This window comes from Sphingobium cloacae, assembly GCF_002355855.1.
Taxonomy (GTDB): Bacteria; Pseudomonadota; Alphaproteobacteria; order Sphingomonadales; family Sphingomonadaceae; genus Sphingobium; species Sphingobium cloacae.
The window spans coordinates 2,948,699-3,006,028 of record NZ_AP017655.1; the positions used below are offsets into that span (position 1 = coordinate 2,948,699).

The 57,330-nt window shown below is 65.2% G+C and carries 51 protein-coding genes, 1 tRNA gene and 3 pseudogenes (2 of these 55 only partly in view); 34 read left to right on the forward strand and 21 right to left on the reverse strand.

All coding sequences use genetic code 11. The features are described 5' to 3' along the window. The 5 genes and pseudogenes from SCLO_RS23430 to SCLO_RS24410 all read left to right on the forward strand — a co-directional run. Positions 1–21: the 3' end of a hypothetical protein gene (locus tag SCLO_RS23430; protein ID WP_157080301.1), read on the forward strand. Its footprint begins 126 nt before the window's first position; 21 of the gene's 147 nt are visible here — the last part of the coding sequence; the start codon falls outside the window, past its left edge; it ends in the stop codon at positions 19–21. A gap of 221 nt (positions 22–242) precedes the next feature. Beyond that, positions 243–524 (forward strand): hypothetical protein, encoded by a 282-nt coding sequence (locus SCLO_RS23940; RefSeq protein WP_066515367.1) that lies wholly within the window; start codon positions 243–245, stop codon positions 522–524. A 49-nt stretch (positions 525–573) separates the two neighbouring features. Further along, the gene (locus SCLO_RS14440) at positions 574–1,146 is read left to right on the forward strand and encodes an Lrp/AsnC family transcriptional regulator (protein WP_083949010.1); all 573 of its coding nucleotides are present in this window, start codon (positions 574–576) and stop codon (positions 1,144–1,146) included. A gap of 560 nt (positions 1,147–1,706) precedes the next feature. Next, positions 1,707–3,091: pseudogene (locus SCLO_RS14450) on the forward strand (GMC family oxidoreductase). A 14-nt stretch (positions 3,092–3,105) separates the two neighbouring features. After that, positions 3,106–3,312 carry a GMC oxidoreductase gene (locus SCLO_RS24410; RefSeq protein ID WP_407695336.1) on the forward strand — a complete coding sequence of 69 codons (207 nt, stop codon included), beginning with the start codon at positions 3,106–3,108 and terminating at the stop codon, positions 3,310–3,312. A 126-nt stretch (positions 3,313–3,438) separates the two neighbouring features. Here the strand turns inward: SCLO_RS24410 and SCLO_RS24530 are convergent. After that, a pseudogene (locus SCLO_RS24530) lies at positions 3,439–4,163 on the reverse strand (IS6 family transposase); the annotation flags it as partial. A gap of 742 nt (positions 4,164–4,905) precedes the next feature. On the opposite strand from SCLO_RS24530, the gene SCLO_RS14465 reads away from it, so the two are divergent. Further along, on the forward strand, positions 4,906–5,895 hold the full coding sequence (locus SCLO_RS14465) for a sterol desaturase family protein (RefSeq protein WP_066515361.1): 990 nt from the start codon (positions 4,906–4,908) through the stop codon (positions 5,893–5,895). 122 nt (positions 5,896–6,017) lie between these two features. Then, positions 6,018–6,638, forward strand: coding sequence for a hypothetical protein (locus tag SCLO_RS14470; protein ID WP_066515478.1), 621 nt, complete (start codon positions 6,018–6,020; stop codon positions 6,636–6,638). Positions 6,639–7,258: 620 nt separating this feature from the next. Here the strand turns inward: SCLO_RS14470 and SCLO_RS14475 are convergent. Both SCLO_RS14475 and SCLO_RS23010 read right to left on the reverse strand, forming a co-directional pair. Next, positions 7,259–9,676, reverse strand: a complete 2,418-nt coding sequence (locus SCLO_RS14475; RefSeq protein ID WP_066515348.1) for a TonB-dependent receptor — start codon at positions 9,674–9,676, stop codon at positions 7,259–7,261. A 398-nt stretch (positions 9,677–10,074) separates the two neighbouring features. Further along, positions 10,075–10,323 (reverse strand): hypothetical protein, encoded by a 249-nt coding sequence (locus tag SCLO_RS23010; RefSeq protein WP_123905522.1) that lies wholly within the window; start codon positions 10,321–10,323, stop codon positions 10,075–10,077. Between the two features lie 148 nt (positions 10,324–10,471). On the opposite strand from SCLO_RS23010, the gene SCLO_RS14480 reads away from it, so the two are divergent. From SCLO_RS14480 to SCLO_RS14520, 9 genes are read left to right on the forward strand one after another with little or no spacing between them, the layout of a single operon-like run. Then, positions 10,472–11,545: a putative urea ABC transporter substrate-binding protein gene (locus SCLO_RS14480; RefSeq protein ID WP_066515473.1), complete on the forward strand. Its 1,074-nt coding sequence runs from the start codon at positions 10,472–10,474 to the stop codon at positions 11,543–11,545. A 52-nt stretch (positions 11,546–11,597) separates the two neighbouring features. Next, entirely contained in the window at positions 11,598–12,413 is an 816-nt protein-coding gene (locus tag SCLO_RS14485; protein WP_066515345.1) for an ABC transporter permease, read from the forward strand. Further along, positions 12,410–13,213, forward strand: coding sequence for an ATP-binding cassette domain-containing protein (locus SCLO_RS14490; RefSeq protein ID WP_066515343.1), 804 nt, complete (start codon positions 12,410–12,412; stop codon positions 13,211–13,213). Before SCLO_RS14485 ends, SCLO_RS14490 begins: the two co-directional genes overlap by 4 nt. Then, positions 13,206–13,673 (forward strand): CopG family ribbon-helix-helix protein, encoded by a 468-nt coding sequence (locus SCLO_RS14495; RefSeq protein ID WP_066515342.1) that lies wholly within the window; start codon positions 13,206–13,208, stop codon positions 13,671–13,673. Before SCLO_RS14490 ends, SCLO_RS14495 begins: the two co-directional genes overlap by 8 nt. Beyond that, on the forward strand, positions 13,670–14,494 hold the full coding sequence (locus SCLO_RS14500) for an urea amidolyase associated protein UAAP1 (protein ID WP_066515339.1): 825 nt from the start codon (positions 13,670–13,672) through the stop codon (positions 14,492–14,494). Before SCLO_RS14495 ends, SCLO_RS14500 begins: the two co-directional genes overlap by 4 nt. Positions 14,495–14,510: 16 nt before the next feature. Further along, positions 14,511–15,146, forward strand: a complete 636-nt coding sequence (locus SCLO_RS14505; RefSeq protein ID WP_066515336.1) for an urea amidolyase associated protein UAAP2 — start codon at positions 14,511–14,513, stop codon at positions 15,144–15,146. Further along, positions 15,143–18,739, forward strand: coding sequence for an urea carboxylase (gene uca, locus SCLO_RS14510; protein ID WP_066515334.1), 3,597 nt, complete (start codon positions 15,143–15,145; stop codon positions 18,737–18,739). The genes SCLO_RS14505 and uca overlap by 4 nt, the downstream gene beginning before the upstream one ends. Beyond that, complete coding sequence (gene atzF, locus SCLO_RS14515; RefSeq protein ID WP_066515333.1) at positions 18,736–20,502, forward strand: allophanate hydrolase; 1,767 nt, start codon at positions 18,736–18,738, stop codon at positions 20,500–20,502. The genes uca and atzF overlap by 4 nt, the downstream gene beginning before the upstream one ends. Before the next feature lie 32 nt (positions 20,503–20,534). After that, the gene (locus tag SCLO_RS14520) at positions 20,535–21,458 is read left to right on the forward strand and encodes a Vgb family protein (RefSeq protein WP_066515471.1); all 924 of its coding nucleotides are present in this window, start codon (positions 20,535–20,537) and stop codon (positions 21,456–21,458) included. Positions 21,459–21,574: 116 nt separating this feature from the next. Here SCLO_RS14520 and SCLO_RS14525 read toward each other — a convergent pair whose 3' ends face one another. The 7 genes from SCLO_RS14525 to SCLO_RS14550 form a co-directional block, all read right to left on the reverse strand. Then, complete coding sequence (locus SCLO_RS14525; protein WP_174521944.1) at positions 21,575–21,910, reverse strand: UrcA family protein; 336 nt, start codon at positions 21,908–21,910, stop codon at positions 21,575–21,577. Positions 21,911–22,034: 124 nt separating this feature from the next. After that, complete coding sequence (locus SCLO_RS14530; RefSeq protein ID WP_066515327.1) at positions 22,035–22,397, reverse strand: hypothetical protein; 363 nt, start codon at positions 22,395–22,397, stop codon at positions 22,035–22,037. Positions 22,398–22,408: 11 nt separating this feature from the next. Then, complete coding sequence (locus tag SCLO_RS14535; protein ID WP_066515325.1) at positions 22,409–23,893, reverse strand: tetratricopeptide repeat-containing sulfotransferase family protein; 1,485 nt, start codon at positions 23,891–23,893, stop codon at positions 22,409–22,411. Further along, positions 23,890–24,843 carry a sterol desaturase family protein gene (locus SCLO_RS14540; RefSeq protein WP_083949006.1) on the reverse strand — a complete coding sequence of 318 codons (954 nt, stop codon included), beginning with the start codon at positions 24,841–24,843 and terminating at the stop codon, positions 23,890–23,892. Before SCLO_RS14540 ends, SCLO_RS14535 begins: the two co-directional genes overlap by 4 nt. Positions 24,844–24,868: 25 nt before the next feature. Then, entirely contained in the window at positions 24,869–25,042 is a 174-nt protein-coding gene (locus SCLO_RS23435; protein ID WP_157080300.1) for a hypothetical protein, read from the reverse strand. Between the two features lie 87 nt (positions 25,043–25,129). Then, complete coding sequence (locus tag SCLO_RS14545; protein WP_066515324.1) at positions 25,130–26,068, reverse strand: LysR family transcriptional regulator; 939 nt, start codon at positions 26,066–26,068, stop codon at positions 25,130–25,132. A 186-nt stretch (positions 26,069–26,254) separates the two neighbouring features. Then, positions 26,255–27,121, reverse strand: coding sequence for an SMP-30/gluconolactonase/LRE family protein (locus tag SCLO_RS14550; protein ID WP_066515322.1), 867 nt, complete (start codon positions 27,119–27,121; stop codon positions 26,255–26,257). A gap of 270 nt (positions 27,122–27,391) precedes the next feature. Here SCLO_RS14550 and SCLO_RS14555 point away from each other — a divergent pair, with 270 nt between their 5' ends. Beyond that, positions 27,392–28,042 (forward strand): PQQ-dependent sugar dehydrogenase, encoded by a 651-nt coding sequence (locus SCLO_RS14555; RefSeq protein ID WP_197705109.1) that lies wholly within the window; start codon positions 27,392–27,394, stop codon positions 28,040–28,042. A gap of 5 nt (positions 28,043–28,047) precedes the next feature. Beyond that, the gene (locus tag SCLO_RS24415) at positions 28,048–28,164 is read left to right on the forward strand and encodes a PQQ-dependent sugar dehydrogenase (protein ID WP_197705110.1); all 117 of its coding nucleotides are present in this window, start codon (positions 28,048–28,050) and stop codon (positions 28,162–28,164) included. On the opposite strand, the pseudogene SCLO_RS14560 reads toward SCLO_RS24415, so the two are convergent. Then, a pseudogene (locus SCLO_RS14560) lies at positions 28,125–28,352 on the reverse strand (transposase); the annotation flags it as partial. The gene SCLO_RS24415 and the pseudogene SCLO_RS14560 overlap by 40 nt on opposite strands. A 262-nt stretch (positions 28,353–28,614) precedes the next feature. Then, positions 28,615–28,705: transfer RNA gene (locus SCLO_RS14565), tRNA-Ser, on the reverse strand. Between the two features lie 282 nt (positions 28,706–28,987). Here SCLO_RS14565 and SCLO_RS14570 point away from each other — a divergent pair. Then, complete coding sequence (locus tag SCLO_RS14570; RefSeq protein ID WP_066515468.1) at positions 28,988–29,539, forward strand: arsenate reductase/protein-tyrosine-phosphatase family protein; 552 nt, start codon at positions 28,988–28,990, stop codon at positions 29,537–29,539. On the opposite strand, the gene SCLO_RS14575 is transcribed toward SCLO_RS14570, so the two are convergent. The 3 genes from SCLO_RS14575 to pgeF all read right to left on the reverse strand — a co-directional run bounded on the left by SCLO_RS14575 (position 29,508) and on the right by pgeF (position 32,735). Further along, positions 29,508–30,722 carry a carboxylate--amine ligase gene (locus SCLO_RS14575; RefSeq protein ID WP_066515307.1) on the reverse strand — a complete coding sequence of 405 codons (1,215 nt, stop codon included), beginning with the start codon at positions 30,720–30,722 and terminating at the stop codon, positions 29,508–29,510. The genes SCLO_RS14570 and SCLO_RS14575 overlap by 32 nt on opposite strands. Further along, positions 30,719–31,693, reverse strand: coding sequence for a polysaccharide deacetylase family protein (locus SCLO_RS14580; protein ID WP_066515304.1), 975 nt, complete (start codon positions 31,691–31,693; stop codon positions 30,719–30,721). The genes SCLO_RS14575 and SCLO_RS14580 overlap by 4 nt, the downstream gene beginning before the upstream one ends. Positions 31,694–31,973: 280 nt before the next feature. Next, positions 31,974–32,735, reverse strand: coding sequence for a peptidoglycan editing factor PgeF (gene pgeF / locus SCLO_RS14585; protein WP_066515301.1), 762 nt, complete (start codon positions 32,733–32,735; stop codon positions 31,974–31,976). A 162-nt stretch (positions 32,736–32,897) separates the two neighbouring features. Between pgeF and SCLO_RS14590 the strand changes: the two genes are divergently transcribed. From SCLO_RS14590 to SCLO_RS14610, 5 genes are all read left to right on the forward strand, one after another. Then, positions 32,898–34,514 (forward strand): amino acid permease, encoded by a 1,617-nt coding sequence (locus SCLO_RS14590; protein ID WP_066515300.1) that lies wholly within the window; start codon positions 32,898–32,900, stop codon positions 34,512–34,514. A gap of 166 nt (positions 34,515–34,680) precedes the next feature. Continuing rightward, the gene (locus SCLO_RS14595; RefSeq protein WP_066515298.1) at positions 34,681–35,697 is read left to right on the forward strand and encodes a hypothetical protein; all 1,017 of its coding nucleotides are present in this window, start codon (positions 34,681–34,683) and stop codon (positions 35,695–35,697) included. Positions 35,698–35,828: 131 nt separating this feature from the next. Further along, positions 35,829–37,028 carry a glycosyltransferase family 4 protein gene (locus SCLO_RS14600; protein ID WP_066515297.1) on the forward strand — a complete coding sequence of 400 codons (1,200 nt, stop codon included), beginning with the start codon at positions 35,829–35,831 and terminating at the stop codon, positions 37,026–37,028. Beyond that, positions 37,025–37,741 carry a sugar transferase gene (locus SCLO_RS14605; protein WP_096362160.1) on the forward strand — a complete coding sequence of 239 codons (717 nt, stop codon included), beginning with the start codon at positions 37,025–37,027 and terminating at the stop codon, positions 37,739–37,741. The genes SCLO_RS14600 and SCLO_RS14605 overlap by 4 nt, the downstream gene beginning before the upstream one ends. Before the next feature lie 31 nt (positions 37,742–37,772). Continuing rightward, entirely contained in the window at positions 37,773–38,681 is a 909-nt protein-coding gene (locus tag SCLO_RS14610) for a sulfotransferase domain-containing protein (protein ID WP_066515296.1), read from the forward strand. A gap of 72 nt (positions 38,682–38,753) precedes the next feature. On the opposite strand, the gene SCLO_RS14615 is transcribed toward SCLO_RS14610, so the two are convergent. After that, entirely contained in the window at positions 38,754–39,446 is a 693-nt protein-coding gene (locus SCLO_RS14615; protein ID WP_066515293.1) for a LuxR C-terminal-related transcriptional regulator, read from the reverse strand. A 253-nt stretch (positions 39,447–39,699) separates the two neighbouring features. Between SCLO_RS14615 and SCLO_RS14620 the strand changes: the two genes are divergently transcribed. Genes SCLO_RS14620 through SCLO_RS14645 form a run of 6 tightly spaced genes read left to right on the forward strand, consistent with a single transcriptional unit; the run spans position 39,700 to position 46,045 of the window. Continuing rightward, on the forward strand, positions 39,700–40,752 hold the full coding sequence (locus SCLO_RS14620; RefSeq protein ID WP_066515290.1) for a glyceraldehyde-3-phosphate dehydrogenase: 1,053 nt from the start codon (positions 39,700–39,702) through the stop codon (positions 40,750–40,752). Positions 40,753–40,754: 2 nt separating this feature from the next. Continuing rightward, on the forward strand, positions 40,755–41,015 hold the full coding sequence (locus SCLO_RS14625) for an acyl carrier protein (RefSeq protein ID WP_066515288.1): 261 nt from the start codon (positions 40,755–40,757) through the stop codon (positions 41,013–41,015). Next, positions 41,008–42,513, forward strand: a complete 1,506-nt coding sequence (locus SCLO_RS14630) for a class I adenylate-forming enzyme family protein (RefSeq protein ID WP_066515285.1) — start codon at positions 41,008–41,010, stop codon at positions 42,511–42,513. The genes SCLO_RS14625 and SCLO_RS14630 overlap by 8 nt, the downstream gene beginning before the upstream one ends. Beyond that, a complete protein-coding gene (locus SCLO_RS14635) occupies positions 42,510–43,391 on the forward strand; it encodes an inositol monophosphatase family protein (protein WP_066515283.1) in 882 nt (293 codons plus the stop codon). The genes SCLO_RS14630 and SCLO_RS14635 overlap by 4 nt, the downstream gene beginning before the upstream one ends. After that, positions 43,330–43,935, forward strand: a complete 606-nt coding sequence (locus SCLO_RS14640) for an LbetaH domain-containing protein (RefSeq protein WP_066515281.1) — start codon at positions 43,330–43,332, stop codon at positions 43,933–43,935. The genes SCLO_RS14635 and SCLO_RS14640 overlap by 62 nt, the downstream gene beginning before the upstream one ends. 58 nt (positions 43,936–43,993) lie before the next feature. Beyond that, positions 43,994–46,045, forward strand: a complete 2,052-nt coding sequence (locus SCLO_RS14645) for an acyltransferase family protein (RefSeq protein ID WP_066515279.1) — start codon at positions 43,994–43,996, stop codon at positions 46,043–46,045. 3 nt (positions 46,046–46,048) lie between these two features. Here the strand turns inward: SCLO_RS14645 and SCLO_RS14650 are convergent, their stop codons facing one another. Next, complete coding sequence (locus SCLO_RS14650) at positions 46,049–47,221, reverse strand: glycosyltransferase family 4 protein (protein WP_066515277.1); 1,173 nt, start codon at positions 47,219–47,221, stop codon at positions 46,049–46,051. A 189-nt stretch (positions 47,222–47,410) separates the two neighbouring features. On the opposite strand from SCLO_RS14650, the gene SCLO_RS14655 reads away from it, so the two are divergent. The 4 genes from SCLO_RS14655 to SCLO_RS14670 are packed head-to-tail and all read left to right on the forward strand — an operon-like array spanning position 47,411 to position 52,139. Beyond that, positions 47,411–48,256: a hypothetical protein gene (locus SCLO_RS14655; protein WP_066515274.1), complete on the forward strand. Its 846-nt coding sequence runs from the start codon at positions 47,411–47,413 to the stop codon at positions 48,254–48,256. A 32-nt stretch (positions 48,257–48,288) separates the two neighbouring features. Then, a complete protein-coding gene (locus SCLO_RS14660) occupies positions 48,289–49,479 on the forward strand; it encodes a glycosyltransferase (RefSeq protein WP_066515272.1) in 1,191 nt (396 codons plus the stop codon). Beyond that, the gene (locus tag SCLO_RS14665) at positions 49,480–50,727 is read left to right on the forward strand and encodes a glycosyltransferase family 4 protein (protein ID WP_066515270.1); all 1,248 of its coding nucleotides are present in this window, start codon (positions 49,480–49,482) and stop codon (positions 50,725–50,727) included. Beyond that, the gene (locus SCLO_RS14670; protein WP_096362162.1) at positions 50,721–52,139 is read left to right on the forward strand and encodes a pectate lyase family protein; all 1,419 of its coding nucleotides are present in this window, start codon (positions 50,721–50,723) and stop codon (positions 52,137–52,139) included. Before SCLO_RS14665 ends, SCLO_RS14670 begins: the two co-directional genes overlap by 7 nt. A gap of 16 nt (positions 52,140–52,155) precedes the next feature. Here the strand turns inward: SCLO_RS14670 and SCLO_RS14675 are convergent, their stop codons facing one another. From SCLO_RS14675 to SCLO_RS14690, 4 genes are all read right to left on the reverse strand, one after another. Next, on the reverse strand, positions 52,156–53,388 hold the full coding sequence (locus SCLO_RS14675; protein WP_066515268.1) for an outer membrane beta-barrel protein: 1,233 nt from the start codon (positions 53,386–53,388) through the stop codon (positions 52,156–52,158). After that, the gene (locus SCLO_RS14680) at positions 53,379–53,948 is read right to left on the reverse strand and encodes a polysaccharide biosynthesis/export family protein (protein WP_066515266.1); all 570 of its coding nucleotides are present in this window, start codon (positions 53,946–53,948) and stop codon (positions 53,379–53,381) included. Before SCLO_RS14680 ends, SCLO_RS14675 begins: the two co-directional genes overlap by 10 nt. 79 nt (positions 53,949–54,027) lie before the next feature. Further along, positions 54,028–55,299, reverse strand: a complete 1,272-nt coding sequence (locus tag SCLO_RS14685) for a DegT/DnrJ/EryC1/StrS family aminotransferase (protein WP_066515264.1) — start codon at positions 55,297–55,299, stop codon at positions 54,028–54,030. Further along, positions 55,296–57,330 carry the 3' portion of a polysaccharide biosynthesis protein gene (locus SCLO_RS14690; RefSeq protein WP_066515262.1) on the reverse strand. The gene runs 62 nt beyond the window's last position, so only the last 2,035 of its 2,097 coding nucleotides appear in the window; its start codon lies off the right edge, out of view — the gene reads right to left on this strand; its stop codon occupies positions 55,296–55,298. The genes SCLO_RS14685 and SCLO_RS14690 overlap by 4 nt, the downstream gene beginning before the upstream one ends.

The window sequence follows — 57,330 nt, forward strand, 5'->3', positions numbered from 1 at the left end:
TTCAAAGAGCGGGGCGCATGATCCTCACTGAAATGGAAATCCTGCGCATAATATGCATTTGTCGCAGGATTCCATCAACGCCCATCCGTAATGGACCGGCAAGTTTCCGAGATGTTGCACCGCAATGTGTGTTAACGTCCTCTCCTGACCCCAGCCGCGCCATTACCAGCGGATCAGGAAAAGGGGATGTTCCGATGTCAATTACCGGGCGTGCTAATTGTGAGATCGGACATTTGCCCGTCATGGCATCGGTGTTGGCGATCGCTTCGGTTTCCCGTGATCCCAAAACGCTCACTGACGTCGCTGCGGTGCCGGGCGGCTTTCTCAAGGAGATCGCGGCGGCATTCGCCAAGGTGAAACCCGGTTCCGGGGATGGATGCTGCCAGCGATCCCTGGCAAGCACGCTTGCCGATCCGAAACGACTGGAAGCCGAAATCGACATCCACCGCCACCCCAGACTCGAAATCCCGGCCGGCATGCCGATCGGCGATGCCGGATGGTTTGACGATGTTCTGTCCGAATGATTTCCCCCTTCGTCCTCTTCCATTTGAATTTGTGGAGATTATCGGCACTATGGCTCTGAAAATCAAAAAAGGGGCGCAAAGTAACATGGACATGCCGTCCGGCAGAATGAACTGGGCTGACCCGGCGCGAAGCCGCCCCCTTCAATATGAACTTGACGAAACCGACTTTCGCCTGATGCGGGCGCTCGTCACCGAAGGGCGGGCGTCGGACGTATCGCTGGGCGAGACCGTGCATCTGTCGAGCACGGCGGTGGCGCGGCGGCGCAAGATTCTGGAGGAAACCGGCTATATCACTCACTATTCGGCGAACCTCAACGTGCGGGCGCTGGGTTACGGAACGCTCGTTGTGGTTTCAATCGAACTGGTATCCCAAGCAGAGAATGTGCTGCGGGACTTCGAACATGCCGTTTTACAGAGCCCCTCGATGCGCTTCTGCGCTTTCATCACTGGGGACACCGACTTCCTGATGATTATGAATGTTCAGTCGCTGGACGATTATGACATGATCTATCGCAAGGAACTTTCGGTATTGCCGCATGTCTCTCGCATCCGCAGCAGTTTCGTGTTGCGCGAAGTGGCGAACCGCCAGATCGCTCCGGCGATCCTGCAAGGGCGACGCTGACTATTTTTTGTGGTGCGGTGTTCCGCATCCAGCCTAGAGTGATCGCAATCGACGAAAAGTGCATATGTCACTTCCCTGTCGACGGTGCTGCCCGCCATGTCATAGGACTGCACTGAACGCACTTCGGGTGACGAGGGCAATAGTCAACTCAAGAAAACCTGCCACTCGGTGGGAGCACGCGCAAGCTCAGGCTAACGACGGATGTGCTGTCCGAGATCCAGATTGCGGCTTCTCAGGCTATGCAGCGCTTGCCCGGTGCTGGTGACGGCAGGTCAGGCTCGCTTTTTTGCTGGGCGCATGGGCGCCGCAAGTTCTTCGAGGCCGGCGACAGGCCCCGGGAGCCGCTGACGGTGCAGCCCACCAGCTTGCCGCAACATTGCCTTCAAGTGTCGGGAGCACGCATGAACGGAGCTTGGGGTTGCGCACGTGGCATTGCTCATGCGCGCCGATAGATCGACCACAAACACAAGAGCAGGCAGATGTACCGTTGTGTTGGGACGTACGTCCACAGCATTTATGGCGTTACATCGCACTCCAAAGTAGGAAATATTGGCAGGAAAATGGACCGCATCGAGGCCGACTATATTATCGTGGGTGGCGGCAGTGCGGGCGCGGTGCTGGCGTACCGCCTGTCTGCCGATCCCGCGATCCGCGTCATATTGCTTGAAGCGGGTACCCAGGCAAAGGGGGTTAAGACGATCGTACCCGCCGCCGGGTCCCTGTATCTTCGTGGCAGTTCCGCGGACTGGCAGTATATGGGAGAACCAGATCCCACCTTGGACGGACGACGCATCTGCTGGTCGGGCGGAAAGCTGCTTGGCGGATCGAGTACGATCAACGGCATGGTGTATTTCCGTGGGTCACGGGCTGATTATGATCATTGGTCGATCAGGGGTGCGTGGGTTGGTCATTCCAGGAAATCTTCCCTTATTTTCAAAAATCAGAATGGTTTAGTGGGCCGCCTTCACCGTCGCACGCACGGATTGGTCCGCTTGGCGTCTCGACGCCGCGAGCGATGCAGGAGATGTCGGTCCGCTGGCGTGAAGGCTGCAACGAACGAGGAATTGCGCCGCTGAATGACTATTGCGGCGGCGCGATCGACGGTTCGTTCGTGACGCTGAACACAATGCGAAAAGGCGTGCGGTCGAGTACGGCGCGCGCTTTCCTCAAACCGGCCGAGCGGCGCCCCAATCTTCTCATCCTTACCGACCGCGAAGTCGATCGGATCATGTTCGACGGCAAGCGAGCGATTGACGTGTCGGCGCGACATGGTGACGGCAACGAAGTTTACCTCGCACGTGGAGAGGTCATCGTCAGCGCCGGCTCGATCGGTTCGCCGGCGCTGCTGCTCCGGTCCGGTGTCGGGCCAGCAGCAGAATTGTCCCCGCTGGGCATAGATCCGGTCCTTGATCTCCCGGGAGTAGGTCGCAACCTCCACGATCACATCGCGGTCGGCATCAGCAAGCAGGTGCTTTCGAAGACTTACAATTTGGATATGGGGCCTTTCGGCAAAGTGCGATCGGCATTGGAGTATCTGCTTTTTAGAAGCGGGCGGCTCGCTTCCGCCGCGGTTCAAGCGATGGCCTATGCGCGATCCCATCCGAATGCGCCCGAACCCGATTTGGCGCTAAACTTCCAGCCGCTTGCGTTTGACGCCTCCGTGCAGCCCCCTCGCTTGCGTGACCAGGGGGCTATCAATGTTTCCTGCCATCCGACACACCCTCGTGGCCGCGGACAGGTCCGTTTACGCTCCGGTGACTTCCGCCAACCGCCGGTGATAGATTATCCCCTGCTGGGGCATGAATATGACCGGGAGATGCTGCTGAAAGGATGTGAGATTCTCGAGTCGATCTATTCCGCGCCGGCACTCGCCCCCTATGTTGTTCGCGGCTACGAGCCCCCCCCCGGGCCCCGGCCTCGCGCGACGATTGGCTGGCGTGGATAAGGGCACGCGTGGGCGTGGGCTGGCATCCGGTTGGAACCTGCCGGATGGGCTCGGATGAGCTTGCGGTCACGGATCCCCGACTAAAACTGCGTGGTATAAAGGGCCTCCGCGTGGTTGACGCGTCAGTCATGCCGCGAATTATATCAGGTAACACTAACGCTCCGACGATCATGATCGCGGAGAAGGCGGCCGATATGATATTGGATGACGCTCGCGCCTAACCCGTCTTATTCATGATGTTTCGCGCCGGGGAGTTGCGGGCTCGATGTGTCGGGTAGCTGCGTGATCCGGGCGAGCGGTGGTGGCGGTCTAGGCCGGATCGACATTGAGCGCATCCAGATCATGGCGGCGGCGAGGTGTACAAAGCCTGCGAGGTGGATGGTGCGGCGTTCGTATCGGGTGGCGAAGCGTCGGAACTCTCGGTCGATGAGGTGGCGCTCGTGTGAGAAATGATTTGGGATGTTGGCGTGAACAGCGGCGAATTTCTGTAGCGCCTTCATCTGCCTGAAGCGGAGCACCCGTTCCCGTCGTCGAGAGGCGAGGTGGCTGTTCTCCACCCGGTTGTTCGCCCAGCGCCCGATCTCCTGCTTTTGCCGATTGCCCATCTGATCCATCGCAGCACCTTAGGAACGAAGTCCGTCGTTGGTGATCCGTTCAGGCGAGCCGTGGCGCTTCAATGCCTCCTTCATGAAGGCAAGGGGGCGGCCTTGTCGCGGGTTTTCGTGACATAGCTTTCCAGGATCTCACCTTTGTGATCGACCGCGCGCCACAGGTAGACCATCTCACCATTCACCTTGACGTACATCTCGTCGAGATGCCAGCGTCAGTGGCGAAACCCGCGCATGCGGCTGATCCGCTGCCGACGTATATCGTTGGCGAACAGCGACCCGAACCTGTTCCACCAGTAGCGGACGGCCTCATGGCTGATGTCGATCCCTCGCTCGAACAGCAGATCTTCAACATTCCGCAGGCTGAGCGGAAAGCGCACATACATCATCATCTCCAGCCGGATGATCTCCAGCGAGGAGTTGAAGTAGCGGAACGGGCTGGCAGGTTTGCGGGGCCGGGGCATGGAACCTGCTTATCAGCGCCCACCTAACAACTGGTGCATTTGGTCTGACAGGGCCCTCCGGTCAGATGGCCGTGACACCCGCCGCCCTGCGCAAGTTCGCGACCTCCGCACGCAAGCGGCTCCTTCGGGATGGGGGCGGTTATCGGCGGAATCACCTGCGCGCCTTCGCCCAGCGCGTCGAGGTCGGCGAACGCCATGTCCGCATCATGGGATCGAAGGGAGAATTGCTGCGAACCCTGACGGCGGTTTCCGGTGGGAAATCGGCGGGAACCGGCGTTCCTGGTTTGTTCCGAAGTGGCGGTGGAGCCAGTCACCTGCGAACTGCTCTCTGGTGGGCCCTTCCCGTTCTGACGGGAAAATAACGGGAAATCCGCCAATTTCAGCCACAGGTTCGCGACACGGAAGGCCGCAAAGCCCCAATTTGCGCCAAAATGCCAACGGAATTCCCGTAAACCAATAACGGGAATTTATTTCCGCTCTTCCTGCGTTGACCGGGATGCTGGCGCCGGCCTGCCGGGAATTATGCTTCCCGCCGATCCGGGGTAGGCCATTGTCGCGCAAAGCTCCTCCATCGTGCCGGGGCATAGGCATCATCTATGTGATGCATAGCACAGTGACGTCTGGCGTGATGGGGGCACTATCGCAATGCTGCAGCCGATCTAACGCTTGATGGACGATGGACATCCTCCTCGTCCCTCGGCGTGCCAGACGACCCCAAGAGGGCGAGCGATACGAGGGCGGCATGGACGGAGTTCGCGTAGGTAACAGGGTGATAGGAGCGCAGGCGCCGGTCACCGTGGGGTGGGAAAACCTTCCCAAGGTGGAAGGCGGCCCCGTGAAGCAGTTTGTCTTCACCTGGTTCCAACCGGCAGTGCTGTTCGCGCTGATCGCCTTCTGGTATTATGCGCCCAATTCCATCGCAAAGGCATCGACCGCCATTGCCATCGGCATTGGCTTCAAGGTCCTGCTGCTGGCGCTCGAATGGGTCAGCCCGCGCCATGACAGCTGGCGCCTGACCTGGAAGGAATTCGCCACGGACCTGTTCTATGTCGGCCTCGGCTATACGCTGCTCAGGACGGTCGACGTCTATATCGGCGACGGCGCCGTCATCGAAGCCGTGCAGAACGCCTTCGACTGGGAAAAGCTCGCCTGGTTTGCCGGCCTGCCGCTCCTGCTACAGGCTTTCCTGATCTCGTTCATCTTCGATTTCGGCCAATATTGGATGCATCGCGGGATGCATAACTGGTATCCGTTGTGGCTGACCCATGCGCCGCATCATTACATCACCCAGCTGAACATCAACAAGGGCGCGGTCGGCAACCCGATCGAACTGTTCCTGATCGGGCTCGGCGTCGGCGGCTTCTTCGATTTCCTGCCGCGCGCGGCGCTGCTCGCCGGCACCTTCGGCCTGGCGGTGGCGACGTACCAGCATATCAATGTCCGCTTCAACACGCCGCGCTGGTGGCGCTTCCTGTTCAACACCACCGAGCATCACAGCGTGCATCATTCGCAGGACTATGAAGCCAGCCGCAGCAATTATTCCGGAACCTGGATCATCATCGACCGCATGTTCGGCACTTGCGTCGATGGCGAGGCGGAGCTGCTCGGGATGGAAGGGGGACGCCGCATGTCGATCCGCGAGGCGATGACCTATCCCTTCACCCATGGCTGGCAGAGGATCAGGGAACGCTATGGGCGGCGGCCCGACTGGTCGGCGATCCCGGCCGAATGATGGAGCGCGTCCGGACACGCCCTCTCTCAAGGCCATTCGTCATGTTCCGCCAAAGGCGATTGCGGGCGGCCGGGATCGACGCCCGCCGCCGTGAGCCTGGCAATCTTTCGACAGGGGACGCCGTGAACGCACGCTTCATCGACTGGATCTGGCACATCAGGGGCAGCGTGACGCTTGCGCCCGGGCAATCGGGCGATGAGGTTTTCGACAGGCTCGACCCCCTGTTCCGCGAGGCCGGCACCAGCCACGAGCGGGACCGCGACATGCTGACCTTCCGCAAGAAGGACCAGGCGGCGCAGGACAAGATGTCCGTGTTCGACGGTGGCGTCCTGCGGATCGAGGAAGGCGCGGAGGGCCCCGTGCTGCGCTATCATCTGGTCAGCCGGGCCTTGCTGTTCTGCTTTCTGGCGCCGCTTCTGTTCCTGAGCTTCGCCGGGCTGGCCATCGGCATCTCCATGCTCGACAAGCCGTCCGTGGAGGCCGTGGCGGCGAAGAAGGAAAAGGAAGAGAAAAAGGAGAAAGCGACGCTGCCCCAGAATCCGATCGACACATTCCTTGGCGCGCCCGCACCGGAAAAGCCCAAGAAGGACAGCGAGAAAAAGTCCGGCGAGGAGGAGGGCAAGCACTCGCCAACCCCGGCCTATGTCTTCGCGGGACTCTTCGCCATCCTCTATGGGGTGGGGCGGATACTCGAGGACAGGCTGGTCAGGTCGCTGTTCAGGAAGAAATTGCTCGGCCAATAGATCGGCCCGGTGTTCCGGCGCATGCCGTTCCTTAGAGTCTGTCCTGCTTAAGCGGCCCTGGGCCTCCGGCCCACGCCCCGACCCGACATCCCGTTCACCATATTGCGGCTGGGAGGTCGGGGGCGTGAACCGGTGCCGATCCCGCATGAAGCGGACAAACTCCAGGGGCGCCGCATTCCGGTGGGATCGGTCAGCGGATCGGCCGGGCGCAGCGCTCGCCGGATCGCGACCACCCCTCCATGACGCCGGCTGCGTATCACCATGTCGTTGCCCGGCCTCGCCTCGCGCGTATCCGGCATGGCAGTCCCATCCTTCCCGTCCTCATCCGAGCGATGACGGCGTGGCCGCCGACGGCCTACGCCGACAGGCGGAGCAGCCCCTCGCCGGGACAGGATCGGGCGCTGCCTGCGGCGGTCGCCGGCAGGAATGGAAGCGGCGCCGAGCTCCCGGACCATTTTCAGGTCTACCGGACTCCCGGCGCCCCGGGGAAATGCGGAGAACAGAAAAAAAGAGTATGATCCGCTTCGGTCCGGGCGGATCATGCTCTCTGTGCGAAGCCCTGGCTTCTCGCGGGTCGGGCGCCATCCCTGCCGGAACAGCGCCCGATTCGGTTCGTCGGGTCAATATTTGAACCGCATTTCCACGCCGAAGGTACGCGGATTGATGACCGTCCGCTTATAGTAGCGCAGCAGCACGCCATCGTTGAGGCCGACGCGCGAGCGATCGTTGGCGACGGAGGCCACCGCATATTTGTCGAAGATGTTGTTCGCGAACAGGCCGAGGCTGTAGCGTTCGGTCTCATAGGCCAGCGACGCGCGGTGCAGCACATAGCCGGGAAGCTTGTCGCCATAGGCGCGATCCCAGCCGAGCCGCGTCACGACATTGCCGCGATAGGTGGCTGTCCAGTCGGCGACGATGTTCCCGTCCATGAACGGATGCGTATAGGTCGCGCCCAGGCTTCCGCTGTTCTTCGCCGAACCGGGAAGACGATCGCCGGACAGGGCATCGAGCTGGATGGGGTCGCTGGGATAGCTCCCCGCCGGATCGTTGACGGCGATGATGGCGGGCACGTCCTGAGTCAGCCTGGCATTCACGTAGGAATAGGTGCCCTGGATGGACAGTCCCTGGACGGGCTTTAGCTGGAACGAGGCTTCGAAGCCTTCCGACTTGGCCTTGCCGCCGTTCACCGTGATGCCGACAATGCCATTCAGGGTGGCGGAAGCGACCTGGATGCCGCTCCATTTGATCTGGAAGACGTTGAAGTTGAAGGTCAGCTTCCGGTCGAACAGCTGGGTGCGGATGCCGATTTCGGCATTTTTGGTGGTGTCCGGGCCATATTGCTGCTCGTTCGGCAGGGCGCAGACATTCTGCACGTTGGGATTGAGCGGCAGGATGCACGGCGCGACGGCGTTGGGTCCGCCGATGCGATAGCCCTTGCTGTATGTGGCATAGACCATGACGTCGGGCGTGACATTATAGGAGGTGTTGAACTTCCACACCCAGCCGCTCTTCTTCGAATCTCCGCCGGCGGGTTTGAGATCATAGGGGCTGACCGGGTTCTCGACGACATCGGGCGTGTTCGGATTGTCGCCGAGCAGCGGGGTGGTCGCGCGGCCGAGAATATCCGAGCTATAGTGAAAATAGCGCAGGCCGGCGGTGACCTGCCATGCTGGCGTCACCCTGAACGTGCCTTCGCCGAAGATCGCCTTCTCCGTCACTTTCGACTTTGTGTAGGACGCGTACTCGACCTCGTCGGGATTGGGCTGGGTGCCGAACTGGACCCAGGGGTGGTTCGGCAGGATCTCGCGATAGTCCGTCTTGAGCTTCTGTTCGTTGTAGAAGCCGCCGATCACCCAGTTGAGCGGCCCGCCATGGCGCGACACGAAGCGGACTTCCTGGTTGAACTGCTTGCGGCGGTTCACGCTCTCATTATAGCTCGAAAAGGCGGGGAACGTCTCATAGCCATAGTCCAGGTCGAGCAGCAGGTCGGTATTGTCCGCCATCCGGGCGTTCCGGACATCGGTATAGGCGGTCGTCGCCACGAGATCGGCGATGTCGGCGATGTTCGCATTGACTTCCATGCTGCCCAGGTGCGCGCGGCGCTTCACGGGCTCCATATAGCGGGCGCCGCTTTCATATTTGCCGGTTCCCAGCACGCCGTTGCTGTTATACTGGCCGCCGTCGGTCCTGGTCTGCTGATAGGCGTAGGTGAAGTTCACCTTCAGGTCTTCGCTGAACTGGACGAGCAACTGGTTGCGCGTGGTGAAGGTCTTCTCGAAATTGAGGTCCTTGCGGCTGGTCAGGTTCGCGGCATAGTCCGCGTCCGATACCCCGTCCGGGCCGCTGGGCTGCGGAAGCGACACGCCCGGTTCCTGAAGCAGCAGCGAATAGTCGATGAAACCGGGATCGTAGAAATATCCGGTCGCCGAGCGGAAGGCGACATGGTCCCTGATGATCGGGATATTGATGACGCCGTCGAGCTGATAGCCGGCCTTGCCGCTGTGGCCCTTGCCGTAGAAGCGGCCATGCGCTTCGCCCTCAAAGGCGTTCGTGTTGGGGCGGTTGGGGATATTGCGGATAGCGCCGGCCAGCGTGCCGAGGCCGTAAAGCGTGCCCTGCGGCCCGAGCAGCGTTTCGACCCGATTGAGGTCCAGCAGCTTGAAGTCGTAGTAAAGGGGAATCTCCCCCAGATACATGCCGAGCGCATTGTCATAGGAGGCACCCGAAGCATCGGTGTCCGACGCGTTGAGGCCGCGAAGCACGATCGTGCCGGTGGAGCCTGGCCCCGTGTCCGAAATGGTCATGCCGGGCGTGAAGTCGGCGAGATCGCGCACATCGTCGATCCGGTTCCTGGCAAGCTGTTCCGCGCCGACCGCGCTGATATTGATCGGAACGTCCTGGATCGAGATCGCACGGCGGGTAGCCGTCACCACGATCTCGTCGGGGTCGCGCGCTTCGCGGTCCTGCGCGAATGCCGGGGTGGCTCCAACGCCCATAAGAATGGTCGTGCCAAGCAATATGGTGCGAAATAACTTCATGGTCACTATACCCCTTTTTGTCGTTGGGCCTTAAGTGACATCCTTCCCCTTGACGCTCTGGCTGCGCCGGCGTCCTGTTTGCTGGATCACCCTGTGCTGGATTACCGGCCGGATCCCGACCGGACATCCCCGGCATTTCATGGCCCCGATGTTCGCGGCGGATATGTCGCGGCGGAGCGGGGCCGCGCCGGCCGGCCGTCGACCGCCTGCCCGAGCGACGGACCGGAGATGCCGCGAGGCAGGCGAGGCCGATGGCACGCTGCCCGACATGGTCCTGTCGCTGGTCAGATATCGATCCACGAACCCTCAATTCCGAACTGCGATGCGCGGCGCTCCAGCCCTTCCGTCCGGCCGCTTCCATAAGCGCCTCTGATACGGTATGAATATTACCTAATGCGTCAAGCGTAATATTTTTGCACCTGCTCAGTATGAAGGGGTAATGTGCTGCGCCGCACAAAATCGCCATTTCCGGGCGGAAGCGCGCCGACTGTTTCCGCGCGGATAAGGCCAGACGGCGCAAAGGCCACCATCGGACGGGACAAAAATGCCGCGACTCGCAGACCATGACCTTTTCCGTCATTGCGCCCGACGTGATTCTCCTTCGATTGCTTGGGCATGGTGCAGTTCGAGCCGGTCGTCCCCGCCATGACTCCGCGCGACCTGACAAGGCGTGCGGGCATGATCCTTCTATCCGACCTCGGCGGATAATTATTACCTTTACTGAAAGAGGTAATATTTCTTATGGACAAGGAACCCGATGGCGGCGATGCTGCGCCACGGAAAGGGGATCGAATCATGATTATGTTGATTGCCAGGGTCGCCATGATCGCGGGGGCGCTCTGCCTCGCTTCCTGTTCGCGCAATTCGGAGCCCGGGTCGGAGCAGCGCAAGGCGTTCAGCATCGGCTGGTCGATCTATGCCGGCTGGATGCCCTGGCCCTATGCCCAGCAGGCCGGGATCGTGAAGAAATGGGCCGACAAATATGGGATCAGCATCAACGTCGTCCAGGTGAACGACTATGTCGAATCGATCAACCAGTACACGGCCGGCAAGTTCGACGGCGTGACCGTCACCAACATGGACGCCCTCACCATCCCCGCCGCCGGCGGCAAGGACAGCAGCGCGATCATCATCGGCGATTATTCCAACGGCAATGACGGCATCCTGCTGAAGGGCGCCAAGGATCTGGCCGCGATCAAGGGGCGGAAGGTCTATCTCGCCGAGCTTTCGGTCTCGCATTACCTGCTCGCCCGCGGGCTCGAGAAAGCGGACCTGAAACCGACCGACGTCAGGACCGTGAACACGTCCGACGCGGATATCGTCGGCGCTTTTTCCAGCCCGGATGCGACTGCTGCCGTCGCCTGGAATCCCCAGCTTTCGGTGATGAAGGGCCAGGCCGGCGTCCATGAGGCGTTCGATTCCTCCCGGATTCCCGGCGAGATACTGGACCTGCTGGTGGTCGACAGCGCGACGCTGAAGGCCAATCCCGCCCTGGGCAAGGCGCTGGCCGGCATATGGTACGAGACCGTCGCCCTGATGCAGCGCCAGGACGCGCAGGGCAAGGAGGCGCGCGCGGCCATGGCCAGGCTGGCCGGCGCGACGCCGGCCGCCTTCGATAGCCAGCTTTCGACCACCTTCCTTTATGCCGATCCGAAGGCGGCCGTCGCGGCGAGCTCCGCCCCTGCGCTGGTGAAGACGATGACGCTGGTGCGCGATTTCAGCTTCGCTCACGGGCTGTTCAAGGGCGCCGCGTCGGCCGATGCGGTGGGAATTGCCTTTCCCGGCGGCAAGACGCTGGGCGACCCCGCGCGGGTGACGTTGCGGTTCGACGAAAGCTTCATGAAGCTGGCCGCCGACGGAAAGCTCTGACCGCGATCCGGCCCGCGTCCCGCCTGCCAAACCTCTGTCGAAGGTATAAGACATGCGTTGGGTGAACCGACATGTTTCCCGGGGCAACCGCATCTTCCTCGGCGCGGCGCCGATCCTGCTGCTGGTGCTGCTCTATCTGTTTCTGGCGGCGCAGCGCCACGCGGCCAACCCGATGGACAAGATCCTGCCGCTGCCGGGTGGCATGGCGGAAGGGATGGCCGCGCTGTTGTTCCAGCCGGACCAGCTCACCGGCCAGTTCCTGTTCTGGACGGATACGCTGGCGAGCCTGCAGCGCCTGGGACTGGGACTGGGCATCGCGACCCTCTCGGCGCTGCTGATCGGGCTGGTGCTCGGCGTGCTGCCGCCGGTACGCGCGACGTTCGGCCCGCTGGTGACGGCGATCGCGGTGATCCCGCCGATCGCCCTGCTGCCCATCCTCTTCGTGGCGCTGGGGCTGGGCGAGACGGCCAAGGTCGCCCTGATCGTCATTGGCATCGCCCCGGTCATGGTGCGGGACATCGCCGCCTATGTCGCCCAATTGCCGCGCGAGCAGATCATCAAGGCGCAGACGCTGGGCGCCAGCTCGTGGCAGATATTGATCCGGGTCGCGCTGCCGCAGGCCATGCCGCGGCTGCTGCACGCGATGCGGCTGTCGCTGGGGCCGGCCTGGGTGTTCCTGATCTCGGCGGAGGCGATCGCGTCGGACGTGGGCCTGGGCTACCGGATATTCCTCGTCCGCCGCTATCTCGCGATGGACGTCATCATCCCCTATGTCGCCTGGATCGCCCTGCTGGCGATATTGATGGACTTCGCGCTGGCGTCCCTCAGCCGCAGGCTCTTCCCCTGGGCGCATGGAGCCGGCCATTGAGCGCGCTCCTCAGCCTCCGCGACATCTGGGTCGAATATGGCGACAAGATCGTGCTCGAAAGGGTGAACATCGATATCGAGGCGGGTTCCTTCGTGTCGATCGTGGGGCCGTCGGGCGCGGGCAAGAGCAGCCTGCTGCGCCTCGTGCTCGGGCAGGAAGCGCCCAGCCGGGGGACCATCCTGCTCGACGGCGTGCCGCTGACGCCGGAATGCGGCCCCGATCGGGGCGTCGTGTTCCAGCGCTATTCCGTCTTCCCCCATCTGTCGGCGCTGCGCAACACGCTGTTCGGCCTCGAATGCGAGAAGGCGCCCCTGGCCGCGCGGCTGTTCGGCGGCGCGCGCCGGGCGGCTATGGCGGAAGCGGCCGGGATGCTGGATGCGGTCGGGCTGGGCGACGCCATGCATCTCTATCCCGCCCAGATGTCGGGCGGCATGCAGCAGAGGCTGGCCATCGCCCAGGCGCTGGTCAAGCGCCCGCGAATCCTGCTGCTGGACGAGCCGTTCGGTGCGCTCGACCCCGGCATCCGCGCGGACATGCATGCGCTCATCACGCGGCTGTGGCGCGACTATGCGCTGACGATCGTGATGGTGACGCACGACATTCGCGAGGCCTTCACGCTGGGCACGCGGGTGCTTGCGATCGACAAGCGCCGCCACGATCCGCAGGCCCCGCACCGCTTCGGCGCGACCGCGGTCTACGACCTGCAGCTGCGGCGCCCGAAGGAGGAGGCGGCGCCGGAAGAGGACCTCCCCGCCGTCCCCGATGAGCAGAATGACCAGGAGAGCATTGGACATGGGTAGCGACACCACCGGCCTTGCGAGGCTGAGCATCAGCCTTCCCGGAGACCTTTTCCGGCAGCTCGACATGATGGTGGCGGAACGCGACCTGCCTTCGCGATCGCAGCTGATCGCCGAACTGATCCGCCACGCGCTCGCCGAACATGAGGCGCTGACCCGCCCCGACGAGATGCTCGCCGGCACGATCACCATCGTCTATCGCGGCGATCGCGGCCGGGTGCGGCACCAACTGGCCCAGACCCAGGCCGACTATCTGAAGGAAGTCATCTCCTCGCAGCATGTCTTCCTGGAAGACGACCAGTCGCTCGAGGTGCTGCTCGTCCAGGGCCCCGCCTATCTGCTCAAGGAACTGTGCGACGCGTTGCGCCGGGTGCGGGGCGTGCATCAGCTCGAACTCGTCACCACCACCGCCCTCCTGCCGCCGCTCTATGAGCAGGACGAGGGCAAGGGAGCCGCCAAATGACCGAAATCCTCGCCAATCCCCTGGCCGCCCGCGACCATGCCCGTGCCATGGCGGGCACCGTGGTCGAAGCCATGCCGGTGCTGCCGCCGGGCGCCGACGACCTGCCCGCCGGCGTCGCCGCCGACGACCTGCTCTGGGAAGAGACGATCGCTGCCGGTGGCTACGCCACGCGGCGGCTGAGGCGCGGGGCGCGGTTGCGGCTGATCGACCTCAAGGGCGACGCCTGCGCCTCGCTGCTGATCTTCAACGCGGAGATGCCCGCCGAGCGGCTCAACGTCGCCGATACGGTGAAGGTCCAGTGGAACGCCTATCTGGGCGCCGGCAAGCTGCTGCTGTCGGACATGGGCCGGGTGCTGATGAGCTTCCTGGAGGATGAGGCGGGCATCCACGACGCCTTTTGCGGCACGTCGAACGCGGCGACCAACGCGGCGAAATATGGCAACGGCGCCAATAGCGGCCCGTACCCCAACGGCCGCGACCGCTTGCTGCTCGGCGCGGCCAAGCATGGGCTGGGGCGCCGCGACGTCCATCCCTGCGTGACGCTGTTCAAGGGAACGAAGATCGAGACGGACGGCGCGATCACGCCGCGGGTCGGGCCCTTCGCGCCGGGCCGCCATCTGGTGCTGCGCGCCGAGATGGACGTGATCGTGGTGATCGCGAACTGCCCCCACATGCTCGACCCCCGCACAGACTGGACCGTGACGCCGCTGCGTGCGACCGCCTGGCGCGGTCCCGTCACGCCCGCGGACGACCCGATCCGCAACGCGACGCCCGAAGGCCTGCGCGCCTTCGAGAATGTCGAAGATTATTTCCGCCGGTGAAAAGGAAACAGCCAGCATGAATCCCGATCCCCATTTGTCCGGCCTTTCCGGCACGGTCGTCCATGACGCGGTCGTGCCCGCGCGCGCGCCGTGGCTGCACCATGTCGCCGCCGGCCAGACGCTGCGCATCGTCGACCTGGAGGGCAACCAAGCCGTCGACTTCCTGCTCTATTCCGCGGCCGACGATGCCGAGCGCTATAGCGCGCAGGACACCGTCGCGGCGCAGGGCAACCTGTTCCTGCGCAAGGGCACGGTGCTGCGGTCGAACGAGGGCCGGCCGATGATGACCATCGCCGACACCGCGGTGGAGTATCACGACACCATCGGCGGCGCCTGCTCCAGCGAGTCCAACACACTGCGCTATGGCCGCCATACCAAGGCCGAGCATGCCTGCGTCGAGAATTTCCTGGAAGCGAACCTGCTGGAGGGGCGCGGCAAGCGGGACATCGTCTCCAACATCAACTTCTTCATGAACGTGCCGGTGGAGCAGGACGGGTCGCTGGGCATCGTCGACGGCATCTCCGCGCCGGGACTGACCGTTGACCTGCGCGCCGAGATGGACGTGATCGTCGTCGTTTCCAACTGCCCGCAGGTCAACAACCCCTGCAACGGCTTCAACCCCACTCCCGTCAGGATGATCGTGACCGCATGAGCTTCGACACCGTCCTCATCGCCAATCGCGGCGCGATCGCCACGCGGATCATCCGTACGCTGCGGCGGATGGGCCTGCGTTCCGTGGCGGTCTATTCCGAAGCCGACGAAGGTTCGCTCCATGTCTCGCAAGCGGACGAGGCCGTCTGCATCGGCCCGGCGCGCGCTTCGGAAAGCTATCTCGACATCGCCGCCATCCTGGACGCGGCCCGCGCGACCGGCGCGGGCGCGATTCATCCGGGCTACGGCTTCCTGGCCGAGAATGTGGAGTTCGCGCAAGCCTGCGCGGAGGCGGGGATCGTCTTCATCGGCCCCACGCCCGACAATATACGCACCTTCGGCCTCAAGCACAGCGCCCGCGCCCTCGCCGCCGCGCATGACGTGCCGTTGGCGCCGGGCACCGAATTGCTGACCGACGAGGAGGAAGCCGTCCGCGCCGCGCGGGAGATCGGCTTCCCCGTGATCCTGAAGGCGACGGCGGGCGGCGGCGGCATCGGCATGCGCATCTGCGAGGACGAGGAGGCCGTCAGCGAAGGCTTCGCGACCGTCGCCCGCCAGGGGCAGAGCAGTTTCGGCGACGCCGGCATCTTCCTCGAACGCTATATCCGCCGCGCGCGGCATATCGAGGTGCAGATTTTCGGCGACGGACAGGGCCGCGTCATGCCGCTGGGCGAGCGCGACTGCTCGCTCCAGCGCCGCAACCAGAAAGTCGTGGAGGAAGCGCCAGCGCCGCTGCTTCCGCAAAAGGTGCGCGAGGAGCTGATCGCCGCCGCGGTTCGTCTGGGCGAGGCCGCCCGGTACCGCTCGGCGGGGACGGTCGAGTTCCTCTACGACGCCGAGCGCGAGGCGTTCTTCTTCCTGGAGATGAACACCCGCCTCCAGGTCGAGCATGGGGTGACCGAAGAGGTCATGGGCATCGATCTGGTCGAATGGATGATCCGTGGCGGCGCGGGCGATTTCGCCTTCCTCGACGCCGCGCCGCCCCGGCCCGAGGGCCATGCGGTGCAGGTCCGGCTCTATGCCGAGGACCCCGCGCTCGACTACCGCCCCACTTCGGGCATGCTGACGGCGGTCGAATTCCCCGCCGGCATCCGCGTCGAGACTTGGGTCATGGCGGGGTCCACCGTCAGCATCTGGTACGATCCGATGCTGGCCAAGCTGATCGTCCACGCGCCGACGCGCGCGCAGGCCATCGCTGCCATGCAGGCCGCGCTAGACCAAAGCCGGGTGGACGGCATCGAGACCAACCTGCGCTGGCTTCGCGACGTGGTGCGCGCCGATGGCTTCGCCAGCGGCGAGGTCTCGACCCGCCTGCTCGACGGCATCGCTTCCCATCCGCGCGCCATCCGCGTCGTCAGCGGCGGCACGGCGACCAGCGTGCAGGACTGGCCCGGCCGCCAGCATCTCTGGTCTGTAGGCGTCCCGCCATCCGGGCCGATGGACGACCAGTCCTTCCGCCTCGGCAACCGGCTGCTCGGCAATCCGGAAGGCACGGCGGGGCTGGAAGCCACCATCACCGGCCCGACGCTGACCTTCACCGCGCCCGCGCGCATCTGCCTGACCGGCGCCGATTTCGGCGCGACGCTGGACGGCGAACCCGTCGCCCGGGGCATCGCGATCGACGTGGCGGCCGGGCAGACGCTCGCGCTCGGCCGGGCAGGGGGCGGGGGCCTGCGGGGCTATATCCTGTTCGCCGGCGGGCTCGACATCGCGCCCTATCTCGGCAGCCGCAGCACGTTCGAGCTTGGCCAGTTCGGCGGCCATGCCGCGCGCCGGCTGCTGGCGGGCGACACGCTGCATCTGGGGGAGGAGCCGATCGATGCGCCGCTTTCCCAAGTCGCGCTGCCCGACCTTTCGACCGAATGGACCCTGCGCGTGCTCTATGGCCCGCACGGCGCACCCGACTTCTTCACCGATGCCGACATCGATGCGATCGTCGCGGCCGAATGGCAGGTCCATTATAACAGCAACCGCACCGGCGTCCGCCTGATCGGGCCCAAGCCCCGATGGGCGCGTGCCGACGGCGGCGAGGCGGGCCTGCACCCCTCCAACATCCACGACAATCCCTATGCCATCGGCGCCGTCGACTTCACCGGCGACATGCCGATCATTCTGGGCCCCGACGGCCCCTCGCTGGGCGGCTTCGTCTGCCCCTTCGTGGTGATCGCGGCCGATCGCTGGAAGATCGGCCAGCTCGCGCCTGGCGACCGGCTGCGCTTCGCGCCCGTCAATATCGGCGATGCCGAGGTGGCGAACCTGCTGCAACGCAAGCTGGTCGCGACCGGCGCGATGCCGGAATCCGGACCCGCCCGGCCCATGGGGGCGCTCTCGCCGATCCTCGCCGAGATCGCCGAACGGGACAGCCGCCCGCGCACGGTCTATCGCCAGCAGGGCGACCGCAACATCCTGGTCGAATATGGGCCGATCGTGCTCGATATCGAACTCCGCATCCGCGCCCACGCGCTGATGACGGAACTGGAGAGGCTCGCCCTGCCCGGCATCGTCGATATCGTGCCCGGGATCCGTTCGCTTCAGCTCCATTTCGACAATGACCGGATGACCCAGCGCGCCGCGCTCGCGATGCTGATCGCCGCCGAAGAGCGTCTGGGCGATCTTGCGGACTTCACCATCCCGTCCCGCATCGTCCATCTGCCGCTGAGCTGGCGCGATCCGGCGATCATCGAGACGATCGAGAAATATATGGGCGCGGTGCGCGACGATGCGCCCTGGTGCCCCGATAATATCGAGTTCATCCGCCGGATCAACGGCTTGCCCGACGCCGAGGCGGTGGAGAAGCTGATCTTCGAGGCGAACTATCTCGTGCTCGGCCTGGGCGATGTGTATCTGGGCGCGCCGGTGGCGACCCCGGTGGACCCGCGCCACCGCCTCGTCACCACCAAATACAACCCCGCGCGGACCTGGACCCCGCCCAATGTCGTGGGCATCGGCGGCGCCTATATGTGCATCTACGGCATGGAGGGGCCGGGGGGCTACCAGCTTTTCGGGCGGACCATCCAGATGTGGAACACGCACCGGCAGACGGACGCCTTCACGGATGGCAAGCCCTGGCTGCTGCGCTTCTTCGACCAGATACGCTTCTATCCGGTCAGCGCCGGGGAGCTGGCGCAGTGGCGGCGCGATTTCCCCAGCGGGCGGCGCTCGATCCGGATGGAGCCGTCCGAGTTCCGCCTTGCCGACTATCGCGCCTTCCTGGCCGGCAACGCCCGGTCCATCGCGGATTTCGAGGCGCGGCGGCAGGCCGCCTTCGACGCGGAGCGGTCCGAATGGCGGCGCAGCGGCGAGTTCGACCGCGTGACCGACCTGATCGAGGCGGAAGCGCCGCAGGCTGTCGCCGTGGACCTGCCCGAAGGCGCGGAACTGGTGGAGGCCCCCTTTGGCGGCAGCGTCTGGAAGCTGCTGGTCGCCGAGGGGGATGAAGTGAAGGCAGGAGACGCGATCGCGATCATCGAGGCGATGAAGATGGAATGCACGGTGCAGAGCCCCGGCACGGGAACGGTGGCGGCGCTGTACGTGCAGGAGCGGCAGTCGCTCCAGCCCGGCACGCCGATGCTGGCGCTGAAGGGAGCGGCATGACCGTGCCGGACCTTAGGAGCGCCGGGGCGATCGCCGCCGAAGTTGGCGCCGGGACGAGGAGCGCCGTTGCGGTGATGGAGGAGATGCTCGCCCGCGTCGCCGCCTATGATGCGGTCCAGCCGCAGGTGTGGATCAGCCGCGCCGCGCCCGATGCCCTTTTCGCCGCCGCCGGCGCCGTTGATGCCCGTGTCGCGGCCGGTGAGCGCCTGCCGCTGGCCGGCGTGCCCTTCACGGTGAAGGACAATATCGACGTGGCGGGGCTGGAGACGACGGCCGCCTGCCCAGCCTTCGCCTATCGGCCCGAAAGGTCGGCGACGGTGGTCGAACGGTTGGCCGCGGCGGGCGCGATCTGCGTCGGGAAGACCAATCTCGACCAGTTCGCCACGGGCCTCAACGGCACGCGCAGCCCTTATGGCGCGCCGCGCAACGCCTATAATCTCGCTTATGTCAGCGGGGGCTCCAGCTCGGGCTCCGCCGTCGCGGTGGCCGCCGGGCTGGTGCCCTTCGCGCTCGGCACCGACACCGCGGGCTCGGGCCGGGTCCCCGCCGCCTTCCAGCATCTGGTCGGGTTCAAGCCCAGCAAGGGCCGCTGGAGCAATCGGGGACTGGTGCCGGCCTGCAGGACGCTCGACTGCATCACCGTCTTCACCGGTGACACCGGGGACGCGCGGCTGGTGGACCGGGCGATCGCCGGCTTCGATGCCGAGGACCCCTGGTCCAAGCCCCTGAGCGACCGTCCGCGCGGGCGCGGGACCATCGGCGTGCCGCGCCGCAGCCAGCGCATGTGGTTCGGCGATGCCGAGTCCGAATATCTCTACGACCGTGCGCTGGAAAGATTCGCCACGCGGGCCGAGCTGGTCGAGATCGACCTGGCGCCGCTGCTCGAAGCCGCGCAGTTGCTCTATGGCGGTCCCTGGGTCGCCGAGCGGGCCGCCGCGATGGCGGATATCCTCGCCGAGAATCCGGACGCGATCGATCCGGCCGTGCGCGCGGTGGTCGAGCCCGGATCGGCCATGAGCGCGGTGGAGCTGTTCAACGGCATCTACAGGCTGGCCGAGCTGAAACGCCATGCCGATCTGCTCTGGGATGGCATCGACCTGCTGGCCTTTCCGACGACCGGCACCACCTATCGCGTCGCCGAACTGCTGGCCGCGCCGATCGCGCTCAACAGCAATCTCGGCTTCTACACCAATTTCGTGAACCTGCTGGACATGGCCGCCGTTGCCGTGCCCGCCGGCATCCGCGCCAACGGCACGGGCTTCGGCATCACCCTGATCGGCCCGGCCGGCAGCGACCTCGCCCTGCTGGAGACGGCCGACGCCTGGCTCGCAACGGCCGATCTTCCATCCCCACCCCCGCTCGACCTGGAGGGCAGAATGCAGACCGTGAAACTCGCCGTCGTCGGCGCGCACCTGAAGGACATGCCGCTCCACTGGCAGCTTATCTCGCGCGAGGCGACGTTCGTCGGCGCCTTCGAGACCGCGCCCTCCTACCGGCTCTACGCCATGGCCGACAGCGTGCCGCCCAAGCCCGCGCTGGTCCATAGCGAGGACGGCGCGCCGATCGCGGTCGAGGTCTATGAACTGGGTGTCGCCGAATTCGGCAGCTTCGTGGCCGAAGTGCCCGCGCCGCTGGCGATCGGCACGGTGACGCTGGCCGACGGCAGCAGCGTCAAGGGCTTCGTCGCGGAACCGCGCGCGCTGGTCGGCGCGGAGGATATCACCGGCCTGGGCGGCTGGCGCGCCTACATTGCGCGGGGCTGAGGACGATCATCCATCAAGGGAAAGGGCATATGATGCGAAAGCTCCGGATACTGGCCGCGGTTCTGGCGGCGGGATGCGCTTCGATCGCGGCCGCCGAGCCGGCGGAACAGGTCATCCAGGTGCCCGGCTTCGCCGATTTCCTGGCGGTGGACGGCGACGGCATATGGGTGACGAATGATGGCCGGGTCGAACGCTGGACACGGCAGGGCAGGAGCGTCGCGGTGCCGGTGTCCCGGCCCTGCGGCGCCATGGCCGTCCTTGACGGCGCGCTTTGGGTGGCCGATTGCAAGGAGGGCGGGCTGGTGCGGATCGACACGGCCAGGGGGGAAAGGACCGCCGCGATCCCGACCGGCATCGCCAACCCCAAGGGCGAACTGAATGTCGTCGCCGGAGCGGGATCGATCTGGGTGGCGAGCGACCAGAAGGGCGTGGTGTCGCGGGTCGATCCCGCCACCAACCAGGTGACGGCCTCCATCGCCGTCAGCCCCGGCACCCATTATCTCGCCTTCGGTTTCGGCTCGGTCTGGGCGGTCAGCAGCGAAAGCGCGACCATCCAGCGCATCGATCCCGCGACCGATGCGGTCGTGAAGACCATAAAGCTGGGGAAGAGCCCGGGCTTCCTCGCGGCGGGCGAAGGCGCGGTCTGGGTTCAGGAGCAGGGCGACGGCACGGTCGCGCGGATCGACCCGGAAACCGGCGAGGTGGACGGCCGGGTCAGGATCGGCGAGGTGCTGAAATATGGCGATATCGACACGGGCGCCGGCATGGTCTGGCTGCGCACGACCGAGGACCAGACCTTCGTCGCGATCGATCCGCGGACGATGACCGTCCGCAAGCGCGTCGGCAAGGCCGAGGGCAGCGGGGCGCTGCGCTATAGCGAAGCGGGCTTGTGGACATCGGCCCATGACGTGCACACGCTGACCTGGTGGCCCGATCCGGCGAAGATCGCGGAATGATCCGTCCGCGGCCCGGCTGCGGGCCGCGGACGGAATCCTGGAGCTTGGAGTCTGTTTGGAAATGCGCCTTCGGCGCATCCGCACTATGCTTTGCCGCGCATTCTCCAACCGGACTCCTAGCGCAGCGAGGCGAGCCGGACAGATGAGGCGTCCGGCGTGGCGGCCAGGCGGGTCTCGATCTGCTGGCGGACATCGGCGACGACGGCGACGCGGCATGCCTGCGCCTGCGCTTCGAGAGCGAGGTGGATATCCGAGAGGCGCTCACCGCAGACGGCGCGCGCGGCCTTGTCCATGCGGATGGCGAGGCGCTGCTGGCCTTCGGCGGTCGAAAGGTCGATGTCCTTGAGGTGCAGGATCGCCTGATCCTGGGCGAAAGGGTTTTCGGCGGCGACGGCGGCCGAGGCCGAGGTCGCCAGAGCAATGGTGGCGAGCGCCACGAGGCCAGTCTTCATCTTCATCTCCTGTACGTCGAACGAGCGCCGCCCTCCGTCGGCTGCGGATCACATAATATCAGGAAATGAGTTTTCAATAAAAAACTGAATAATGATGAATTATTACTTTAAGTATGGCTGATTATTACTTCACACGAACGACCAGCATGGTAATATTCTCCGCATGGCCGAGAAGCCCGACAGGCAGTCGTGCTTCTTCCGCATGGCCTTCGACCGCGACCGTGATCGTCCGCGCATAGGGCGCAGACCAATCCTCCACTGTCTCGACCGGCACCCGGGCGCGCCATTTGCGCGCGCCTTCGACCGCGACCGCGTGGCCGTTGATATGCACGGGCGAGCTGGCATCCTCGCGCTGGCCGGAGACCAGCAGGCAGGAGCCGGACCGGCATTCCACCAGCCGCGTGGCCGGCCCGGATGCCGTCGCGGAGGCCGCGGGGAAGGCCGCGATGAGAGCCGATCCCAACGCAACTATACGAAATGCCGGCATGTCGGCTCCTTTCATTCGATGGGGATGCCAGCGTCCGCGAAGAGGCGGCGCACGGGTTCCATGACTTCGGCATGCCGCTTCCACCGCGCGACCGAATCGGCGTAGATCGGCCGGCGTACCTGCGCGGCGCTGGGGGTCGAGACCGGGGCGGCGTTGGCGTGGAACCGGAGGCAGGCGTCCGCCCAGCCAAGGCCGCAATGCGCGAGCAACCGCCTTGTCTCGCCTTCCTGGTCGGCGACCAGATCCTCATAGCCTATCTCGATCAGCCGGCCGGGCAGCGTCTCGCGCCACCGGGCCATCAGCCGGTCGAAGCGGACATGGTAAGCGGCGATGTCCAGAAGGTCGTAGCTGTAATCATAGTAGCGCGAGCCGATCGCGAAAAGATTGCGGAAGTTGCTCAGCACGGTGTCCATCGGATTGCGGCGCAGGCAGACGATCCGGGCCGAGGGCAGGGCTTGCGCGATGAACCCGGCATAGAGGAAGTTGCCCGGGAACTTGTCGATGAAGCGCAGCGTCGGATCGCGGCGGTGGTGGCTGGCCCGCCGCAGATAATCGCGCCCGATCCCGGCCATGTCGCCGCGCGCGGCGGCGGCGATCGTCTCGGGGTCCATGACGGTGGGCGTGCGCGTTCCGGCCGCCTTCTTCACGGCGAGCGGCATGGCCTGCAACTCGCCCGCGCTTTCGACCAGCGGATGCGAGGAGAGGATGCGGTCGACCAGCGTCGTGCCGGTGCGGGGCATGCCGATCACGAAGATCGGGGCGTCGGGCGCGGGCGCAGGCGCCGCCGGGAGCGGCCAGGCCGCCTCCACGGCGTCGAACATCGCCGCATCGCGCGCGAAGCTGTAGTCCAGCGTCCGGCGATGCCCGGCATTCGCCGCGCAGAGCCTTTCCAGCGCCTCGTCGGGCCGGCCGATATCCTCCAGCTCCTTCGCCAGCGCATAGCCCAGCAGCAGCCTGCCGCGACGGTCCTGCGTGGCGGCGAGGGTCCGGGTGAGGCGCGCGACATGATTGCGCTCCGGGCTTTGCCTGCGAAGTCCGGCAAGGAGGTGGTGGGCGCGCGCATCGCCTGGCGCCAGGGCGATCAGCGCCTTCAGCGCGGCATCGGCCTCCTCGGCGCGGCCGAGGAAGCTGAGGGTCGTCGCCTGATTGTAGCGATAGGCGGCGTTGCGCGGCTCCAGCCGCACCGCCTCGTCGAAATGGACGAGCGCCGCGGCATGGTCGCCCAGCCGGGCATAGACGCAGCCCATCGTGTCGCGGCCGAGCGCATCGGCGGGCGGAGCCTGTTCGGCATCGCGCAGGGTCGCCGCGGCGTCGCCGTCCTGGCGGACCATGATGAACAGCTTGGCGAGCTGCGCGCGATATTCGCCCTGCGGATCGAGCGCCACCGCCCGGCTCAGGTGCCGGATTCCTTCCCGGATGCGGCCCGCGTCCGATTCGGCGACACCCAGGAGGAAATGGTCTTCGGCGGTCGTGGGATATTCGGCCAGCATCGTCATGCCGTGGCCACACCTCCCACCGGCTCGCGGTCCGGCGCCTCGGTATTTGGCGGGTTGTCGTTGGCGATGTTTCCGCCATGCGCCCGCGCGGCCGCCTTGCGGGCCTTGACCCGGTCGATCAGCGGCTGGAAGGGGAACAGGGTCTGCTCCAGGATCGACAGGCGCCGCCGGTCGTCCTGACCCACCACGACCGCCTCACCCTCGCGATAGGTGCCGAAGATGCGGTCGAGCAGGATCAGCGAGTTGCCGTAGTTGCAGCGCGTGCTTTCATAGTCCGTCGAATGATGCAGGCTGTGATGCCGGATCGTCGTGAAGAAGAAGGAGTAGCAGATCGGCGGATCGGCCCGGACATTGGCATGCGCGAAGGTGGAGATGACGCCCATCGTGTTGACGGCCGCGAATATGGCGGTCTTCTCAAGGTCGAACAGGGCGACGACGCTCAGGCTGATAAGGACCAGCTCGATGGGATTTCCCACCGCGCCCTTGGCGGCGTTCAACTGGGTGATGTGGTGATGCGGGGCGTGGGTCAGCCAGAAGGGCATGGAATTGTGCATCAGCCGGTGCATCCAATATTGGCCGAATTCGATCAGCAGGATGACCAGCGCGACCTGCGCCAGCCAAGGCATGTGCATGGCCCATTGCGTGGTGATGCCCAGCGCATCCTTGGCCGCTTTAAGCGGGTCTTCGGCAAGCGTCTGCGAAACCCAGGAGATCACGGTCGCGCCCAGGACGACGTAGAACAGGTCGGTGAAGAACTCCTGCCGGTTCATACGCCAGCCGGCGTGCCGCTCGTTGACCATTTCGAGAAGCAGCACGGTTATCGTGATGAGAGGAGACACCAGGACGAGCGTCCATGAATTCTCCAGCAGAGCCTTCGGCCCGAAAGCCCAGAACGACAGCACCATCGCGATCATCGCGGGCGGTATGTAGTTGAAGAGCTTGTCCCTCATCGCATTCCTTCATTCTTTTCCGCGGTCAGGCCTCGCGGTCAGCGGCCCGTTCGACCCGTTGGGACGGAATGATGGCCTGCGCGCGCGCGGCGATCCCCGCGAGGATCAGGCGCACCGATCCGGCGCCGATGCCGATGAGGCGGTCGGCAAGAACATGCCGGCGGGCATGGGGGAAGTCGGGTCCTTGCTTGCTTCGCATGCCGCAGCTCCATTCAATGCTTTCACATTGCGCGGCAGCGCGTCATCGCAGCAGGGGTTAAATCATGATGAAATGCATAGATTACATCTATGTCGTCCTGCGCGCCCGGATACGCCGAATCACCTCATCCCAAAAAAGCTGCGTGGCCGTGTCGCGCGCCGGTTCGGAGCGGGCCAGGAGGAAAATGTCGTAGGCAGGCTCCGAATCGGCATGGAGGATCGGCCAGAGCCTCTCCCTGGCCACGTCGCTTTCGGCGGCGAGCACGGGCAGGAAGCCGATGCCGACCCCCTGCACGATGAGCCGCCTTGCTTCATTTATGTCTTCCGCCAGCCCGCTGACCCGCGTTCCCAGGCGATAGCGGCGGCGCAGATGCGTTATCTGCTCGATCTCGTCGTCGCCGGTAAGCACGAACCGCTCGTCCCTGAGTTCGTTCAGGCGGCTCACGCGATGCCCGAAATGGGGGCTGTGGCGGGAGCAATAGAGCTGCTGGCGCTCCACCAGCAGCGGCTCGTACAGCAGGCTGGCGCGAACGCTGCTGTCATAGCCGACCCCGATCTCGACCTCGCCCTGTTCGAGCGCGTCCAGCACCTGCCGCCATGGCGACACGCGGATTTCGATATGGATGGCGGGGTTGCGCCGGTGGAAGCTGGCGATCGCTTCGTCGAACTCCGGCGAAACAAGGCCCGAGACGATCTGGATGCGGACGATGCCTTCGACGCGCTTGGTCGCCTGGGCGATCTGGTGCGGCATCATCCGCGCCGATTCGAGCATGTCCTCGCAGAGCGTCATCATGGCCCTGCCGGCCGCCGTCATCTCCACCCCCGTCGGCGTGCGGTGGAGGAGCGTGACCCCAACATGATCCTCGAGCCGCTTGAGTGCGGCGCTGATGCTGGGCTGTTGGCGATTGAGCTGGCGCGCCGCCGCGCCGATGCCGCCAGCGCGGACGATGTCGACGAAGGTGCGCATCAGGTTCCAGTCGACCCGGCTGGCAAATTTCCTGTCGATCAGCGGCGCCCGGTCACTCATCCGTCGTCTTCTCCTTTCCAGATTGCTAAAATGGCGCGGCCATAGATCAAATCAATGGAAATCATTGGATCACTGCATCTACCGCTATGGCTTGTCCCCCCTAACCATCGTCAGATGGCTGTTCCTCCCCTCCTTTCCAGACTGACGCCCATTGGCCGGTCGAGCCCGGTGGAACGGCGGACGGGATCAGCGGGGAAGCGGCACCAGCGTCAGGCTGTTGCGTCGAAGCTGCGGCACGATAATCACACGCCGCTTGCTGTCGAAACCGATCGAGGCGGGCGAGTCGATGGCGGCCAGCGGGCTGACATTGCCGTCCGGGCCGACGCGAAGAAGCGTGCCGCCGCCAAGGCTGGAGATGATGATCGATCCATCTTCCAGCACGATGATCCCATCGTTGCGCTCATACCCCAAATCTATGCTGCTCAGCAGCTGGCCCTCGGGCGAGCGCAGGAAAAGCCGGGGACTGGACATGGCGACGTTGGCGATATTGCCGGAGGCATCGATCGCAATGCCGTTGGGATTGGCCGCTTCCTTTCCGGAGACGAACAGGCTTACCGTGCCGTCGGGGGCGATGCGGTAGATGCCGCCGGCGACGGATTTGCTCCTGTCGCCCATGTCCGTCACGTACACGGTCCCGTCGCTGGAGATCGCCAGGTCGTTCAGCACCGTGGCGCCCTCCACCCGAACCGAGCGGAGCGGCTTGCCGCTCGCCATGTCGAAACTGCGCACGAAGGGCGTATCGGCCACATAGAATATGCCCTTATGGATTTCCGAGCCGAAGGGGCGGACGAGTTGGACGCCGTCCTTGCCATCGGCCAGCCAATCGCGCTGCCGCAGCGTGCCGTCGGGATTCACGATACTGATGAAGCCGGCGTCGCCAGCGCCCATGCTGGCGACGAGATAGGCGTCGCGTCCCTCGTCATAGACGGCGCTTTCGGGAATCTGGAAGCCGCCGAAGCTGCGCGGCTGGGCCGCGACCGGGGGCGCCGCCAGCAGGAGGCCGATGGTCATCGCATGACGCCACGCCATGTGTGCGGTCAGATATTCTTTCATCGTCGATGCTCCATTGTTTGTTATACGCAATCATATTATGATATATACTATAGAAAATGGAATATTATAGTATGTTTTAAAGTATAGTATTATTTTACTTTCTTCCATGACTATTCTTGCCTGTGGAGACTCCGGCGGGAATGGCGATGTCGAGATGATGACCGGCCCCCGGCCGAAACGGCCGAGCGCAACACGGATTACAAGCCGGCATTCGCTGGCCAGACCCGGGCGCCGGTCAAGACCGCCAACATCGCCTATAGGGTGGAGACGGTGGCCAAAGGGCTCGACACGCCCTGGGCCATGCAATTCCTGCCCGACCGCCGGATATTGGTGACGGAACGGTCCGGCGGCTTCCGCATCGTCGGCCGGGACGGCAGGGTCGGGCCGGCGGTGCCTGCCTCTCCCCCGGTTTTCGCTGAAGGGCAAGGCGGTCTTCTCGACGTGGCGCTCGATCCGGATTTCGCGACCAACGACATCCTGTACTGGACCTTTGCGGAGCGGCGCGCCGATGGCACCAGCAACACGGCCGTTGCCCGGGGCATCCTGAACGCGGGCGGCGCCAGGCCGCAGATCAGCGATGTGTCCGTCATCTTCCGCCAGCAGCCGTCTTGGAAATCCCATCTGCATTTCGGCTCGCGCATCGTTTTCGCGCCGGACGGCAAGCTGTTCCTGACGCTCGGCGAGCGCTCGCTGCCCGAATCGCGCGGTCTTTCGCAGGACCTGGGCACGCATCTGGGCAAGGTGCTGGGGCTGGAGAAGGACGGCTCGCCGGCCGCCGGCAACCCCTTTGCCGGCCGCGACGGCGCGCGGCCCGAAATCTGGTCCTACGGCCACCGCAACATCCAGACGGCCGCGATCGAGCCGGCGACGGGCCGGCTCTGGGTCGTCGAGCACGGCCCGCGCGCGGCGGCGACGAACTGAACCGGGTGGAAGCGGGGCGCAATTATGGCTGGCCGGTCATCACCTATGGCATCGAATATGCCGGCCCGAAGATCGGCGAGGGCACCCGCAGGCTCGATGCTGTGCGGTACGCCTTGAGATAGGTCGCGTCGATCATCACCGTCTTACGCTCGGAAGCATGGGGCGTAGCCAGACCTTCCATCATCCGAAGAAAGACGCCCTTGTCACCCCACCGCTTCCACCGATTGTACAGCGTCTTGTGCGGCCCATAATCCTTCGGTGCATCGCGCCAGCGCAGCCCGTTGCGATTGACGAAAATGATCCCGCTCAAATCCAGTCTCCTCGCCGAGCCTGAATCACACAAAACCAATCATATCAATGGGGCCTGACCCTAGCGTTTCCAGGTCAACGGAAGCAGCCCATGCTGCAACCTCACTCCGTACCGCGAAAATAGGCGACAGAGAAAAAGCCGACGGAGCGACCAAATGTTGCTCCAGATACGCTCTCCGCAGACCGGACCATCTCCGCAAACGGCGCGGAACCGCGCCACTTTCCGGAGTATTTTCCTTTTATATCAATGACTTATGAATATGTGGCGGAGCGGGAGGGATTCGAACCCTCGATACGCTTTTGACGTATACTCACTTTCCAGGCGAGCGCCTTCGACCACTCGGCCACCGCTCCGCATGCGCTGGAAGGCGGCTCCCTATCCTGCGCCGGAGCAGGAGGCAAGTCCATCTGCTTCACTTTATTCATGCGCTGCCCCTTTTCGGACTGCGCGGCATCCTGATCTGCTCGCTCCGGCCCGCGCCCCATCCCAAAGGACGAACGGCGCAGCAGGAGCAGCATGAACCGCATCGACGCAACAACTGTCTGTTGAATGGAAAATCCGCTCAGGCTAGGTTCCGCTCAGCCGCTTGTTTCCCGCCCTGCCCTTTCGCCACCTCTCCCTCCGGCCTTTCGCTCATGATTCGATCCCGTTTCGGTACTTTTCGTGGGCTCATCCGGCTCGCGCTATCCTATCCGCAGGCCGTTTTGCGTCTCGCGGAGGAAAGGCGGCCCGACCCGGCGCGGGTGCGGCGGCTCGTCTTCCTGTGTCAGGGCAATATCTGCCGGAGCGCCTTTGCCGAAGCCGCCGCCCGCTCGGCGGGCCTGCGCGCCGCTTCCTTCGGCCTCTCCGCCGCCAGCGGGAGAGGCGCGCACGGTCCCGCCATCGCCGCCGCCGCAGCCCTGGGCCATGACCTGTCGGCGCACCGGGCGGCGGACATTCGGGACTATGTGCCGGAGGAAGGCGACCTGCTGCTCGCCATGGAGGTGCGCCAGCTTCACCGCCTCGCCGCCGATCCGCGTCTTCGTGACCGGCCGCGCCTGTTGCTGGGCCGGTGGACGCGCCCTGCGCTGCCCCATCTGCACGATCCCTATGGGCTGGACGACCGCTACATGACCCAATGCCTCGCGCGGATCGAAAAGGCGGTCGGGGCTCTGGTCAACACTTTTCCCGGCGCACGGCTTTCCTGAATATCTGCGCCATGTCCCGCATCCACGGCCGGGGATCGGACAAGGTGAGGATATAATAGCGCGTCCGCGGATCGAAAAAGGCGAGGATATAGCCCGCCGCCTCCCGCACCCGATGCACGCGGAAGAAGGGATCGCCGATCCGGCGCGGCGCGAGCAGCAGCCGCGCGAGCCGCTTCGTCTCCGGCACCATGTAGCGCGCCCGCAGCCCCCGATACGGCGAGGCAGCCTGGCCCGAATCCCGCTCCCCCAGTACCGCCCGGCGATAGCCTTCCCAGGCGAAATGCGCCCCGCAATGCCATGCCAGCGGCAGGCTCCCCCAAAAGCGCCCGTTCACTTCCATCAGCCAGTAATGCGTGCCGTCGTGGCGATATTCGACCATTGCCGGTCCTTGCCAGTCCAGCGCCCGCAGCAGCTTTTCGGACAGCGCCATCTGCGCCGCATGGCGCTCCGGAGGCTCCGCGCGGCACAGCGTCGACACCCCGCCTTCGGGCGGCCATTCATGCAGCCGCCGGTGCTGGAAACGGAGCGTGGCCCGCCCGTCCGCCATATGGAGCATCTGCCCCAGTCCCCAGCCGCCGCAATATTCCTGGATCAGCGGCCAGCACCCCACCGGCCGGTAGCGTCCCAGCAGCCGCGCCAGCTCCCCGGCGGAGCGGACATAATCCGCCTTGATCCACTCCAGCCCATGCGCGCCCAGCCGCCGCATGGCCTCGGGCGGATGGGCCCATTTCGCGACCACGGGATAGCGCAGGGCGGCGATCCGCTCCGCGAAATCCTCCCCCGCGACCGGCTGCCAGCTATGCGGCACCCGCAATCCCGCCTCGGCCGCCGCCGCCAGCGTCCGGTTCTTGTCGAGCACCTTTTGCAGCGGCTCCATCCGGGGCACGAGCAGGTGGCAATCCCCGATGCGCGGCGGCAGTCCGGCGAGTTCCAGCAGGTCCGTTTCCGATGTCGCGAACAGGGCCCCCGCGCCCGTGCGCGCGATCAGGTCCGGCAGCCACGCGGCGATGGGCCCATCAGGCCGCTCAAAGGCCGTCGTGCAATAGCGCGACGCCGCCGCCACGCCGGATGTCGACCGCCCGACACCATGGACCGGCACGCCATGCTGGCCCAGTTCCCGCATGATGGTAAGGCCGATCGCGCTGTCCAGACCCAGTATGATGGCGCCGGCAAGGTGCGTCACGCAGGGGCCAGCTTTCGTTCATAGCGCCAGTGGGCCCAAAGCTGCTGCGCCATGCGCGACGCGGTGCGCGCCCGGCTGGGCGGCGCCAGCGTGAAGCCGGGCTTGCCGTCGCCCAGCGATGGGGAAAGATCGGCAAAGCCCCCCGCCTCGACGCCGGGAAGGCGCCGCGCTTCCTCGCACAATCGCTCGAACCGGCGCATCACGGCGCGATTGGGCCGCGCCCGGTCGCGCGAAAGCATTTCGAAACTATGCGTGACGACGACGAAGGCCGCCTGCCGCTCCTGGACGGCATGGCGCAGCCCCACGCGCATTTCGGCGGCGGACATGGCGCAGATCTGCGCGGGGCGGAAGCCGCCCGGACGATCCGCAATGCCCGAAACCGGCACTTCCGTGAGGCCCAGCATCCGATGCGGCCCGGCAAGCCCACTCGCGGAAATGGCGCAATCGCGGCCCAGATAAGCGGGATTGACGCTGCTGTCCCACGCGATGCCGACCTTGGCCAGCGCCCGCAGCGTATCGTCGTTCGCCCCGAAATTCCCGGCGCGGAAGGCGGTGACGGCGGGCGCGCCCGCTTCTTCCAGCAGGCGCTTGCCGCATCCCAGCAGCACTATCTGGTCGGCCAGCGAAAAGTCCCCGATATTCCGGCCCTGCCGCCCGCCGACCGGCGATGACTTCGCCCATTGCAGCCATTCGCTATGGACATGCAGTTGAATCTCATGCCCGCGCCCCACGACCGCATCGACTATGGGCTTCAGGAAATCGGCGCCGTAAAGCAGCGCGGGCAGGGGATCGAGGAAGAAGACGCCCTTCAGGCCGTGCCGCTCCATCAGCGTCATCTGCCATTCGATGCCATAGGCCCGGCCCTCCGCCTCGCCCCAGATGGAGCGGCGCAGATTCTCCTCCAGCCCCAGGCCGCGCTGGTAAAGCGCGGCGGACAATTCCGTGTCGACGGTGATGAGCAGCGTGGTCATGGGCGGTCCGGTCCGGGGGCGACTCATTTTCTAGCGGGCAGATATTAAGGACAGGTAATATGGCCGCCCGATGGACGCTTTCCTACCGATGGGACGGGTGGGGAGCGGACATCAATTGTCCCTCGCCCCATGGGTGAGGGAGAAACCGCCTTCGCGATAGCGTGTAACCTGGCCTCCCGCCCCTCATCCAACGCCTCCCAAGGGGAGAAGGGAAAACCCATGTTCCCTCATGCCCCGAATCCGCCACCGCAATATCGCAGGCCCGCAAGTTCCAATCCGCTTAACTCCCCAGCGCGATCATGGAAATCTGCCGCCCATAGTCCGCCTCGCCGCGATGACAGGAACGGCGATAGCTGTAGAAGCGGCCCGGCTGCCCATAGGTATCCTCGTCCAGCATCTCGATCGAGCGGATGCCCGCATCGGCCAGCCGCGACGCCACATAGGCGGCGATATCGAACTGGCAATGCCCCTCCCGCCCCGGCGTGAAGAAACGGGCGTTCGCCGCATCTTCCCGCTCGAACCGTTCGGCGAAGTCGTCCGTCACCTCATAGGACGACCGGCCGATGCAGGGGCCGATGGCGCAGGCGATGCGGTCGCGCCCGGCCCCCAGCGCCTCCATCGCCGCGATGCAATTGTCCGTGACGCCCGCGACGGCGCCCTTCCACCCCGCATGGGCCGCGCCGACCACGCCCGCCTGCCGGTCGGCGAACAGCACCGGCACGCAATCGGCGGTCAATATGCCCAGGATCAGGTCCGGCCGGTCCGTCACCATGGCGTCGGCGGGCGGGCGATCTTCTTCCGCGATGGGGCCGGTGACCGTCACGACATCGGGCGAATGGACCTGCCGCACCGTCACCAGCGTTCCGCCCGGCAGCAGCGCGTCGCGCGCCAGGTCGCGGTTGCGCAGCACCGCCTCGCGATCATCCTCCGACCCCAGTCCCACGTTCAGGCCGCCATGGACGCCTGTCGAAACGCCGCCTTTCCTGCCCGCGAAGCCATGCGTCACGCCCGCCAGATTCCGTGCCCGCAGCAATTCCACCATCCTGTTTTTCCTCGCGGTCGTTGAAAAGGCGTGTCCCCGATACGCAACATACTTGCGCGGGACGGATTAGGCGATAGGTTTCGATCCCATGCCATTCCGGCGAAAGTGGCCTGCACCGTCCTGTGCCGCTTCTGGGAAAAAGACGATTAGGGGGCCTCAACCATGATTTTCGGGCGCATCAAGCCTCTGGACGCCATATTGGCGACGGCGCAGAAGAAATCCCTCGTCCGGACGTTGGGGCCTGTCCAGCTCACGCTTCTGGGCGTCGGCGCCATCATCGGCACCGGCATCTTCGTCCTGACCGCCGCCGCCGCGCAGAAGGCTGGGCCGGGCATGATGTGGAGCTTCGTGATCGCGGGGCTGGTCTGCGCCTTCGCCGCGCTCTGCTATTCCGAACTGGCCTCGATGGTGCCGGTGTCCGGGTCCGCCTATACCTACAGCTATGCGGTGGTGGGCGAATTGCTCGCCTGGATGGTGGGCTGGGCGCTCATCCTCGAATATGCGGTCGCGGCCAGCGCCGTGTCGGTGGGATGGTCCGGCTATTTCATGGGCCTCCTCAAAAGCGTGACGGGGCTGGAACTGCCGCAGGCGCTTTCCGCCGGGCCGGTATGGACCATGAACGGCTGGATGCCCCATGCCGATTTCACCCATGGCGTCATCAACATTCCCGCCATCGTCATCGCGCTCGCGGTGACGGCGCTGCTGGTGATCGGCACGACCGAAAGCGCCCGCGTCAACGCCGTGCTGGTCGCGATCAAGGTGACGGCGCTCACCGCCTTCATCGCGCTGACGCTGCCGGTGCTGGACACGGGGAATTTCTCGCCCTTCGCGCCCAATGGCTGGTTCGGGCCGGAAGGGACCAGCGGCATGGGCATCGTCGGCGCGGCCGCGTCGATCTTCTTCGCCTATGTCGGCTTCGACGCGGTGTCGACCGCGGCGGAGGAGACCAAGAATCCCCAGCGCAACGTGCCCATCGGCCTGATCGGCAGCCTGGCGCTCTGCACCCTCTTCTACCTCTTCGTCGCCGCCGGGGCCATCGGCGCCATCGGCGCGCAGCCGGTGCTCGGCCCCGACGGCGCGGTGGTCGCGCCCGGATCGGCGGGTTTCGCCGCCGCCTGCGCCACCGCCGCCCATGCGGGCGATCTGGTCTGCTCCAACGAAGCGCTCGCCCATGTGCTGCGCGCGATCAACTGGACGACTGTAGGAAATGCGCTGGGCCTCGCCGCCAACCTCGCCCTGCCGTCCGTCATCCTGATGATGATGTTCGGCCAGACCCGCATCTTCTTCGTCATGGCCCGCGACGGCCTGCTGCCCGAAAAGCTCGCCAGCATCCACCCCCGCTTCAAGACGCCTCATATCGTGACCATGGTCACCGGCGTCTTCGTCGCGATAGGAGCCGCGCTGCTCCCCGTCGGCCAGCTCGCCGACATTTCGAACTCCGGAACATTGTTTGCCTTCTTCATGGTTTCGATCGCCGTGCTGGTCCTGCGCGTCAAGGATGCGGGCCGCCACCGGCCTTTCCGCACGCCCCTGGTCTGGGTGATCGCGCCGGCCGCCACCATCGGCTGCGTGTTCCTGTTCCTGAACCTGCCCATCGACGCGCAGCTGGTGCTGCCGGTGTGGGGCGGCCTCGGCCTCGTCTTCTATTTCCTCTATGGGTATCGCAAGAGCCATGTCGGGCGCGGCATCGTCGACATCCATGAAGACGATCCCGACGCCCCGCCCCAACCCGTGCCGCCCATGCCCGGCGCGCCGACGCCGGGCGGGCGCGACGCCTGAGGGCACGAAAAGGGCGGGTCAGCGAAAGCGATCCGCCCCCACTCCCCCATAATGATTACCCCCGAAATGTTGCTGCAGAAACAGGACGGGGAGCATAAAAGTGTGCGCTCTCCTAGCGGCCGCAGATGCACGACGGCCGGAGAAGGGGGGCGAAGGGCCGAGGCGCATGAAGCATTTCCGACTAAAGGCGAGCCGCTCGACGCCTGCCATCGCCCGGATAGACGCTTCGGAATTGTCACCCGGCAGTCTGGGACAATATTTCCATGACGGAGCCTCCGCTGCCGTCATCACGGGAAATGAGTGGATAACGACCCTGTGGCGGTCGCTGACCGCCCAAGACTCCGCCATGCCCTGGACGGCGTCGCTCTACGATCTCGCGGGCAATTTAAGAGCGCATGACCATGTCACCGAAGCATTGGGAGACGTCTATTATTTCAAGCCGCGTCGCCATTCCTATATTGGCCGCAAGATCGAGATACGCTCCGACCACGGGATGCTGTCGAGCACCCCGGCATCCTTTCGCACACGGCAGGGCAGCTGGCAGATCAGCGACCTGTTGCGCGAGCAATGCTGGCGCTTTTCCATGGCCGTGATGAAGGCGCTGGCGCCTGCCAGGGCAAGGGAGGCGCAGTTCGACGGCGTACGCGCCGTGGTGCAGCATCTGCGCTATCACGACACGATGGACGGTCATAATTCGCTCTATGTCATGGTGCACAACTCGCTGGGGGCATGGGGCCGGATCGGTTACGGGCTGGATCGCCGCCGCGAAGAGTTGCGCGGCCCGCTGGGACGCCGCGGCGTTTCCGATGCGCTGGCGCTGCTTTCGCTAGCCCCGCCGCTGCGCGCGGCGATCGACCGGCTGAACAGCCTGGCAGGTCATTTCGATAAGCGCGGCATGGTGCCGGACGGCTATTCGCTCCTGTCGAAAGAGCATGTCGATACCCGCTATTTCTCCGCCTTGTGCGGTTCGCGCCGCAATCTGCGGACCGACATATTCGTGGACGGCGCATGGCTGCCCTTGCCGGTGAACAGCACGGACATCGTCGTCATTCCCGGCGCGCGGGCCATGCTTGCCTATGGCATCCAGCCGACCCTGCACCGGGTGCTTCAGGCCGATGGCGAGCATGGCGAAGGCGAGGACGGCGACGCCGCGAACATCACGCTTCTGCTGGGCGCCAAGTAAGCGGCGATACCGGCCCAAAGGGTTACTAGCCATATTCACCCCACACGGCGGCGGCGCGCGCCCTTATCCTTGGCGCGACACCGGCAGAGCGGATCGAATTGATTCGCGTCTGTGCTTTTCGGGAGGAAGGCGTGAAGATCGTCGTCGTCGCCAGCTTCGCACCATCGCTGGTCAATTTTCGCGGCCGATTGCTGGAAAGCCTCGTCTCGCGCGGACATGAGGTCATCGCCTGCGCGCCGGAGGACGATCCCGGCGTCGCCGAAACCCTCGGCCGCTGGGGCGTGCGATATCAGGGCATTCCGATGGCGAGGGCCGGGATCAATCCCTTCGCGGACCTCAGGACATTGGGCGCGCTTGCCCGGCTGTTCCTTCGGCTGCGCCCCGGACTGGTGCTGGCCTATACCCAGAAGCCGATCATCTATGGCGGCATCGCCGCGCGGCTGACGGCGCCTCGCGCGCGCCGCATCCTCATGTGCAGCGGCCTCGGCTATGCCTGCACGGGCGGCGAGGGGGCGGACAGGCTCCGGGCATTCGTCCGCGCCGTCATGGCCCGCCTGTTCCGCCTCGCGACGGCGCGCGCGGATCGGGTACTGGTCTTCAACCGGGACGACGGCATCGACATGCGCAGGCTGGGCATGGTCGCGCCGGGGCAGGACATCGTGCAGGTGCCGGGATCGGGCGTGGACGTGGCGCATTTCCGCGAAAGACCGCTTCCCGGCGGCCCTCCCACTTTCCTGATGATCGCGCGGCTGCTGCGCGACAAAGGCGTGGTCGATTATGTGGAGGCCGCCCGCCTGGTCCGCAAACGCCATCCGGAGGCGCGTTTCCGTATATTGGGGCCGTTCGACCCCAACCCCTCAGCGGTGAGCGAAAGGGACATGCGCGGCTGGGTCGAGGAAGGCACGATCGAATATCTCGGTTCCACCCATGACGTCCGGCCTTGCCTCGCCGAAGCCGGCGTGTTCGTCCTTCCCTCCTACTATCGGGAAGGATTGCCGCGAAGCACGCTCGAAGCCATGGCGACCGGCCGCGCGATCATCACCACGGACTCTCCGGGATGCCGCGAGCCCGTGGTGCATGGCGAAAATGGCTGGCTCGTCCCCGTCCGCGATCCGCAGAGCCTCGCCGCGCATATGATGCGCTTCATCGCGCAGCCCGATCTGATGGCCCAGATGGGCAGGAGATCGCGCGAGATCGCGGTCGGCCATTACTCCGTCGACCAGGTCAACGCCCTGCTGATCGACCTCATGGGATTGAACGAAGACCGCGGTGCCGCCCCTTCCACCCATGACCGGCGCGCCATGGCGGCATCGCTGGCCCAGCAATCATGAAAGCCCGCGTCCTGATCGAAGGAATCGTCGCCGCGCTGATGCTCGTGCTGGCCGCGCCTGTGCTGTTGGGCATCGCGGTCGCGGTCCGGCTTTCCATGGGACGGCCGGTCATCTTCTCGCAGATCCGCAGCGGCCTCCACCGCCACCCCTATGCCTTGCGGAAATTCCGCACCATGACGGATGCGCTTGACGGGAACGGGCAGCTTCTGCCGGACGATCTTCGCACCACGCGGGTCGGCGCTTTCCTGCGGCGCAGCCGGTTGGACGAACTTCCCGAGTTATGGAACATCGTCAAGGGCGAGATGAGCTTCATCGGTCCCCGTCCGCTGCTTCCCCCCACCATCGCGGTCATGCAGGACAAGGGCGAACGACGGTGCAGCGTGCGGCCGGGGCTGACCGGCTGGGCGCAGACGAAGGGGGGCCAGCTTCTCAGCCTCAGCGAGAAACTGGATCTCGACCTCTGGTATATCGACCATGCCTCCCTCCGGCTGGATGCGGTCATCCTGTGGCGCACGCTGCTGGTCGTGCTGCTGGGCGACCGGCGATCCTATGCGCCTTCCTCGATGAACATGCAGGCCAGCACCGAGGACCGCCGCTACGCCACCCCCACGGGCCTGTCATCGGGCCGCGCGGGCGATTCGGCGGCTCGCGATATTGCCGAGCCGGAAGAGGAGGAGCCGATGGCGCGCGAACGGGCGGCCGGACGGCGATAGCAGAGCGGACATGACTGGAGGGAGTGAAGGAATGAAGCCGAATTTTTTCATCGTCGGGGCGCCCAAATGCGGAACGACGGCATGGGTGGAATATCTTCGTTCGCATCCCGGCATCTTCATTTCGGCGGCGAAGGAGCCGCATCATTTTTCCCGCGACTTCCCCAAATGGAACTTCGTTCCCCGGCTGGACGATTATCTGGCGCTGTTCGAGAAAAGCGGGCCCGCGTCCGCGGTGGGCGAAGGATCGGTACGCTATCTCTATTCGAAGGTGGCGGCGCGGGAGATCCACAAGTTCAATTCCGACGCCCGCATTCTCATCTTCCTGCGCGATCAGGAGGATTTCCTTCCCTCGCTCCATCATCAGCAGCTTTACAATGGCGATGAGAATATCGAGGATTTCGAACGGGCATGGCGCTATTCAGCGGAGCGTCCCGCCTATAGCATCCCTGCCTGCTGCCGGGAACCGAGCTTCCTCGACTATGCGGCCATGGGCCGCTTCCATGAACAGGTGGAGCGTTATTACGCAATCTTTCCGCACGATCAGATCCGGGTCATCTGCTTTCGCGACTGGGTCGGCGATCCTCGCGGCACCTATCTGGAGATACTCGATTTCCTGGGGCTGGAGGATGATGGCCGGACCGATTTTCCGCGCATCAACGAAGCCAAATATCACAAGAGCCGGCTGGTCGCATCCCTGACGCAGATTCCGCCCGGCTGGGTGCGCCGCTCTTCGGCGGTCCTGACCCGGATCGCCGGAAAGGAGATGGGCCTATTGGCCCGCCTGCGCCGGATGAACCGGGGCACCGGTTACCGGACGCGGATCGATCCGTCGCTCAAGGAGGAAATCCGGCGCTATTATGAAAGGGACAACGCCCTTCTCCATGAGCGCATCGGCGCCCGGCTCGGCCGGGCCGCGCGACCGGTGCGATCCGCCGCCTGATAGGCCGGGACAGGATGGGGGTGGGACGCTCAGATCGGTCCTTCCCACCCCCATCCCGCATCCTTCGGCCGATCAGGCGGTCGGCGCTATCTGGTTTTCGGCAGCGGGAAGATCGAAGGCGGTGAGGCCGTGATGAGCGGCCCAGATCGCCGCCTGCGTGCGGTTCTTGACCCCGATCTTGCGGAGCACCGCCTTGACGTGGACCTTCACCCGCGGCTCGCTGATCTGCAGGCAACGGGAGGCGAGCTTGTTGGGATAGCCCATCACCAGGCACCGCAATATGCCCGTTTCCTGGGGACTGAGCTTGATGTCGCGCAGATCCTGGCCGGGGTCCGCCTGCTCGGCTTGCGGCAGGAAGGAAGGAAGATTGTCCGCAAGCTGGGAAGGCAGCACCTTGGCGCCCATCGCCACCAGGTTGAGCGTGCGGATCAGGGATTCGCAGCTGATCTCCGAAACGACCAGACCGTCGGCGCCCTGGCGCAAGGCCGAGACCAGCCCGTTGAAATCGAAACTGTCCGCCAGCACCACGATATGCGCATGGGGCATGCGTTCCTTGATCGGCGCCAGTTGATGGCCTTCTCCCTCCGTTGCGGAGGCTTCGACCAGAATGATCGGCTCCGGCCCGCCGCCCGATGGGATGTCCATCTCCTCGATGGAACTGACCGATTGAAGAACACGCAGATTTTCCTCCGCAAGAATGCGGACAAGGCCTTCGCGCGTAATCGAATTGCGCGCGACGACGATGACGTCGATTGAGTCAGCCATAGGTCTCACCTCTGTTTGTGGTATCAGGCAGACCCCATTATTCATTGCACCCGGCCATAAGGCTGAAGCGGCGACTCGGTGGGTCGACGCGAAAACTAGCATTTTCATGCGCCTGCGGGATCGTTTCCGAAGGACTAATCCGGCTGGACTATGCCGTTTCTTCCCGAACCGGCGGAGTAACTCCGAAGAGCCCCGGCATTGCGTGTCCGCCCCTGCTATAAATTCCGGGAACCTTGAAAGATGGGAACCTGAAATGACTGAAACGCTGAATGTCGGCCTCAATGGCTTTGGGCGCTTCGGGCTGCACCTGCTCAAATATTGGCTCGACAGGAATGAGGATACGCCCTGGAAGATAGGCTGGATCAATGATGACAGCCTGTCCTTGCAGGACGCCTACCGGCTGATGCTGCAGGACGATTATGTCATCTTCAACAAATACAAGGTCTATGCGGAAGGCGACACGTTGACCTTCCTCCAGCCCAATGGGCGCAAGCATGTCCTGCAATATAGCAATGTTCCCAAGGACCGGATTCCCTGGGTGGGCCTGCCCGACCTCTTCTTCGAATGTTCGGGCAAGAACACCATCGCGGAACGGTGCGACGATTTCCTGACCGGCCGGACGAAACAGGTCCTTATTTCCGCGACCTCATGGGATGCCGATGCGACGCTGGTCTATGGCTTCAACCATCAGGACTGGCGCTCCGACCTTCGGACGATTTCCTATGGCAGTTGCACCGTCAACGGCTTCGTGCCCCTGGCCGAATGGTTCAACGCCATGTACGGCGTCGTCAGCAGCGACGTGAACGTCATCCACAACGAAGCGCGCCACAAGCGGGGCGGGGAGACGCTGCTGCGCAAATTCTGCACGCTGGAAAAATCCGGCCCGCAATTACTGTCATGGCTGGCGGGCGATCGGTTCATCGTGAACTATACCGTCGTTCCCTATAGCGGCGTGTCGATGATGGACATGCGGTTCCGCTGTCAGCGACCACCCACGGCCGAGCAGCTTGCCGGCGACCTTTCGGTTGCGATGGCCGATGGCGGGCCGCTCGCCGGAATCTATGACATGGACGTCGCGGACATCGGACCGGAGGTCTATAATTGCACCGCCTATTCGGCGGTCATCATCCGCAACGCCATCAAGGTGCTGCATGACGAGGTCTATCTCCAGACCTATTTCGACACCGAAAATTCGGTGAACCGCTATTATGACCTCTCCACCTTCGTGGCGCGCAAGCTGCTGGGGCAGGAGAGCCGGGACGACCACAAGGTGGTCGCCTTCTCCCAGCCGATGGAAGCCTGTTGACCATGGCCCGGGGCGGAGACATCGGGATGGCGGACGTCGCCGCTCTGTTCGCGGACGTCTTCGGGATTCCGGCGGAGACGGTCGAAAGCGCGACCAGCGCGGATGACGTGGGCACATGGGATTCCATGGGGCATCTGGTGCTGATCCAGACCATCGAGGAACGGTTCAGGATCACGCTGGAAATGAACGAGATGTTCGAGATCGTCGATGCGGGGTCCGCCTTGACGGTATTGCAACGCCATGGAGCGAGCGGTCATGCCTGACGACCAGATCGCCAATCTGTCGCAGGCCGTTCGCCAATGGGCTGAGGCCGACCCGGATCGCGACTATCTGATCGTCGGGGACAGGCGCTACAGCTATGGCGAGGTCGATGCACTGGTCGACCGGTGCTGCGTCGCCTTCGCCGGGCTCGGGCTGAAGCCGGGGGACATCGTCAGCGCCGTGATCGAAAACGGCGCGGCTTATGTCGTGCTCTACATGGCGTCGCTGCGCTACGGGACGGTGTTCAATCCCTTCCCCTTCACCATGGAGGCGCAGGACATCCTGTCCTATCTGCGCCATATCCGGCCCCGGCTGCTGCTGTGCCGCAAGCAGCATCATGAGCGGCTGTCCGGCCAGCAGGACCATCCGGTCCACCTGCTTGGCCCGTCCTTTCCGGAGGATTTGCCGCAAGGGGCGAGCGGGTGGCCGACATTCCAGCCGGAGGAAAGATCGCCCGCCTGCCTCTATTATTCGTCCGGCACGACCGGCAATCCCAAATGCATCCTGTTCAGCCACGCCAATATGATGGCGAATGTCCGGGCCATCGTGTCCGGCTTCCGCTTCGGGGAGCGGGAACGCCACCTGATCGTCCTGCCGCTCGGCCATACGGCGTCGATCAACTATTCGCTGCTGCCCTGCACCCTGACGGGCGGCGCGCTGGTCATCGCCCCATCCTTCTGGAGCGCGCGGCCCCGTTTCTGGAACCTGGTCCGCGCCCACGCGATCACCTATGTCGAGGTGGTGCCCAGCGTGCTGGCGGCGCTTCTGGAAACCCCCTTCGCCGCCGATGCATCCGATTTCCTGCCCGCGCTGCGTTTCATCGGTTGCGGGTCGTCGACGCTGCCCCATGAATTGCAGCGCCGCTTCATGGAGCGGTTCGGAGTCAGGGTCGCCAATCTCTATGGCCTGTCCGAAACGGGGCCGTCGCATGTCGACTATCCGATGGACCCCGATTGGCAACCCGGCTCCATCGGTTTCCCGCTGGCCTGCAATGAATGTTTCATCGCGGATGAGGACGGCCGACCCCTGCCTCCGGGATCGGTCGGGGAGATCGCGATCCGCGGCCCCAATGTCTTCATCCAATATCTCGGCAACCGGGTACTATACGACAGCGTGGTGAGGGGCGGGGCCTTTTTTACCGGCGATCTGGGCAGGGTGGACGAAAAGGGCCGCTTCTGGTTCGTCGGGCGGAAGAAGGAACTCATCATCAAGGGCGGCGTCAACATCGCGCCCGACGAGATCGACGAGGTCATCTACAAGCTGCCGGGCGTCGCCATATCGCTGACGGTGGGCAAGGCGGACGACTATCTGGGCGAGAAGATTCACTCCTTCATCGTCCCGGCGGACGGCGTGTCGCTGTCGGAGGCGGAGATACAGGCCCATTGCCGGTCCTTCCTGTCGAGCAGCAAGATACCGGACCAGATTTCCTTCGTCGCGGCCATTCCCGCCGGCCATTCGGGCAAGTTCCTGCGCCGCGAAATGCAGAGGCAGGCGTCTTGACCCGCTTCGCACCGGAACTGCGGCTGGCGCTGGACGCGGCGGAGGCCATCGGACGGACCCAGATGGAACGGTTCGACCAGAACTACCGCGTGCTCCGCAAGGAAAGCCGGGAATTCGTCACCAGCGTGGACCTCGAATGCCACATGCTCGCGCATGAGCGGCTGGGGATCGCCGCGCCCGTCCTGTCGGAAGAGACGCGCGGCGATTTCGACTTCGGGCATGACCTGTGCTGGATCGTCGATCCGCTCGACGGCTCCCATAATTATATCGCGGGCCTACCCAATTTCGGCGTCTCGGTCGCGCTGGTAGAGAATGGCCGGTTCGTGCTGGGCGTGATCGGCATCCCCTTCTTCGGCGAAGTCTATCATGCGGTGGAGGGCGAAGGCGCCTTCCGCAACGATGCGCCCATCCGCATTTCCCCCAATGCCGTGCTGTCCAAGGCGATGATCGCCTATGACAACCAGTTCCACCTGTCGCCTCACGGGTTCGCGCGGTATCGCCGCCTGACCGACGCGGCGTTCACGACGCGGATTTTGGGGTCGGCCGCCTATGATCTCGCGCTGGTCGGCCGGGGTCGGATCGACGCGCGGGTGCTCAATTGCACCAAGGTCTTCGATGTCGCCGCCGGGATCGTCCTCGTGCGGGAGGCAGGCGGGCGCGTCACGGATTTTTCCGGCGGGGAAGTCGGCGTCGCGAGCAAGGAAATCCTCGCCAGCAACGGCCACACCCATGACGCCCTGCTCTCAGTCCTTGGGGATATGAACGATGAAGAAGCTGGTCCTTTACACGGCGGGGTCCGGATCGCGCGAAATCCTGGTGAGCATTCGCGACTCCAACCGCCATCGGCCGGAATGGGAGCCGGTCGCCTTTGTCGATGAAGACCCGGCGAAGATCGGCACGACCATCGACGGCCTGCCCGTCCGCGGCCCGGATCACGACTTCGGCCCCGATCTCCATGCCCTGTGCGGCGCGATGGACCCTATCGTCCGCAAGCGTATGTCGGAGGAACTGATCGAGGGGCGGGGCCAGACGCTCGCGACGATCATCCACCATTCGGCGCTCGTCGCCGACGATCTGGTCCACGGTCCCGGCCTTGTCCTGATGCCGGGGGTCAAGGTGAATTTCGACGTCCGCTTCGGCAAGGGCGTCCACATCTTGTGGAACGGCATGCTGGGCCATGGCCTGCGCGTCGCCGATTACGGGACGTTGCTGACCAATGTGACCGTGCTGGCCGGTTGCACGGTCGGCTATGCCGCCACGGTCGGCAGCGGCAGCGTACTCAGCCCCGGCGCCACGGTGGAGGCCGGCGCGCTGGTGGGCGTGGGAACGACCCTGCTGCACAAGGTGGATGCGGGCCAATCGATCATGAGCATGCCGCGCGTGGTGAGATGGAAACGTCCGCCCGAAACCATCGCTCACTGACGGTTCCGAAACAGCCACGTTGAAGGCGGCATCAACCGGCATTGCCAAGAGGTCGAGGGTGGAGCGTTCCGACAGACCATTCGCCGTTTCCCTGATCGCCGGTTCGATCGGTCCGGCCCAGCGCGCATCCTTTCCCGCCGTCGGATACAGGGCCGATCTGGACGCCCTGCGCGCCATCGCGGTGATCGGCGTGCTGTTGTTCCATGTCGGTTTTGAGCGGGCAGGCGGCGGCTTCGTCGGCGTCGACATCTTTTTCGTGATCTCCGGCTTCCTCATCACGCAACTGATGATCCGCGACCTGGATAACGGCGTCTTTTCGCTGGCGAATTTCTATCACCGGCGGATCAGGCGGATCTTCCCCGCCTTGATCCTGATGCTGATCGTGTGCACCATCGCCTGCACATGGCTCCTGCTGCCCGATGATCTGCAACGCTACGGCCAGAGCACGGCGGCCGCCGCGCTTTTCTCCTCCAATATCTGGTTCTGGCTCAAGACCGACTATTTCGACGGCCCCGCTCTCTTCAAGCCGCTACTGCACACATGGTCGCTGGCGGTGGAGGAGCAATTCTACCTGTTCTTCCCGCTCTTCCTGCGTTGCATCTGGCCGCTGGGAAGAGCGGCGACCCAGATCATCCTGGCGGCCTGCGTGGCCCTGTCCTTCGCCGCCTGCCTGGCGATCATGCGGACGGACGTGTCCGCCGCCTTCTACCTGACGCCCTTCCGCGCATGGGAATTGCTGCTGGGCAGTCTGCTCGCGGCCGGGGCGGTCCCGGCCATCACCCGCCCGATGCTGCGGGAAATCGCGGCGGCGCTGGGCCTTGCGCTCATCCTCTTTTCGATCCTCGCCTATTCGGAACTGACGGTCTTTCCCGGCGTGGCGGCGCTGGCCCCCTGCATTGGCACCGCGCTGGTCATCCATGCGGGCAGCAGCGGCGGATGCGCGGTCAACCGGGCGCTGGCGATCAGGCCGCTCGTGGCCGTGGGCCTGATCAGCTACTCCCTTTATCTCTGGCATTGGCCGATCATCGTTCTGGCGCGCTATCTGACGATCGACGAATTGCAATGGCCCTCCGCCGGGCTGCTGATCGCCCTGTCCTTCGCTGCGGCGTGGCTATCCTATTCCCTGGTCGAGCAGCCCTTCCGCGCCTCCCGGATCAAGCGCCCGTCCGTGACCATCGCGGCCTGCGCCGCCGTCACCATCGGTTCGGCGGCGGCGGGGCTGGCCATCTATGCGGCCCATGGCTGGCCGGCGCGCTTCTCCGCCGATGTGAGCCGGTTGGAAAACTACAAGAATTCGGAAAACCCCAACGAGGACAAATGCCAGCGGGTGAAGCTGCAACTGGCGCGCCACTCCCCCTGCACCATTGGCGATCCGGCGAAGGCCAGCGTGTTGCTCTGGGGCGATTCCCATGCAGGCGTGCTCTACAGCGCGCTGTCCGAGATCGCGAAAAACGGGCCAGGCACCGTCTATGCGGCGACATCGCGTTGTCCCCCCCTGTTCCAGCTGGGCACCGACAGGGTTTGCGTCCGGGGCAACGACCGCCGCCTGCATTACCTGCGCAAACATAAGGAGATCGGAACGGTCATTCTGGCCGCCCGCTGGTCGCTCTATCTGGAGGGAAGGGCCATCGACATCGGCCCCGACGAGACCAACGGCAACACGCCCGTCCTGCAACGGGCCGACGGCGAGCAGCTGGAACGTTTTTCCCCCGCCGCGCGCGCTGCCTTCAACCGCGGCCTGCATCAACTGGTCGACGCGCTGCTCGCTTCGGGCAAGAAGATCATCCTCGTCTATCCCGTTCCGGAACTGGGCTATGACGTGCCTTCCCGCGCCGCCCGCATGAGGGCGCGGGGGGAGGACCCGGCGGCCTTCACCATTCCGGCGTCGGTCTATTTCCGCCGTCAGGATCACGCCCTCGCCATATTGGATGGGCTGGGCCAGCGTTCCGGACTGATCCGCATCTACCCGGAAGCCATATTATGCCCGCGGGGACGCTGCCTTTCCGTGCTTCACGGAGCGCCGCTCTATTTCGACAGCCATCATCTCAGCAAGCCCGGCTCGCGGCTGCTGGTCCCGGCGCTGCGGCAGGCGTTGGCGGCGGCGGAATAGGATTCAGGCGGCCGCCAGTGTCGGCTTGCCGGCGGAAGGTCGTTCAAGGACCAGCGCCTCGGCGACGACATCCTCCCATTGGCGCAGGACCGCATCGGTCGTGAACCTTTGCGAGGCGATCCGCGCGCCCTGCGACAATTGCGCGCGGCGGGCGGGATCGTTGCACAGGGCCGCCATCGCCTCGCCCAGCGCCGGCACGTCGCCATCGGGGACCAGCAGGCCGCCGACTCCATTGGCGATCATTTCTCCCGGTCCCCAGCAGCAGTCGAACGCGATGGTGGGAATGCCCGCCGCCATCGCCTCGCCGATGACGATGCCCCATCCTTCGAAGCGGGACGACAGCACGAAGATATCCGCCTCGCGCAGCCAGCCGCCATGTTCCTTCGTCACGCCGGGCAGCGCGACGCGCTTGCGAAGCCCCAGAGCATCGCGTTGCGCCTCCAGCTTCGCCCGTTCCGGTCCTTCGCCCCAGATCGTGAGCGACCAGCCGGGCATCCGCTCCGACACGCGGGCAAAGGCGTCCAGCAGCAGGTCGAATCCCTTTTGCGGCACCAGCCTGCCGACCGCCACGATCCGCTTGCCCGCCACGCGGCCAGGGTCCGGCTCGATCGGGGCATAGGTGGGATTGGGGATGACCCATTGGCGGCGGCGCATCGATGCGGGAAACTGGTCCATCGCCCCCTGCGTCATGGTGATGAGCCCATGGGCGCGGCCATAGGCATGGCGACGCAGGGCCGACCAGGCGAAGCCGGGGCGCTGCTGGGATGGATTGTTGCGCTCCGACACGATGACCGGGATGCCCAGCGGCCTTGCCGCCAGCACGCTGACGACATTGGTCCTCGTCAGGAAGCTGATGACCAGATCGGGGCGATCCTCTTCCAGCGCTCCGCGAAGGGTGAGGATGCGGTCACGCACATTGGCCAGCGAGCGGAACAGGGGAAGCCGCCCCGCCGGATGCCCAAGCTGCCGGATGCGCACTCCCGGATCATGCGGGTAATAGGGCGCGTCTCCCCGCTCCTCGAAGGCGAAGAGGCTGACCGCCCAGCCCAGCCGGCTGAAATGATTGCAGAGCAGGCTGACGATATGTTCCGATCCTCCGGCGCGCAGGCCGGGAAGAACCAGAGCGATATGCGGCCTGCCGGAAAAGGGGGCAGCCGCCCGGAACGATTTCCTCATGCACCGAAGGTGGATCGGCCGCGCCGTTTATTCCATGGCCCTTGGGTATATGTCCAAGGGAACGGCCCGAACCAGCCAAGCGGCTTAACCTGCGGGGAAGGGTCCTGCATTCGGGCTAATCCCTATTGGCCTTCCCCCTAGCCAAGCGCCCCCCTTCATGCGGCGGCGACACATAGTAGGGTCTTGTCCATGATACTCGCCGCCACCCAGTTCTTCTCGCGCCCGGCCGATGCCCTTCCCCAGCAGGTCGAGGACGCCTTCTTCAGCTCGATCAAGAACCCCAACAACACGTTCAAATGCACCTGGGGCGGGCGGTTCGGCGAGGTCGACCGTCGTCTGGCGCAGGCCATCAAGGCGCGGGGGACGGAGGTGCGCGAACTGCTGGACATCGGCGTCTCGTCGGGAACGACCACGCTGGACCTGCACGACACCCTGTCGCGCGAGGGATTCCATCCGCGCATCATCGGCACGGACTATCCCATCCATGCATGGATCGTGCAGCTTGGCGGCGGATGCGCGGCCTTGCTGAACAAGCATGGGCAACTGCTTCAGATCGACATGTTCGGCCGATCCATCCAGCCATGGCGGCGGCGCAGGGATTTCCTGACCGGCATGTGGCTGGCGCGCCCGCTGCTGGCGCGGCTGCTGGGCCGCTGGGCGGCGCGCAAGCTGCGCGAAGGGATCGGCGTCCGGCAGGTCGAACTGGTCAGCCCGCGCATCCGCGACCATGATTCCATCGTCATCGTCGAGGACGACGTGCTGCGGCGCAAGGAAGCGTTCGCGGGCCGCTTCGATCTGGTGCGGGCCGCCAATATCCTCAACGAAAATTACTTCCGCGAAGCCGAGTTGCGGCGCGCCACCCAGAACCTGCTTTCCTATCTCCGGGGGCCGGGATCGCTGCTTTTCATCGTGCGCACGCTCCAATCGGGCGACCATCATGGGACGCTGTTCGCCTTGCGAGGCGACGGCGCTCTGGAGGTTGTGGAACGGATCGGCGCCGGATCGGAGATCGAGAAGCTGCTGGCGATGGCCTGAACTGAAGCGCCAATCCGGTTTCAGGAACAGTTATGAAGATACTGCACGTCATTACCGCTCTCAACGTCGGTGGCGCGGAAACCATGCTTGCCCGGCTGCTGGAACATGAACGGATGCAGGGCGGTGCCCGTCAGGCGTCCGTGCTGTCGCTGATGCCGCCCGGCGTCGCGGGCGCGCGCGTCAGGGAAAGCGGCATTCCGCTCCGCGATTGCGGGCTGGCCGGCATGGGCTCGCTCCTGCCGGGCCTCATGCGCCTGCGCGCGGCGGTGCGCGGGGAAAGGCCGGACCTCATCATGGCGTGGATGTATCATGCCCATCTGGCGGCGCGGCTGGGGACGTGGCTGCGGCGCGAGCGGATTCCGGTCGTCTGGAACGTGCGCCACAGCATCGACGATCTGCGGCAGGAAAAGCCCGCGCTGCGGACCATCATCAGGCTGGCCGCGCTGTTTTCGCGCTGGCCGCAAGCCATCGTCTATAATTCCCACGCCGCCGCCCGGCAGCATGGGCGGCTGGGCTTTGCGCCGGACCGGGCGACGGTGATCCCCAACGGGTTCGATTGCGACCTGTTCCAGCCGCGCGTGGATGGGCGCGACGGACTCGTCGCCAGTTTCGGTATCGATCCCCGCGCTCTGATCGTCGGCATGGCGGCGCGCAATCATCCCATGAAGGACGTGGCCAATCTGATCGATGCGGTGGGGCGGGCGAGAAAGGCCGGGGTGGACGTCCATCTGCTGCTGATGGGGCAGGACATGGACCGGCCCTCGGGGCGGTTCGGCCAGCTGATTGGCGGATTACCCGCCGACCGCCTGACGCTGCGGGGCCATGTCTCCTCGCTGGCCGATGTCCTGCCGGGGCTCGACCTGCTGGTCCTGCCTTCGGCCTGGGGCGAGGGTTTCCCCAATATCCTGGGCGAAGCGATGGCCTGCGCCGTTCCCTGCATCGCGACGGATGTCGGGGACAGCCGCTGGATCGTGGGGGATGCCGGCATCACCGTGCCTCCCTGTGCACCGGACAAGCTGGCGGAGGCCATCATGACGATGTGGGAAATGGGCAGGGCCGGGCGAAAAAGGCTGGGCGCCGCGGCTCGCGCGCGCGTGAAGGCGGACTTCTCCATCGGCAGGATCGCAGCCTCCTACGACCAGCTTTATCAGACGATCGGCGGCCATGCCGTGGCGTCGCGGGACGCGTCCCCATCCGATATCCGCCAGGCACAGGTGATGTAAATGCTTCAGCTTTCCTCCGCTTCCGACGCCCTCTCCCAACCGTCCGTCCCGGCGCGGGGCGCAGCGCGATGCGCGACGCCGGTTCGCATCTGCTTCCCCTTCGGCGGCGGCGCGGTGGGGGGCAGCCACATCTCGGCCACGCAGCTCATCCGCCGGCTCGACCGGAGCCGGTTCAGTCCCCTCATCGTGCTGCATCATGGCGAGGGCCAGTTCGGCACGTTCCTGCGGGCGGAAGGGCTGGAGCATGTCGTCCTGCCCGATGCGGGTTTCTTCGGCAATTCCTGCGGCGTCCCTCCGCCGAAGGGGGTGGCGGGCGCTGTGGCGGACCAATGGCGGCTGGCCCGCTTCCTCCGGGAGCAGCAAGTCGGCATCGTGCACACCAACGAAGGGGCGATGCATGTGTCATGGGCGCTGCCGGCCCGGCTCGCCGGAGCAAGGCTGCTCTGGCATCACCGTGGAAGCTCGGACGCCAGAGGCGTGCGCTTCCTGGCGCCCTTCGCGGCGCATCGCATCGTCGGCGTGTCGGATTACGCCCTGTCGGAAGTCCGGCGAAGCAAGAGCGCCGCGCGCAAGACGGCGGTGGTCTACAGCCCCTTCGACGTCGATGCCCAGCCCATCGACAGGGATCAGGCCCATCGGGCGCTGACGTCGGAACTGGGCGTCGGTCCCGATACCCGGCTCATCGGCTTCTTCGGCCACATGCTGGAGCGCAAGCGGCCGCTGTTCTTCGTCGATGTCCTGTCCTGCATGGCCAGAATGCGGCCGGACCTCCGCTTCATGGGGCTGATATTCGGTTCGCCGCTCGTGCCGGGAATGGATGTCCAGGTGCTTCACAAGGCAAGGACGCTGGGCGTGGCCCCTCGCTTGCGCCTGATGGGCTTCCGCTATCCCGGCGCGCCGCTGATGGCCGGATGCGACATCCATGCCGTGCCCGCCGTGCACGAGCCTTTCGGCCGGTCGCTGATCGAGGCGATGTTGCTGGGCACGCCGGTGGTGGCCGCCGCGTCGGGCGGCAATATCGAGGCCATCGACCATGGCGTCACCGGCCTGCTGTCCCATGCCGACGATCCGGCCGAAATGGCTTCGGCGATCATCGGCCTGCTCGATTCGCCGGACCGGCTGGCGGCCATCGCGGCCGCCGCATGGGCCGATGCCACCCGGCGTTACAGCGCCGATCGCCATGTCGAACAGATCAGCGCGATCTACCAGTCGCTTCTGCCCGGCGGGATGAGCGGGCCGCCATGGTGAGCCAGAGCGCCATGGCCATGCTGGGCATCGGCATCGCGGCCCTGCTCGCGACGCCGTTCGTGGCGCCGTCCGATCTTGCCCAGCGCCTCAAGAGCGGCGGCGCGGATGCGGATCTGGACGGATCGTCGGTCCTGCCCGAAGTGCCCGGCGTGGAAGCCTTTCCCGGTGCGGAAGGCTATGGCCGCCGGTCGCGCGGCGGGCGGGGCGGAGCCATCATCCCCGTCACCACGCTGGCGGATCGCGGCCCCGGCTCGCTGCGCGCCTGCATAGAGGCGCAGGGGCCGCGCGTCTGCGTCTTTCGCGTCAGCGGCGTCATCCGATTCACGACGCGGCGGCCGATCATCACCAATCCCTATATCACCATCGCGGGCCAGACGGCGCCAGGCGGCGGCATCATCGTCACCCATGGCGGCGGCGTGGACGGCTATACGCCGATCATCGCCAAGGACACGCATGACGTCATCATCCGCCATATCCGCGTCCGCACCGACCTGAATGCGGAGGACCGGGGCAGCAACAGTTCCTTCCTGTTCGAAAACAGCCGCAACGTCATCTTCGATCATGTGAGCGGCGCATGGGCGCAGGATCAGGTGATGAGCGGATATGACCACAATGACAATATCACCATCTCCAACTCGATTTTCGTGCAGGGCATTCCGCGCCACGACAAATGCGCCCTGCTCGCCTCCAATCCGAAAGCGCCGCAGAAGCTCAGCTTCATCCGCAATCTCTGCGCGCATAACGGGGACCGCAATCCCGATGTGAACTTCATGCCGCTGTCCTGCGTCGAGATATTGAACAACGTCTTCTACAATGGCGATTCCCAGTTCACCGAAGTGCATGAGGTCTTCGGCGGCACGCCTGTCAGCATCGTCGGCAACACCTATCGCAAGGGACCGGACAGCGCGGACGCCATTCCCGCCATCGACCGCGTGCTGGACAGCAGCACGGGGATGTCGAAAATCTTCATGGCGGACAACAGGCTGGACAAGGTCAAGGTGCTGAAGACCGGCACGGTGGAAATATCGCAGGTGTCGCGTCCCGTCTGCCCGCTCAGCACGCGGCTCGTTCCGGCGGAGCAGGCCTATCTTCAGGTGCTGGACAAGGCGGGCGCTTTCCCCAGGGATGCGCTGGACGTGCGCACCGTGGCCGAGGTTCGGGCGCGGACCGGATCGATCATCCACGATGCGGCCATGCGCAGCGGCCCGCGCCCCTTGCCCGCCATCGCGCCCGGAACGCCCTATGTCGATCTGGACGAGGACGGCATGGCCGACAGCTGGGAGCGGGCCCATGGCCTCGACCCCCGGCGCAACGATGCGTGGGAGGATGCCGATCACGACCGCTGGCTGAACCTGGACGAGTTTCTCGACTTCGCCCATCGAGAGGTGATGGCAGGGCGGCCGATTCCCTGAGCCGCAGCAGCCGCCTTCAGAATTGAAAGCGGATTTCCGCGCCGAAGATGGCGCGATCGAACTCGTCGGCCGGCCGCGTGCTGCTGCGGTCGGCGATCCGCGCCATCAGGGCGAGGGCGATATGGCGGCTCAGCAGATATTCCAGCTCCACGATCCCCGCGAGGGTCCGTTCATGTTGCCCGGTGCCGACGAAATTGCTGCGGCGGTAGAGCAGCGATCCCTGAAGCCGCAGATTATGGCGGACCTCGCTCTGAACGCCGAGGCGCAAGCGGGTGTCGGTTCGCGAACGGGCGCCCGTCCGGACCGTGGCCACATCACCCCGGAAGCCGTCGAGCGTGATCGCCAGCCGGGGCGTCGGCGCATAGACGAGCGCGGCCGAGACGGAAAGGCCCGTCCGCGAATCCTGCGCCGGATCGTCCGGCTTGAAGCGGAAGACGCCGACGGCGGCCTCTCCGCTGAGCAGGCCGCCCGGCTCGAAGGCGAGGCCCACGCGTGCGCCATAGGTCCGGGAATCGCGGTCGATGCCCGATGTGTCGAAGGGCAGGTCGAAATCCCTGACGACGATAAAGCCTTCGCCAAAGGCGCTCATGATTCCGCTGACCCGGTATCCGATCCGCGCCTGCCCGCTATACTGGTCGAAATCGCGTTCCTCGTCGATGCGGGCGAGCGCATTGTTGCGCAGCGCGGTGCCCTTGAGGCCGATGGTGATGCGCGATCCGATATGGTTGTAGGCCAGCTCCCCGCGCAAACGATCATAGCGGCGGGGCGACGTTGCCGGGTCGGTCTGCGATTCCGGCTCGCCGCGTTGCTCGACCAGCCGCTGCCATTCGATGGCTGCATTGATGCTGTCGGTTTCGGAAAAACGATAGACGCCGGCGAGTTCCGCTTTGCCCGCTTCGGAATTTTCCGTCTTGTTGTCGAAATAGCGGCGGATGACGGCGCTGCCCTCCGCCGCCAGTTCGAAGCGATCGCTTTCCAGCGCCAGGTTCACCCTCGGCGCGAGGGTTGCCCGCATATCGTCGATCTTGTCCGAAGGCAGGGCGTAGATGTTGGAATCATATTCCAGCCTGACGTCGCCCCCGACGAAGGCGGAAACCGGCCCGATCTGGATCGGCCTGGCCTGATATTCCTTGGGCGCTTCCAGAAGGGGCGTCGCGCGGTCCAGTTCCTGCGCTCCGGCGGGGACGGACAGAAGCGCCAGGACCGAGCAGGAACAGAGCCGGACCAGACGGGCAGGGGTCAAAACCATTTCTCCACCACCTTGACGGTGTCGCCCGGCTGTATGGGCGTGTTCTCCGATGCCCTGGCGGTCGAGGCCTGGCCGTTGACCTGCCGGATGATCGCGACGGCGTTGCGATTGGCGCGGAACGTATATCCGCCCGCGACCGACACCGCCGTCACCACCGTCATGCCGGGGCGATAGGGATATTCGCCGGGGCTCTTGACCTCTCCCAATATGTAGATCGGCCGCAGCCGGACGGGCTGGACGCTGACCACCGGGGAGATCATCAACTTCCTTTGCACCAGTTGCGCGGCGATGGCCTGCTCCAGTTCGGGGATGGTCGATCCGTTCGCCGGGATCGGCCCCATCAATGGCAGGGACAGTTCGCCCCGGTCATTGACGGTGAAGGACGCGCCCTTGTCGATCTCCGTCAGGCCGGGGATCATGATGCGCACCTCGTCGCCGGGGCCGAGCCGATATTGATTGGCCTCCGCCGTGGAGAGCGCGGGAAGGCCGGATACCGATCCGGCACATGCCGCCGTGAAGTGGACCAGAAGTGCCAGGCTGACGACAGGAACTATCCGCATGACCGTCTCCACTCCTTGATTGGCATGGCGCTGTAATATTGGTTCATTTCACAATAGGAATAAAATAATGTCAATTATACTAAGGAGTTACATCATTCGAGAAAGGCCGTGCGGCATCGGGGTCGCAGGCCGAGTCGAGCGCTTCGACCAATGTGTCGATCGTCAGGTCCATCGCCTGCGCATCCAGGAGATGATCGACGCACAGCATGAGGCTGCGCTCGCCCACCTCGGCCGCCACGGGCAGCGGATGGCGGTTGGGATGGGCGCTGTCGCGGACGGCCAGTTCCCGCGACATGTCGGGGCACGATCCGGTCCCGGCCGGGATGCCCCGGTCGTTGAGGGCCGCGATGATGTCCGCCCTTCCCTTTCCCGGCGCGAAAAGCCCGTACTCCAGCATGAGGTAGAATTTGTAGAAGGCATGGTCCACGCCTTCGGGGACGACCGGCAGCCGGACCAGTGGATGACCGCCCAGCCCGCGCCGCAACCGATCCGCATGGGCGCGCCGCCGCGCCAGCCATGCGGGCAGCTTGCGTAGCTGCGCCCGCCCGATGGCCGCCTGCATTTCCGTCATGCGCCAGTTGGTGCCGAAGCTTTCATGGAGATAGCGAAAGGCGTTTCCGGGCGAAGGCGCGCCCATCATCGCGACATTCTTGCCATGATCCTTATAGGCCCAGGCCCGCCGCCAGTGCGCCTCTTCCCTCAGCAGCAGCATCCCGCCTTCGCCGCCCGTCGACAGGATCTTGTCGGTGCAAAAGGAGAAGGCGGCGGCATGTCCGAAGGAGCCCACCTTCCGCCCACCAATGGCCGCGCCATGCGCCTGCGCGCAATCCTCCACCAGCCACAGACCATATTCCGCGGCGATGGCGTCCAAGGCTGCCATGTCGCAGGGCCAGCCGGCAAGATGGACGCACAGGATCGCCCTCGTGCGCGCGCCGATCAGGGGTTCGACGCCGGCCGGGTCGATCGTGTGGCTGTTCGCGTCGATGTCGGCGAATACCGGCACCGCCCCGACCGCCGCCACCGCCGAAGCGCTGGCGAAGAAGCTGCGAGCGGGCACGATGACTTCGTCGCCCGCCCCGATCCCCAGCGCGCGGAAAGCGAGTTCGAGGGCGAGCGTGCCATTGGCGAGCGAAATGGCGTGCGGCATCCCGCAATAGGCCGCGAACTCCCGCTCGAAGGCGCGGCATTCGTCGCCATGCACCAGCGAATTGACCCGGCCGCTGGCCAGCACGCGGACGACCGCGCCGATCTCGTCGGCCTCATATTGGGGCCAGCGCCGGTCGGGCGGCGGGAAGCGCGCCGCGATCGGCGCGACCGAAACGGGCTGCTCCATGGCGCGCAGGTCGCTCATTCGTTCGCCGCCTTGCCCACCAGATCGATCTCCCGCGTCAATTCGCGCAGCGTCCTGGCCCAGGTCGATTGCGCCGGGGCGCGCAGCAACTCCTTCATCAGGTCCTGCACGCCTTCCTCGTCCCGCTCCGCGATGAGGTGGGACAGGTCGGCAAAGGCCTTCACCAGCTTTTCCAGCGGCACGGGGCAGGGACTCGCCTCGATCACGCCGGGGATGGAGGAACGAAGCTGCTCCTCGGTCGTGTCGAACAGTTCCTCATAGAGCTTTTCGCCGGGACGGAGGCCGACGAACTGGATCGGCACGTCGATGTCGGGACGAAGGCCCGCCAGGCGGATCATCCGGCGCGCGATGTCGACGATCCTGATCGGCTCGCCCATGTCGAGGACGAAGATGGTGCCGCGGTCGATCTTCGCCTCCATGGCTCGCGCGCTGCTCTGGAGGATCAACTGCACCGCTTCCGCGACGGTCATGAAATAGCGTTTCATGTCGGGATGGGTGACGGTCAACGGCTTGCCCGCCGCCATCTGCTGCTGGAACAGCGGCACCAGCGATCCGCTGGAACCCAGCACATTGCCGAAACGCACCGTCATGAAGCGCGGGCTTTCGGGGTCGCATTGTCCGATCAGGTCCAGCGCCTGGCAGTAAAGCTCGCCCAGCCGCTTGGTCGCGCCCATCACGCCGACGGGATTGACGGCCTTGTCGGTCGACACCTGCACCATGGCGAGCGCGCCGTGCGCGCAGACGGCATCGGCGACATTGCGCGTGCCCAGCACATTGGTATGCGCGCCTTCGCAAGGATTGCACTCGACGATGGGGACATGCTTGAGCGCGGCGGCGTGGAAGACGATCTCCGGCTCTCGCCGCCGGAACACATCGTCGAGCGAACCGCGCTCGCGGATCGAGCAGAGTTCGGGATGGCAGAGGATGTCGGGGAACAAGTCCCGCACCTGCATTTCGATGGAGTAGAGGTTGAACTCGCAATGATCGAGCAGGACGATCGCCGACGGCTTGAACGTGGCGATCTGGCGCACCAGTTCGCCGCCGATGGTGCCGCCCGCGCCGGTCACCAATATCCGGCGCCCCCGGATCAGCCGCTCCACGACGTTGCGCTGGAGCGAGACTTCCGGGCGGCCGAGCAGATCGGCCAGCTCGAAATGCTTGATCTCGATGCGCGGTTCGCCTTCCTTCGTCCTTTGCAGGTCCCGGGCATGGGCGACGGTGAGGTCGCACTGATCGGCCAGCTTCACCAGCCGCGAAAAGGCGCGGCGCGGCATCGTCGTATCGCCCCTTATGACGAGGCTTTCGGGCTTCAGGCCCTTCGCGGCGAGCGCTTCGGTGATCTGCGACAACTTGTCGGGCGCGCCCAGCACCGGCACGCCCGCGACCTGAAGCCGGGTATCCCGCCCGTCGAAGGTCAGCGCGCCGACGACATGAAAGCTGTTCGTGCGATCGGCGCGCAGCATTTCCAGCAGCGACCGGATCCAGTCCAGTTCGCCCAGCAGCAGGATATTATGCCTCTCGCCGCGTGGAACGATATGCGCGCGGGCGAATTCCCGCAGCCCGCGCCGGATCGTCCGCGCGCCGATCATCGCCACCAGCAGCAGCGCCGAATGCAGCAGCGCGAAGCCGATCACGTCCAGCGGCACGGCCCTGATTTTCGCCGAGACGATGAGGCACAGGCCCCATGCGGCCGCCATGCTGCCCGCCACCGCCGTCGACAACATGATGCAGTCGCCAAAGGACAGGAAGCGCCAGCAGCGCCAGTAAAGGCCGGTGAGGCAGAGGGTGAAGACCGCCGCCATGCTGAAGAACAGCATCAGGCTGGGGCGGTCGAGAAAGGCAGCGGAAACCGGCCCCGGAATCGCCAGGACGACCAGCAGCAGCGTCAGGAGGACCAGCGCTCCGTCGATCAGCATCAGCGCCGCGAAGCGCGCTGGCGCGGGGAAGCCGGTCGGCCGGGTCAGCATGTCATGCAGCAGGACCGCCCAGAGCGGCGCGCCGGTGGCAATCTGTACTTCATCCTCTTCGGGA

Bases quoted from the DNA above. Each gene is read 5' to 3' on its own strand.
- SCLO_RS23010 (WP_123905522.1), bottom strand. From the start codon at position 10,323: ATGGCGGGGACGACCGGCTCGAACTGCACCATGCCCAAGCAATCGAAG.
- SCLO_RS14500 (WP_066515339.1), top strand. From the start codon at position 13,670: ATGACCGAAATCCTCGCCAATCCCCTGGCCGCCCGCGACCATGCCCGT.
- SCLO_RS14625 (WP_066515288.1), top strand. From the start codon at position 40,755: ATGGCCCGGGGCGGAGACATCGGGATGGCGGACGTCGCCGCTCTGTTC.
- SCLO_RS14675 (WP_066515268.1), bottom strand. From the start codon at position 53,388: ATGGTTTTGACCCCTGCCCGTCTGGTCCGGCTCTGTTCCTGCTCGGTC.
- SCLO_RS14550 (WP_066515322.1), bottom strand. From the start codon at position 27,121: ATGAAAGAATATCTGACCGCACACATGGCGTGGCGTCATGCGATGACC.
- SCLO_RS14465 (WP_066515361.1), top strand. From the start codon at position 4,906: ATGGACGGAGTTCGCGTAGGTAACAGGGTGATAGGAGCGCAGGCGCCG.
- SCLO_RS23435 (WP_157080300.1), bottom strand. From the start codon at position 25,042: ATGCGAAGCAAGCAAGGACCCGACTTCCCCCATGCCCGCCGGCATGTT.
- SCLO_RS14475 (WP_066515348.1), bottom strand. From the start codon at position 9,676: ATGAAGTTATTTCGCACCATATTGCTTGGCACGACCATTCTTATGGGC.
- SCLO_RS14665 (WP_066515270.1), top strand. From the start codon at position 49,480: ATGCTTCAGCTTTCCTCCGCTTCCGACGCCCTCTCCCAACCGTCCGTC.
- SCLO_RS14545 (WP_066515324.1), bottom strand. From the start codon at position 26,068: ATGAGTGACCGGGCGCCGCTGATCGACAGGAAATTTGCCAGCCGGGTC.
- SCLO_RS14660 (WP_066515272.1), top strand. From the start codon at position 48,289: ATGAAGATACTGCACGTCATTACCGCTCTCAACGTCGGTGGCGCGGAA.
- SCLO_RS23940 (WP_066515367.1), top strand. From the start codon at position 243: ATGGCATCGGTGTTGGCGATCGCTTCGGTTTCCCGTGATCCCAAAACG.
- SCLO_RS14580 (WP_066515304.1), bottom strand. From the start codon at position 31,693: ATGACCACGCTGCTCATCACCGTCGACACGGAATTGTCCGCCGCGCTT.
- SCLO_RS14530 (WP_066515327.1), bottom strand. From the start codon at position 22,397: ATGCCGGCATTTCGTATAGTTGCGTTGGGATCGGCTCTCATCGCGGCC.
- uca (WP_066515334.1), top strand. From the start codon at position 15,143: ATGAGCTTCGACACCGTCCTCATCGCCAATCGCGGCGCGATCGCCACG.
- SCLO_RS14685 (WP_066515264.1), bottom strand. From the start codon at position 55,299: ATGAGCGACCTGCGCGCCATGGAGCAGCCCGTTTCGGTCGCGCCGATC.
- SCLO_RS14655 (WP_066515274.1), top strand. From the start codon at position 47,411: ATGATACTCGCCGCCACCCAGTTCTTCTCGCGCCCGGCCGATGCCCTT.
- SCLO_RS14540 (WP_083949006.1), bottom strand. From the start codon at position 24,843: ATGAGGGACAAGCTCTTCAACTACATACCGCCCGCGATGATCGCGATG.
- SCLO_RS14630 (WP_066515285.1), top strand. From the start codon at position 41,008: ATGCCTGACGACCAGATCGCCAATCTGTCGCAGGCCGTTCGCCAATGG.
- SCLO_RS14670 (WP_096362162.1), top strand. From the start codon at position 50,721: ATGGTGAGCCAGAGCGCCATGGCCATGCTGGGCATCGGCATCGCGGCC.
- SCLO_RS14525 (WP_174521944.1), bottom strand. From the start codon at position 21,910: ATGAAGACTGGCCTCGTGGCGCTCGCCACCATTGCTCTGGCGACCTCG.
- SCLO_RS14520 (WP_066515471.1), top strand. From the start codon at position 20,535: ATGCGAAAGCTCCGGATACTGGCCGCGGTTCTGGCGGCGGGATGCGCT.
- SCLO_RS14650 (WP_066515277.1), bottom strand. From the start codon at position 47,221: ATGAGGAAATCGTTCCGGGCGGCTGCCCCCTTTTCCGGCAGGCCGCAT.
- SCLO_RS14505 (WP_066515336.1), top strand. From the start codon at position 14,511: ATGAATCCCGATCCCCATTTGTCCGGCCTTTCCGGCACGGTCGTCCAT.
- SCLO_RS14615 (WP_066515293.1), bottom strand. From the start codon at position 39,446: ATGGCTGACTCAATCGACGTCATCGTCGTCGCGCGCAATTCGATTACG.
- SCLO_RS14610 (WP_066515296.1), top strand. From the start codon at position 37,773: ATGAAGCCGAATTTTTTCATCGTCGGGGCGCCCAAATGCGGAACGACG.
- SCLO_RS14595 (WP_066515298.1), top strand. From the start codon at position 34,681: ATGAAGCATTTCCGACTAAAGGCGAGCCGCTCGACGCCTGCCATCGCC.
- SCLO_RS14590 (WP_066515300.1), top strand. From the start codon at position 32,898: ATGATTTTCGGGCGCATCAAGCCTCTGGACGCCATATTGGCGACGGCG.
- atzF (WP_066515333.1), top strand. From the start codon at position 18,736: ATGACCGTGCCGGACCTTAGGAGCGCCGGGGCGATCGCCGCCGAAGTT.
- SCLO_RS14485 (WP_066515345.1), top strand. From the start codon at position 11,598: ATGCGTTGGGTGAACCGACATGTTTCCCGGGGCAACCGCATCTTCCTC.
- SCLO_RS14535 (WP_066515325.1), bottom strand. From the start codon at position 23,893: ATGACGATGCTGGCCGAATATCCCACGACCGCCGAAGACCATTTCCTC.
- SCLO_RS14440 (WP_083949010.1), top strand. From the start codon at position 574: ATGGCTCTGAAAATCAAAAAAGGGGCGCAAAGTAACATGGACATGCCG.
- SCLO_RS14480 (WP_066515473.1), top strand. From the start codon at position 10,472: ATGATTATGTTGATTGCCAGGGTCGCCATGATCGCGGGGGCGCTCTGC.
- SCLO_RS14620 (WP_066515290.1), top strand. From the start codon at position 39,700: ATGACTGAAACGCTGAATGTCGGCCTCAATGGCTTTGGGCGCTTCGGG.
- pgeF (WP_066515301.1), bottom strand. From the start codon at position 32,735: ATGGTGGAATTGCTGCGGGCACGGAATCTGGCGGGCGTGACGCATGGC.
- SCLO_RS14680 (WP_066515266.1), bottom strand. From the start codon at position 53,948: ATGCGGATAGTTCCTGTCGTCAGCCTGGCACTTCTGGTCCACTTCACG.
- SCLO_RS14570 (WP_066515468.1), top strand. From the start codon at position 28,988: ATGATTCGATCCCGTTTCGGTACTTTTCGTGGGCTCATCCGGCTCGCG.
- SCLO_RS14605 (WP_096362160.1), top strand. From the start codon at position 37,025: ATGAAAGCCCGCGTCCTGATCGAAGGAATCGTCGCCGCGCTGATGCTC.
- SCLO_RS14495 (WP_066515342.1), top strand. From the start codon at position 13,206: ATGGGTAGCGACACCACCGGCCTTGCGAGGCTGAGCATCAGCCTTCCC.